Genomic DNA, 57,671 nt, shown 5'->3' on the forward strand with positions numbered 1-57,671 from the left:
CTCAGGTAAAAGCTTAATTGCAAAAGCCATTGTTGGAGTTTTAAACAAACGTTGGCATATCACTGCAGACCGCATGCATTGGCGTGGCGTGGATTTAATGCGCTTATCTAACGAGCAACGCCGTAAACTCGTAGGTCAAGACATTGCTATGATCTACCAAGATCCAAGCCGCTGCCTAGATCCAACTGCCAAGATATTCGACCAAATTGCCGAGACCTTACCTGAACAAGCAACCAGTGGTTTTTTCTTAAAACGAAACAGACAACGAAAAGACAGAGTAAAAGCGTTAATCCACAAGGTTGGTATTAAAGACCATAAGAAGGTGCTCGACAGCTACCCTCATGAGCTCTCTGAAGGTATTTGTCAAAAAGTGATGATTGCCATGGCCATTGCGCGTACCCCAAAACTATTGATTGCCGATGAGCCAACTACCGCTCTTGAGAGCACCACGCGTGCGCAGGTATTTAGACTGCTAAAAAGCTTAAACCAGCTAAAGAACATGTCGATTTTGATGATCTCTCACGAGCTTGAGGAAATTGTAGAGTGGTCTCATGGCATGCATGTTTTATACTGCGGTCAGATGGTTGAAGCTGGGCCGACTAACAAAATTTTTAGCCAGCCGCGACATCCTTATACCCAAGCACTGTTAAAAAGTTTGCCTGATTATGAGCAAGGGCTTGCCCATAAGGAGCCGTTTTATGCTTTAAAAGGCACCATTCCAACTTTACAACATTTACCTATTGGCTGCCGCTTAGGCCCACGTTGCCCACAAGCACAAAAAGAGTGTGTCGTTACCCCGAAATTGACCAAGCATCATAGCCAGAGTTACGCCTGTCATTTCCCATTAATTAAGGCGATGAAATAATGCAGCCCCTACTCAAAGTTCAAGCATTATCAAAGAGTTTTAATTTACGTGCCGGTTTATTTTCACGTAGAAGCTTTACTGTATTAAAAGATATTTCGTTTTGCTTAGGGCAAGGCGAGACGATCGCCATTATTGGCGAAACTGGCTCAGGTAAAAGTACTCTCGCCAAATTGCTTGCTGGGGCTGATAACGCAGATAAAGGGCAAATTCTACTTGATGGCAATATCATCGAAAATGATGGCTTGCGTGATAACGACTGTCGCCATATTAGGTTGATTTTCCAAGACTCTGAAGCGTCTTTGAATCCAGGTTTAACCATTGGCGATATGCTCAATGACTGTTTACAGTACAACACTGATTTAAACAAAGAAGAGCGTGAAGATAAAATAAAGCAAACCCTCGCAAAAGTGGGCTTGCTTTTAGATCACCAGCACTATTACCCGCATATGTTTAGTAGTGGTCAATTACAACGTATAGCGCTTGCACGGGCTTTAATTTTAGACCCTAAGGTTGTCGTGCTCGATGAAGCGTTATCGTCCCTTGACCCGTCTGTACGCGCACAAACGGTAAACTTATTGCTACGTCTACAAAAAGACACAGGCCTTAGCTATGTGCTTATTACGCATCACCTAAGTTTGGTGCGTCATATTAGCGACCAACTTGTGGTACTTGATCACGGTGAGATTGTTGAATACGGCCAAACCGAAGCGATTTTCCAAGACCCCCAATCGGTGGTAACGCAGAAGTTGTTGAACTGTTGATAGTGAGCTGTCAGCTATCAGCTATCAGCTATCAGCTATCAGCCGTAAGTTTAAGATAAATCGGCGAAAAGACACACCTTACCTATCATAAATGTTACTTTGCTTGGCCAATTTAACTACTTTACAAATAACCTCTGCACACTCTTTTGGCTTTAACTGTGCGATAAAATGCCCGCCTGAAACACTCACTTCATTGTAATTAATACAATTTTCAGCAAGGTCATTGACCGCTTGTCTAGAAACGAGTCGATCTTTCAATGGGCGAATATAAGTCACAGGTATTGAGATAATGTTATGCGCTTTTTGAAGAGTCGCAATATTATGTAAACGATTTCTCAGCTTTATTTTATCCGCCCTATTAATTGAGTGAAAAACAGCACTAATTAACTGGCTTTCATAGTGCGAGTTAAAACCAAAGTAAGTTAAGCTTTTGCGACTAAAGCGATTCTCTATAAAAAAGACACTCGGTATTAAATGAGCTATGTGTGCAATCGGTGATGGCCTTGATATAAAGCTCGCAAGAAATACAATTCCCGCAATCTGATTTGGCTTTAACAGCTGAGTTAAGGCATATGCGATAGGACCTGAATATGACTCTGCAACAATAAATATGCAGTCATTTTTTAATTGCTCTGCAACCTCAGCCGCTTGCTGCTGATAACTTTGCCCTGAAACGTCTTCAAATGAGATAATGGTTACTTCAAATTTTCTGGAAAGCTCTTGAGCCAAATTTTCGAACAGTATTCCAGTACCATCAAGGCCAGGTAACATTACAAGCTTCATAAGGGCTACACTTCTTCTCTGTCACCATGGCTTGGTGGTGTAGATGTAACAATAAAATGCAGTGGTTCAGTACCTTGATTGCTTAGCTGATGTACTCGGCCAGCACTTACATGCAAACCTTGTTGCGCAGTGAGTTTGTGTATTTGGCCATCAAGTTCAATGGTGGCACAGCCACTAAGTACAAAGAAAAATTGTTCGGCATGTTTATGATAGTGTTTTACTTCAGCCTCACCTACTGGGACATGCTCTTGAATAACACTCAGCGCATTAGACTTCACCAAATGCCAACCGTCGCAATTGTTACCCCATGTGTAATGATCTGCGTTGCGTTTGTCTATGATACTCAAAACTTTTTATACATCCCTTGGCTTTGTGGTGCGACAAACTTGTAGCCAAGCTTTTCGTAAAAGCCAGGTTTGTCGGCGACCATAGTGACATAACTACCTTCAAAGGCGGCAGATTCAATGTAGCGGTCAACATGTTCCATAATGACACGCCCTAACCCTTGCCCTTGATATTCAGGTGATACAGCAATATCAACCACTTCAAAATTACAACCGCCATCACCAATAACGCGGCCCATGCCAACCAACTCATCGTTTTTACGAATACAAATAGCATAAAGAGAGTTTGGTAACCCCGCCTTTGCAGCCGCTAATGAACGTGCTGATAAGCCAGCTTTAAGGCGCATATCACAGTATTCTTCTGCGCTTGGTAGCTGCTCTATTAGACTGTACTCCATAAAAGCTCCTTATAACTTGCATTACCTTTAACGGTAACAAAAAAGGCGCCAATAGGCGCCTTTAATTTAACTCATTTTGCTAATTATTCAGCAGCTTGAGTCGCTTTTGGTACTTGCACTTCAGCTTGTGCTTTTAGTGCTGCAATAAATACCATATAGTTTTTATTCACTTGAGCCATAGTGATGTTTTGCTTTTGTTGCTCATTAATCTCAACTTCAGTCGCTGGATTAACTGCTTTTAGTGCAACAATTGCCGCATCGCCATTGTTTAGGTCAACAACTTCAACCTCTGGTGCACCTTGTGGGTGAGCCATTTTGAAAGCTTGTTGAACAATAGCTGGTGACACTGTGTAAGCTTGACGAGCAAGTGCAGCTTCTTGGCGTACTGTTAGGCCTTCAGCTTGTGCAACTTCGTTTAGGCTCTTACCAGCTTCGATCTCAGCGTATAGAGTGCGTGCTTTTTCTTTAGCAAGCTCCGATGCTTTTTGTGAAACTAACGTCGCCTTAATTTGCTCAGACACATCTGCTAGTGCTTTCGTAGTCGCAGCTTTGTGATCGTTTACACGAACAACAACAGCATGTTCATCACCTACTTCAATTACTTCTGAGTTCATGCGATCTTCTAACACTTCAGGTGAGAAAATAGCAGTAACAACTTGTGGGTTGTTTAGCGGCTCAGGTAATGCATTGCGAGTCACAAGTTCTGTTTTCTGCACTTCAACGCCTGCTGCTTCTGCTGCATCAATTAAAGTATCTGAAATTTCGAACGCAAGCTCACCCATTTGAGTTTGCTTTTCATAGAACGCATTAATTTTCTTAGTACGCTCAAGTTCAGCGCGAAGCTCATCTTTTACGTCAGCATATGGTTTAACTTGCTGTGTTTGAATATCAGTAAGTTTGATGATGTGATAACCAAACTCTGATTCTACAACGTCAGAAATGTCACCTTTGTTTTCAAGAGCATACGTTGCATCTTCAAACGCAGGGTCCATCATATCACGCTCAATCCAGTCTAGGTCACCGCCCATTTCTGCACTCACTACGTCATCAGAAGATGACTCAGCTAGCTCAGCAAAATCAGCACCGTTTTGTAACTGCGTTAGTAGCTCTTCAGCTTTCGCTTTTGCTGCATCATCGTCTTCGCTGTTATCAATTAAGATGTGCGATACACGACGTTTTTCAGGCTCAACATATTGGGCACTGTTTTGATCATAGTAAGCTTTGATATCTTCTTCTGAAACACTTGAATCAAGCGTTAAGCTCGCTGCATTTAAGTCAATGTAGCTTACAGACACTTGCTCTGGTGCTAAGAATTGCGGTTGATTCAACTCATAGTAATCAACAATTTCTTGCTCTGTTACTTCGATACCAGCTTGTAATAATTCTTTAGCAACAACTAAGTAATCAATACTGCGCGTTTGCTGTTGTAGAGCAACGCTGTTGTTTAATTCATTTTCTAAGATGAAATCTGTACCAGCAACGGCACCCACTAATTGGCTGCGTGTCATATCTTCACGTAAATATTCACGGAAAGCATCTGGTTGGAAATTCATTTGACGAATAACTTGTAAGTAACGGTCGTTGCTAAACTGGCCGCCTACTTGGAAGTAAGGCATTTCTAAAATTGCTTTACGAACACTTTCGTCGCTTACACGAAGACCTAATTCTGCCGCTAGTTGAGTTTGCAATTCTTGTTGTACTAAACGGTCGATTACGCCTTGGCGAATTTGTGCCATGTAATTTGGATCAGCAGCGATTTGTGCGAAGTATTCACCAAATTGTTGTTCTAAACGGTTACGTTCGTTTTGGTATGCACGGCTGAATTCGGTTTGGCTAATTTTAACTCCATTTACTTCTGCAACGGGTTGCTCTGTGGTTTGTCCTAAATAACCACCGATCCCAGCTAAAGCAAAAGATAAAATCACCGCGCCTAAAATAATTTTGGCTGCAGGTCCCTGCGAACCTTCTCTGATTTTCTCAAGCATTTATCTATCTCTATTCTGATCAGGTACAAATTAACCCTGCTCATGTAAAAAAAGCGTATCTTACCAGATACGCTTTTTCACTTGAAGTAACTGGTGATAAGTTACCTAAATTCAATTTAAGTGTGATTAGGTATCTCTCACCAACTAATCTTTAATGATTAGTTTACTGCGTCTTTCAGCGCTTTACCTGCTTTGAAAGAAGGAATGTTTGCTGCAGCAATCTGGATAGTCTCACCAGTTTGCGGGTTACGACCTGAACGCGCTGCACGCTCACGTACAGAGAAAGTACCAAAGCCAACTAGCGCTACTGAATCGCCATCTTTAAGAGCGCCTGAAACAGCCTCGATGAATGAATCTAGTGCACGACCTGCAGCCGCTTTAGAAATGTCAGCGTCAGCTGCGATTTGATCGATTAATTGAGATTTATTCACAATATCATCCTCTTTCATTGTTATTATCAAGAGCGATTGTTTTTATAAAAAATAACATCACTGTTTTGAAAATTTATGAGCAAATTAAGTTTATGCTCAGTTTATTATATTTTTCTCAACCCTAGGCCACATAAGGCCTAGGCTTGAAAACTAGTGCTTAACTTATCATACCCTTTGTATTTGAAAAGCCCCTAAATGCACTTTTTTGCGGTTTTTTACTGGTTTTTTTCAGTTTCGACAGAAAAACTCTCAACAGGATGCTTCAAAGCCAGTTTTAAAACGTCATCAATCCATGTAACTGGGTGAATTTCAAGGCCCTCTAATACGTTGTCTGGGATCTCTTTTAAGTCACGTTCGTTAATTTTTGGAATAATTACGGTTTTAATTCCACCACGATGCGCTGCCAGTAGCTTTTCTTTTAAGCCACCAATTGGTAATACTTCACCACGTAATGTGATTTCACCTGTCATTGCTACATCTGAGCGCACTGGATTACCCGTTAAGCTCGATACCAAACCAGTTACCATGGCAATACCAGCACTTGGGCCATCTTTTGGTGTTGCACCTTCTGGCACGTGAACATGAATGTCACGTTTCTCATAGAAGTCGCTATTAATGCGAAGTTTTTCAGCACGATTACGAACAACCGTCATCGCAGCCTGAATTGACTCTTGCATTACATCACCAAGCGAACCTGTGTAAGTTAGCTTGCCTTTACCTGGTACAGCTGCTGATTCAATAGTCAGTAAATCACCACCTACTTCAGTCCACGCAAGACCCGTTACTTGGCCAATACGGTCACCGTCTTCTGCTTTACCATAATCAAAGCGTTGTACACCTAAGAACTCTTCAAGGTTGTTATCGTCGATAAGGACCTTTTTAGTGTCTTTATCAAGCAAGATGTTTTTAACTGCTTTACGGCATAGTTTTGACACTTCACGCTCTAAGTTACGAACGCCCGCTTCACGTGTGTAGTAGCGGATAATGCCAATAATTGCGCTGTCAGCAATTTCAACTTCATGCTCTTTTAAACCATTGCGCTTAACTTGTTTTGGAATCAAGTGCTGTTTAGCAATGTTTAGCTTCTCGTCTTCGGTGTAACCCGAAAGGCGAATAACTTCCATACGGTCTAATAACGGACCTGGGATATTAAAGCTATTTGATGTTGCCACAAACATCACGTCAGATAGGTCGTAATCAACTTCTAAGTAGTGATCAGCAAAATGGCTGTTTTGCTCAGGATCAAGTACTTCAAGTAATGCTGATGCAGGGTCGCCACGCATATCTGATGACATCTTATCGATTTCATCTAATAAGAATAATGGGTTCTTTACGCCAACTTTAGTCATATTCTGGATTAACTTACCAGGCATAGAACCAATATAAGTACGACGGTGACCGCGGATTTCCGCTTCATCACGAACGCCACCTAATGCCATACGCACATATTTACGACCTGTAGAGCGTGCGATTGACTGACCAAGTGAAGTCTTACCTACACCAGGAGGACCGACTAAACATAAAATTGGGCCTTTAAGCTTATTAGTGCGCTGTTGTACCGCTAGATACTCAATAATACGCTCTTTAACTTTATCTAAGCCGTAATGGTCACTATCTAAAATCTTTTGTGCGCCAGCTAAGTCTTTTTTCACCTTAGAGCGTTTTTTCCAAGGTACATTGATTAGCGTATCAATATACGAGCGCACGACGGTTGCTTCCGCTGACATCGGCGACATCATTTTTAATTTAGATAACTCAGCGTTTGCTTTCTCTTGCGCTTCTTTAGGCATACCAGACTCTTCGATGCGTTTTTTAATTGCTTCGAATTCATCGGGTACATCATCAAGTTCGCCAAGCTCTTTTTGAATCGCTTTCATTTGCTCGTTGAGGTAATACTCACGCTGCGACTTTTCCATCTGCTTTTTCACGCGAGTACGGATTTTTTTCTCAACTTGCAGTAAGTCAATCTCGCCTTCCATCAGCGCCATTAAGTATTCAAGACGCTCAGTCACATCGGCAATCTCAAGCACTTTTTGCTTTTCAGGTACCTTAAGCGGCATGTGTGCTGCCATGGTATCAGCAAGACGCGCAGCTTCATCAATGCCAGACACAGAAGTAAGTACTTCAGGTGGGATCTTCTTATTAAGCTTTACATAGCCTTCAAATTGGCTAATTGCGCTGCGAATAAAGATATCTTGTTCTTGCTCGTCGATATGGCTTGATTCGATGAACTGTGCTTCAGCCACAAAGAAATCATCGTTATCTAAAAACGTTTCAACGCTTGCACGTTGTGTGCCTTCAACAAGCACTTTAACAGTGCCATCAGGTAACTTTAATAACTGAAGTACTGTGGCAATGGTGCCAACACGGTAGATATCATCTTGCTGCGGATCATCAACAGAGGCGTCTTTTTGCGCCACTAGGAAAATTTGTTTGTCCTTGTCCATCGCCGCTTCTAGGCATTTTATTGATTTTTCACGACCAACAAATAGCGGGATCACCATGTGTGGATAAACCACTACATCGCGCAGTGCCAACACGGGGATTTCGACTCGATCTGTTCTCTCAAGCGTCATTATATTCTCTTCGCACTTCATTTATTTTAAAGATTACTCAAGTATATGGGGATATGTAAGGGAAAGTTCAACATATTTATAAAAAAAGGAGCCTTTGGCTCCTTTTTCGTGTTCAACTGCTTAACTTTTAAACTATTACAGCTTTATTCTGATGCAGCTTTGTCTTGGTTACCGCTTTGGTAAATCAAAATTGGGTCTGACTCACCTTTAATAACGGTTTCATCAATAACCACTTTGCTAACATCATCCATCGAAGGTAACTCATACATAGTATCAAGTAATACGCCTTCAACGATTGAACGTAAGCCACGAGCACCAGTCTTACGCTCCATTGCTTTATGAGCAATTGCGCTAAGTGCATCTTCGCGGAACTCAAGCTCAACATCTTCCATCGCAAACAATGCAGAGAACTGTTTAGTTAATGCATTTTTTGGTTCGCTAAGAATTTGAATAAGCGCTGCTTCATCTAGTTCTGTTAGTGTCGCAACAACTGGAAGACGACCAATGAACTCAGGGATTAAACCGTATTTCACTAAATCTTCTGGTTCAACATCTTTAAATGTTTCACTTAAGCTACGGCTACCTGATGATTGCTTAACTTCAGCACCAAAACCAATACCGGTATTTTTATGGCTGCGTTGTTCAATCACTTTATCTAGGCCTGCAAACGCACCGCCACAGATAAATAGGATCTTAGATGTATCAACTTGCAAGAATTCTTGCTGTGGATGCTTACGGCCGCCTTGTGGTGGTACAGATGCAACCGTCCCTTCAATTAGCTTAAGTAAGGCTTGTTGTACACCTTCGCCCGATACGTCACGGGTGATCGATGGATTGTCAGACTTACGAGAAATCTTGTCGATTTCATCGATGTAAACAATACCACGTTGTGCTTTTTCTACGTCGTAATCACATTTTTGCAGTAGCTTTTGAATGATGTTTTCAACGTCTTCACCTACATAACCTGCTTCAGTTAGTGTCGTTGCATCCGCCATCGTGAATGGTACATCAAGTAAACGGGCCATGGTTTCAGCAAGTAATGTTTTACCACTACCTGTAGGACCGATTAGTAGAATATTACTCTTACCAAGCTCAATATCTGCATTGATTGTTTGATTGCGTAAACGTTTGTAGTGATTGTATACCGCAACCGACAGCACTTTTTTCGCGTGGTCTTGGCCAATCACGTAATCATCTAAGTGATTACGAATTTCTTTCGGCACAGGCAGTTTATCAGACGCATTATGCTTCGGCGCAATGTCTTTGATTTCTTCCCTGATAATATCGTTACACAGCTCAACACATTCATCGCAAATATATACTGAAGGACCAGCAATTAGTTTGCGAACTTCGTGCTGGCTTTTGCCGCAGAAAGAGCAGTATAACAATTTATTACTTTTGTCGCCGTCTGTAGGAGTGTCAGACATTCAGCTACCTCATTTATTACGTTGGCAGTAGCACTAGGCCACTGCTAATTCACTATGTTTAACTATATCAAAGAATATTAGTTTTCGCATAGTAAAGGGTGATAGCTAACAATACGTTATTATTAGCTATTCAGATTACTTCGATTCGCGGCTTGAAAATACTGAATCAACTAGGCCGTATTCAACCGCTTCGCTTGCGCTCATGAAGTTGTCGCGATCGGTATCACGAGAAACCACATCGAGTGGCTGGCCAGTATGTTCAGCCATTAAACGGTTTAGCTTATCTTTAATTGATAAGATTTCACGGGCATGAATTTCAAAGTCAGATGCCTGACCTTGGAAACCACCTAATGGTTGGTGGATCATTACACGTGAGTTAGGTAAACAAAAACGCTTACCTTTAGCACCACCTGATAGCAAAAATGCACCCATGCTTGCCGCTTGGCCAACACAAATTGTGCTTACATCAGGCTTGATAAAATTCATTGTATCGTAAATTGCCATACCCGCAGTCACAGAACCGCCTGGCGAATTGATATAAAGATAAATATCTTTTTCTGGGTTTTCTGATTCTAAAAACAGCATTTGCGCAAGAATCAAATTAGCCATGTTATCTTCTACTTGGCCAGTTAAGAAAATAATGCGCTCTTTTAAAAGACGTGAGTAAATATCATATGAGCGCTCACCTTTAGCTGTTTGTTCAACAACCATAGGGACTAGTGCGTTTAGAGGGTCTATCATACCGCTATTCATTCTTATTTAATTCCTTATCCGCTGCGACTCATCCTTACTATAAGGAAAGCACATTTATACTAATGTAAATTAAGCTGTCTATTCAATCTTTATAACTATATAGGAACTTATCAGAACAAATTCAATCCTCGTCGAAAAAAGTTCTGAAATAACATCAGTATTGTTGGTTTTTTTGAAACTGATACCACAAACTAAAATGGCCCGAGTACGCTGTATAAATACAGGGTAACACGAGCCATTTAATCGCTAGCGAGAGCTTAAGTCAATGACTTATTAAGCACCTTGCTGTGGATTCATGATGTCGTCGAATGCTTTTTCAACGTCAGTCACGTTTGCTTTAGCTAGGATAGCTTCAACTGCTTGCTCTTCCATCGCTACGTTGCGCATTTGCTGCATAAGCTGATCGTTTGCTTTGTAGTACTCTACTACTTCAGTTGGATCTTCGTATGCAGAAGCTACAGTTGCGATTAACTCTTCAACTTTAGCGTCGTCAACTTTAAGCTCGTTCGCTTTAATTACTTCACCTAGTAATAGGCCAGTCTTAACGCGAGTTACAGCTTGCTCGTGGAATAATTCAGCTGGAAGCTCAGGCATGTTTTTAGCGTCGCCACCGAAACGTTGTGCAGCTTGCTGACGTAGTGCATCAATTTCTTGATCTACTAGCGCTTTTGGCACTTCGATTTCGTTGTTAGCTAAAAGACCTTTGATAGCTTGATCTTTAACGTTAGCTTTAACTGCTTGGTCAAGCTCACGTGTCATGTTCTTTTTAACTTCTTCTTTAAGAGCGTCAACACCGCCTTCAGCTACACCGAATTTAGTTGCGAACTCGTCGTTAAGCTCAGGAAGCTCTTGAGTTTCAACTTTCTTAACAGTGATTGCGAAAGTAGCTGCTTTACCTTTAAGGTTTTCAGCGTGGTACTCTTCAGGGAAAGTTACTTCAGCAACAACTTCTTCGCCCGCTTTTTTGCCAACGATGTTGTCTTCGAAACCTGGGATCATACGACCTTGACCAAGTTCTAGTGGGAAGTCTTCAGCTTTACCGCCTTCGAACTCTTCGCCTTCGATAGAACCAACGAAGTCGATAGTTACACGGTCGTTCTCGCCAGCAGCTGCGTCAACTTCAGCCCAAGAAGCGTGTTGCTTACGTAGAGTTTCTAGCATGTTAGCTAGGTCTTCGTCAGTTACAGATACAGCTGGCTTTTCAACAGCGATTTTATCTAAACCTTGGATTTCAACTTCTGGGTAAACTTCGAAAGTTGCATCGAACTCTAAATCTTTACCAGCTTCTAACGCTTTAGGAGCGAAAGTAGGTGAACCAGCTGGGTTAATTTTTTCAGAAACGATTGCTTCGATGTAGTTGCGTTGCATTAATTCGCCAGCAACTTCTTGACGTACTGCAGCACCGTAACGCTTGTTGATGATAGACGCTGGTACTTTACCAGGACGGAAACCATCGATACGCTGGGTTTTAGACAGTTGTTGTAAGCGTTTTTTTACTTCAGTCTCAACGTTCTCTGCAGGAACGGTGATGGTCAGACGGCGCTCAAGGCCTTGAGTCGTCTCAACAGAAACTTGCATGATTTACCTCAATCTTCAATTTTGGCGACTGTTCGCCTTCCTTACAAACAAGGTGATCTCCATGAGTGATAGCAAGTTTTAACGCTGAAAATTTCAACTTAAAACGGCGCATTGTAACCATGAGATACCATTGCTGCTTTGCCCCTATGGGCACTATGTTAAACAATAGACGCGGCATTATAACCTAATATTTATGATAGTCGAGTCTGGGGGGCAATTATTTGGCGTATATAGCAGCAATCAGCGTTTAAGTGCGTAAAAAACGAACGCAATAAATTAACAAAGGAGAATTAAGCTGAATTAAAGGATGTATTTAGAAATTTAGAAGTGGTCGGCGATGCAGGATTTGAACCTGAGACTGAATTGGATATACCCAAACCAATCGTTCTTTGACCATAATTCTTTAAAAGTGGTCGGCGATGCAGGATTTGAACCTGCGACCCCTTGGACCCAAACCAAGTGCGCTACCAAACTGCGCTAATCGCCGATACTGAGAGAAGTTTTGAAAATAAATACCACTTAAGAAGTGGTCGGCGATGCAGGATTTGAACCTGCGACCCCTTGGACCCAAACCAAGTGCGCTACCAAACTGCGCTAATCGCCGATATCTTAGAGTAAATTGGGGTGACTGATGGGGCTCGAACCCACGACAACCGGAATCACAATCCGGGGCTCTACCAACTGAGCTACAATCACCACGGCATTTACATATTTTCAAATGGCGCACCCGGAAGGATTCGAACCTTCGACCAACGCCTTAGAAGGGCGTTGCTCTATCCAGCTGAGCTACGGGCGCATCGAAAACTTCATAAGTTTGCCTGTAAGCGCCGCTTCTTAAAGAAGAAGTGGTCGGCGATGCAGGATTTGAACCTGCGACCCCTTGGACCCAAACCAAGTGCGCTACCAAACTGCGCTAATCGCCGATGCTTACTGTTGTTCGCGAGTGACCTCGTTAACAACGGGGTGCATAATAGTGATTTGACCGAGTCAGGTCAAACATTTTTTTAAGAAAATAATTCAATCGGTCACTTTTAGTTCATAATGGTTAAATATTGCAAATATAAGCTAAAATTTGAACTCTTTTTTATAAAGTAGCGCTTTATATAAGATTGCATCTTGGCGCTATGATGCTTTTCTGCGAAAATACGCAACATAAATAAATATGATCAAACAAACATGATTTGTGTATCCACGCCCCCTTTATTGGATAATCATATTTAGATGTATCAGTATCAAGTTAACTAACCCCAATTAAAGGTCACCCATGACGGCAAACATCATCGATGGTAAGGCAATAGCTAAACAAGTACGCAGCAATGTAGCAGAGCGAGTTGCAGAGCGTGTAGCGAATGGATTACGCGCTCCAGGACTAGCAGTTGTGTTAGTTGGTCAAGATCCAGCTAGCCAAGTGTATGTTGGTTCTAAACGTAAAGCATGTGAAGAAGTCGGCTTTGTATCTAAGTCTTACGATTTACCTGGCGACACAACTGAGCAAGACTTACTTGCATTAATAGATCAACTAAACGAAGACAAAGAAGTAGACGGTATCTTAGTACAGTTACCTTTACCACAAGGTCTTGATGCTGAAAAAATTCTTGAACGCATCACACCACATAAAGATGTTGATGGTTTCCACCCTTATAACATTGGTCGTTTAGCTCAGCGTATGCCGGCACTTCGCCCTTGTACGCCAAAAGGGATTATCACCCTACTTGACTCAACAGGTGTTCGCTACAAAGGTATGCACGCAGTTGTTGTTGGTGCATCAAACATTGTTGGTCGTCCTATGTCACTTGAGCTTTTACTTGCAGGCTGTACAACAACGGTTTGTCATAAGTTTACTCAAGATTTAGAAACGCATGTTCGCCGCGCTGATTTGTTAGTTGTAGCGGTGGGTAAACCTGAGTTTATTCCGGGTGATTGGGTTAAAGAAGGTGCTATTGTAATCGATGTAGGTATTAACCGCCTTGAATCTGGCAAGCTTGTTGGTGATGTTGAATACGATATCGCTGAACAAAAAGCACATTTCATTACACCAGTACCAGGTGGTGTTGGTCCAATGACTGTGGCAAGCTTAATCGAAAACACCCTTGAAGCGTGTGAAAAGTACCACAGCTAAGAAGAGCTAAATTATTGCAAAAGGCTGCCAATTGGCAGCCTTTTTTGATTTTAAGTTTTTTGTAGTTTGAACAGCCTGAGCTTTAACATCTGGGGGAGCACTGAAAACACAATCATCATAAACATCAATAGGTATTGCCAGTCTTGATATTGTTCGTTTATGAGTAAAACAGCGCATACGATTCCCGCAATTGGGTTAGCTATCGTTCCGAATGAAAACTCAGCTACAGTCATGCGTCCTAATAACCAAACATACAGAATATAAGCGATGGCAGTATTGGGCACGATTAACCAAAATAATGCCGAATATTGCAGCGCTGAGATAGGCTCAAATACCACTTGGTATTGCTCTGGGTGAAGTAAACTGCCATCAATAAACGCAGCCAATAATAAAATAGTGCCGCCAATGATTAACTGCCAGGTAAGCACAACCCACCAATGAATATGCACCGACAAACTCTGTACTAAGGTGCTACCAATCACAATAGTCAGTAAGGCCCCAAATAAAGCAGCCACTCCCAATACATTTAATGACACGTGTGCTGGGTCAAACAACAACCATGCCAATACCACCAGCGCCATAGCACAGAATGCTTGAATTTTTGCAGGGCGCTGCCCTTTAGTAAGCCAAACATATAACAAAGCCACAACCGGCACAGACACCATCCCTACCCCAGCTATAGCTGCAGGAAGGTTTACTGCCATGATAAAAATAAAGGCAAAAAACAACGCGATATTCTCAGCACCTAGCGTTAACAAACTTGGCCACTGCGAACGGGTTGGCAAACTAGGTTTAAGTAATAAAAGTAACAACCCTGCAGGTAGTGCACGCAATGCGCCTAATAAAAGTGGCGGCCAATCAGGTGTGGCATATTTGGTCACGGCATAGGTGGTGCCCCATAAAAAGGCGGGGATCATGGCAAATAAAATATTCAATGTCTGTCCTTGTTAATACGAAGAGATGACAAGGTAAAACCTCAAGTAAAGTTGAGGTCAATAGCTGTATCGAGTTAAAAACAAAAAAGGTTGCCTCGTTGGCAACCTTTTTTAATGAGTTATCTTTCGATGGATACTTAGGCTTTACGCCACGTTGTTTTACCAGCAGAATCTTCGAGTACCACACCAAGTGCATTCAATGCATCGCGGGCTTCATCAGCTGCCGCCCAATCTTTGTTTGCGCGGGCTTCATTACGTTTTGCTATTAACGCTTCGATGTGTGCTACTTCATCATCAGCTTGGCCACCTTGTAAAAAGGCTTCTGGATCTTGTTGTGCTACCCCTAATACCTCTGCAACACTGCGTAGTACATAAGCGAGCTTACCAGCTTGCTCTGCATCACTGTCTTTAACACGGTTTAGCTCTTTTGCTAGTTCAAATAACACGGGTAGTGCTTCTGGTGTGTTGAAGTCATCATCCATCGCTTTTCTGAATTTAGCCACATATTCATTGCTAGCTAAATCGCATTCGATTGGCGTTACCCCGCGCAGTGCAGTGTAAATACGTTCAAGTGACGAACGTGCTTGCTCAAGGTTTTCTTGCGAATAGTTAAGCTGGCTACGGTAATGACCTGATATTAAGAAATAACGAACTGATTCAGCATCGTACTCTTTTAATACGTCACGTACGGTAAAGAAGTTGTTTAATGACTTAGACATCTTCTCTTTATTAACCTGTACCATCCCTGTGTGGATCCACGTATTCACGTACTTGCCGTTATTTGCACAGCATGACTGAGCAATTTCGTTTTCATGGTGCGGGAACTGTAAATCTGAACCACCACCGTGAATATCAAAATGTTCGCCTAAGTGCTTAGAGCTCATTGCTGAACATTCGATATGCCAACCAGGACGACCCTCACCCCATGGTGAAGACCATGACGGCTCTTCTGGCTTGGCTTTTTTCCAAAGCACGAAATCAAGTGGATCTTGCTTATCTTGTGCAACTTCAACACGTGAACCAGCCTGTAGCATGGTTAAGTCTTGTTGTGATAAAGCACCATATTGCTCAAAAGTTGATACGTCAAACAATACATCACCATCTGCAGCAACATACGCATGGCCTTTGGCAATTAGACGCTCAACCATCGCGATGATTTCATCCATATGGTTTGTTACTGTAGGCTCAACATCTGGACGCAGCATATTTAAGCTGTCGAAATCTTCATGCATGGCTTTAGTCATACGAGTCGTTAAGTCATTAATTGACTCACCATTTTCGTTAGCACGCTTAATGATTTTGTCATCAACATCTGTGATGTTACGAACATATTTTAAATCGTAACCGATGTGGCGTAGGTAACGCACAATCACGTCAAAACCAACGAAAGTACGAGCATGACCGATGTGACAGTAATCATAAATGGTGATACCACACACGTACATGTCGATTTTGCCATCAACAAGGGGTTTAAACTGCTCTTTTTGTCGCGTAAGTGTGTTGTAAATTTGTACCATTTATAAAATGTCCTTAACGGTGTTTTGAGATTCTCTATGGTAACACTTGCAAAGCCGCTGCTCTAGCGCTTTATCAATTGAATAAGCAGTTTGTTAATCGTTTTAAACAAGCTCTTTGTTAATCAAACACAACTACTATAAAATAGCCCCATTATTAAACCTGATATAGGAAACCTCATGGTTGTACTACACACAAACTTTGGTGACATCACTATCAAGATGCACGAAAGCGATGCACCAAACACAGTTAAAAACTTCTTAGAGTATGCCAGCGCTGGCTTTTACAACGGTACTATCTTCCACCGTGTAATCGATGGTTTTATGGTACAAGGCGGTGGTTTTGAGCCGGGTATGGTTCAAAAAGAAGTAAACAACCCTATCGAAAATGAAGCAAACAACGGCCTTGCAAATAAAGTGGGCACATTAGCAATGGCACGTACGCCGGATCCACATTCAGCGACTGCGCAGTTCTTCATTAACGTTAACGACAATGACTTCTTAAACTTCAGCAGTGAAACATCACAAGGCTGGGGCTACTGCGTGTTCGCAGAAGTTGTTGAAGGTATGGACGTGGTAAACAAAATCAAAGGTGTTGCTACTGGCAGCGCTGGTTTCCACCAAGACGTACCTCTTGAAGATGTCATCATCGAAAAAGTAACGGTTAGCTAATTTAATCGTTTAGTCTTTTTAAGCGGGCCTGTTGCCCGCTTTTTTGCGAGTAACCATGAAACAAAGTTATTTTATTGCCGACCTCCATTTAACAGAAAACCGCCCAGACATCACCGCGGCATTTTTTGATTTTCTTGATAACAAGATTATTAATGATGACGTTGATGCGCTGTATATTTTGGGTGATTTTTTTGAAGTATGGGTCGGTGATGACTATCAAACTGACCTTTCAAAGAGTGTTGCCGCACGTTTAAGCCAAGTCAGTGAAAGTGGTACTGAGGTGTTTTTTATCCATGGTAATCGCGATTTCATTATGCGAGAAGACTATGCAAAAAGCGCGAGTATGACGTTATTGCCTGAGCAAGTTGTTATTGATTTATACGGTACTCCAACCGTTATCTTGCACGGTGATGAAATGTGCACTCAAGATATTGAATACCAAAAGTTTCGTAAAAAAAGCCGTGGTTGGTGGTGGCCAAAACTAATGCTTGCTATGCCGCTTTGGTATCGTAAGAAAATTGCCCGCAACGCCCGCGAAAAATCAAAACAAAGCCAAGCTGGCAAAGCATTAGAGATTTTAGATGTGACCGAAGATGCGGTTTTAGCCATGTTTGAAAAGCATCAGGTTGCTAATATGATCCACGGTCATACCCACCGCCCCAATGTGCATCACTATAATATAAATGGTAAAACGCTAACCCGCACTGTACTGGGTGACTGGTATGAACAAGGTTCATACTTAAGAGCTACTCCTGAAAAACAAAAACTAGTCCATACGCCCTTTAAATAAGCGTATTTTTAACTATGCTGTAAACAGTAATGTTAAATACCTTCTCTGTTTATGAACCGATTAAGCCTTTTCTGTTGCTGTTTACTGTTCAGCTTTTCAGTCCACTGCCAAACTTGGCAATTGGTCACTGAACCATTCCCACCCTATTTTATTGGTGAACAACACAAGCCTGGCTGGCTTCATGAAGTGATCATCGCAGCACTGAAAACACAAAATCAAAAAGCCTCTATCGAATATACTCAATGGGCTCGAGCATTAAAACTGGCAAAACGACATAGACGTGTGGCAGTACTCGGAGCTTATTATACTGAGTTAAGAACGCGAAGCTTTATTTATTCACAACCTCTTGCGACAGCTCACACAGTACTTTTTAAACGCGCAGGCAGCGAGATAACTTTTACTGGCTCACTATATTCACTAAAACCCTATACGATTAGTAAAGGAGAAGACTATGCAGTTAGCCCAGAGTTTGAACAACACCCAGAGCTTACTGTAACAACCACTGATAGCTTAATTGATAGCTTATTACTACTAAAACATGGCCGCGTTGATTTAGTTGCAGGCACAAAAGAGGTCGCTTTGTATTGGCTCAGCAACAGCGAGCGGTTACAACAAGCAAAGCAAGTAGAAGTTGAACATATTACCCCGACTTTAGCTACGCAAAATTTACACGTGATCAGCGACAAACATCATCCCCAAGCAAAGCAATTTCAACGTAGCTTACATTTAGGTCTAAAAGCGATTGTGGCTTCAGGTGAACTAGAAGAGATTCTCCAAAGCTATGAGTTTACTGACGAGCAAACTCGTCAATTAACTCAATTATTAAGCAGAAACCTGCGCTAGTTGCGGTAATAAGAATTCAAATTTTAAGGAACTGAGCTTACTTGTGATACATAGGTACTCAAAAAAGCTTACCTAAGCTGGCACACCACTATGAAATTTAAAGTCTTCGTCAGGAGTTGATATAAGCTCAGCTTCAAGCTGACCAAAAAATTCCACACGCTCCGTGATATCAAACTCACTGATTTCTTGTGCAAGAGATAAATAGTCTTGGTAATGACGCGCTTCAGAGCGCAGTAGTGAAATATAAAAGTCACCTAAGCGCTTATCAACATGCGGGGCTAATTTAGCAAAACGCTCGCATGAGCGGGCTTCGATGTAAGCACCGATAATTAATTTATCTACCAAAGCATCAGGCTCGTAAGTTTTTACATGGCGCAGCATTCCTTTGGCATAACGACATGGGGTAATGCTTTTATATTCAATGCCGTATTCATCCATGATCTCAAGCACTTGATAAAAGTGATGAAGCTCTTCTTTTATAAGCATCACCATTTTATCGATAAGGTCTTGCCCGTAAGGTGAATTCGATTTTGGGATCATTGATTTAGTCAGCTTGTTTTTATCTGCAAGCTCTCGCCAATCACCTTCACGCTTATAAACAAGCGTTTCAAAGGGTTTTAACCACTCAAGCAACGCATCACTACTTTCTTTATCAACTGCATACTTACGAATTAAAAACATCGCAGACTGAGCTGCTTTTAATTCACAAATTAGGTGATCAATTAAAACCACATCTAAGTTTTCTTTTTTGGTTGCCGCAGCAATCCACTCATCAGGCGTTTCGCACTTTAAAAAAGAATGAATGGGCGCTAATAAATCAGAATAAGGCACTGAATAACTTCTCATCAAAAATCTTAATTCGATTTTATCACATAAATTAGCCCGCATTCCATGACCCACATCAGTGCAAAGTAATTTTCTATATGCACTAAAGAGTTACATTTAATCGGCTATATCGATTATTTCAGCTTCTTGACAAGATTTAATTACTGAACCATAACTTAATCAAAGCTGTACAAAAATAAAGCAGCTCATATTCCTTTTTTACAGGGGCAATAATTATGATTCTAAACCACTTATGGGGCTTATACGCTCACCCACTCGAAGAATGGCAGACAATTGATAACCGTCACGAAAGCTTGCGCTATAGCTTATCGCACATTTTATTAATTGCTTGTATCCCTTCACTCATGGGCTACTATTCATCAGTTTATTTGGGCTGGAGTATTGGCGCAGGTGAAGCAGTATATCTAACCCATGATAGTGCATTACTTATCGCGGTTGCGATGTACTTTGCACTAATTGCGGGCGTGTTTGCACTTGCATACTTAGCTCATTGGATGGCAGTGACCTTTGGTGCAAAACCCACCTTTACACAAACCCTAGAACTTGCTGCGTATACAGCCACGCCAGTATTTATGTCTTCATTTGCGGCATTCTTACCTGAGCTATGGTTTGTGGTGTGTGTAGGTCTTGTAGCACTGGCCTACTCAGTTTACTTGCTCTATACAGGAGTGCCAATTTTAATGCATATTCCTGAAGAGCGAGGTTTTATCTATGCCAGTTCAGTAGTCACGTGCGGGCTGATTTTATTGGTAATTATTTTAGCTGCGACAGCTATTTTATGGACTAACGGAATTGTCCACCCTATGTTTACTTGAGTTCATTGTTGTTTTCCTTTCTTTCCATAAACAAAAAAGGAGCTGTAAAGCTCCTTTTTTATACCAATCAAATCAAGGCTGATTAATCAGCACTGTTCTCTTCTTGATTGTGCAACTCTAAACTCGCTGACATGGCGTTTTCACGGGTTGATTTCGCTGAATCATTACGTAAACGGTCAATGTGGTTTAGGTAATCTTGGTCGATATCACCGGTGATGTATTGACCATCGAATACTGATGTTTCAAAACGGGTGATTTCTGGGTTTTCTTGGCTTACTGCTGAGATTAAGTCATCTAGCGATTGATAGATAAGACCATCTGCACCAATGCTGGCGTTGATATCTTCAACTTCACGGCCATGAGCAATTAGCTCAGCTGCCGATGGCATGTCGATACCATATACGTTCGGGAAGCGAATCTCTGGCGCTGCTGATGCGAAGTAAACGTTCTTCGCACCTGACTCTCGGGCCATTTCAACGATTTGCGCTGACGTTGTACCACGAACAATTGAGTCATCAACAAGTAATACGTTTTTACCTTTGAACTCACGGTCAATGGCATTCAGTTTTTGACGAACTGACTTCTTACGCATTTCTTGACCTGGCATGATAAACGTACGGCCAATGTAGCGGTTTTTAACAAAACCTTGGCGGTATGGCAGGTTAAGAGCTGATGCAATCTCTAGTGCTACGTCACATGATGTTTCTGGGATTGGAATAACCACGTCGATGTCTTTGTCAGCCCATTCACGTGCGATTTTCTCACCTAACTTAGTACCCATGTTTACACGTGTTGCATAAACAGACATACGGTCAATTGTTGAATCTGGGCGCGCAAAGTAAACAAACTCAAAGATACACGGCGAGTAAGTTGCTTTTTCAGCACACGCTTGCGAGAAAAGTTGACCATCTTCAGTTACGTAAATTGCTTCACCTGGTGCAACGTCACGAACAAACTCAAAACCATCTGTTTTTAAAGCAACGCTTTCTGATGCAAACATGTACTCAGTACCATTTGCAGTTTCACGCTTACCAAATACTAATGGGCGAATACCGTTCGGATCACGAAACGCAACAATACCGTGACCGATGATCATTGCAATCGTTGCATAACCACCGGTTACTTTATTATTCACTTCAGTAATCGCAGTGAAGATATCTTCAGCATCAAGTTTTAGCTTATTAGATTTGCTTAACTCATGCGCCACGATGTTAAGTAAAATTTCAGAGTCAGATGTTGTATTAACATGACGGCGAGCTTCTGAAAATAATTGCTGCTTTAATGCTTCTGCGTTTGTTAAGTTACCATTGTGCGCAAGTGCGATACCAAATGGCGAGTTAACATAGAAAGGTTGCGCTTCAGACGAGCTAGAAGAACCAGCTGTCGGGTAGCGAACATGGCCAATACCAATTGTACCTTGCAGACGTTTCATATGACGTGTATGAAATACATCTTTTACAAGGCCATTGGCTTTACGTAAGCTAAACGTGTTGTTTTCAATGGTAATGATGCCAGCTGCATCTTGACCGCGGTGTTGCAAAACAGTTAAGCCGTCATATAACGCCTGATTAACAGGAGAAGTTCCGACTATGCCAACGATACCACACATTAAATTTATCCTCGCCGATTAACGGTTTACAGAATTTAAAAAGCTCGAGTTGTTTTCGAGGTACGAGAAGAACCACTCAACAACAAAGCCAAATTCTGGAATCAAAATAGAGTTGCCCCACCAATGCGTATTAGGTGCACCGGTAAAAGCATCAAGAAAGAAGAGTAACGCGCTTACGACCAACACGCCACGAAGAGCACCAAACACTATGCCGAAAACACGGTCTGTGCCAGATAAACCAGTACGTTGTACAAGTTCACCTAAAATATAGTTTAGTAACCCACCCAACAGGAGTGTCGCAAAGAATAATATGGCTATTGCGGCTGCATTTCTTAAAAGGGGTTCTGAAATACTTGTTAGGAAGGATGCTAAATATTGGTAAAACAAACTAGAGATGATAAATGCGCCAGCCCATACAGCTAATGACATTGCTTCTTTTACAAAGCCACGTATTAAGCCGATGATAGTGGATAGTGCAATAATGCCAAGTATGGCGTAATCAACCCAGATCATAAGAACCAACTAGTCGTTAATTTGGGGCGCATTCTATAAGAGGTATACTCAAAATGCCAGATCATTTTGTAATTTCAAACTGAGTAACTTTGCCGTTTAACTTGGTTAACTGCTTTAACTCAGGAAGCTTACTTTCTAACTCTTTCTTGCTAAGTGAAGGACCTACAAAGACTTTTGTCAGTGTGCCGTTCGGGGTTTTGATTGGACGCGTAAAGGTTTTGAAACCATTCGCTTTTAATTTTTCTTGCAGTGATTTCACATTAGGTGCGTGAGAAAAACTACCCAGTTGAATAACATAAGCCATTTGTGTGAGGTTTTCTTCTGGCTTACGGGTTGGTTCAGGGGCTTTAGCGACTGGCTTGGCAGGCTCTTGCACTGCAACTTTTGGCTCAGCTTTGTTAATTACCGGCTCATCGATAGAAGCTTCAACCATTTGCGGCGCAGTATCAATTTGCTGGGTTTCATTTGCGACAAGATCAGCGTCGTTTGCTTGCGTATCTTCAACCGGAATTTGCGAAGGTTGCTCAGCAGAGGCGACTTTATTATCAATCACCTCTTGCAAGTCTATCGTAGTGAACTCAGGGCGTTCAGGAATAGCTTTAAAGCCTTCTTTATAATGAACCTTCTCACCATCCAAAATGTTTGGAATGAAGACAATAGCCGCCACAACCACAATCGTGGTGCCTACTAAGCGATTAATAAACCCTGCGTTCACCGATTTCCTCTCTATTTTTTAAAGTAATTGATGGCTGCAGCCACAGTTATAAACGAACCGAACACAATCACTAACGTGTTTTCATCAACATTTGGTAATAACGTATCTAGCGCAGTTTCAACACTCTCATAGTGCGTACTAGGCGCTGTTGATGTGGTTTCGGCTAGTGCTTTAGCAAGATTCTCAACTTTATCGCCGCGAAAACAATCTAAACTTGCTAACGACCACTGGTCAACAACATTTGCCACGGCTGACATAGCAGCCACCTTATCTTTATCTGCAAGCATAGCGACTAATGCATGAATTTTAAACCCTTGATCTTTATACACGCTTAATTTGCGTGCCAAATATCGAGCTGACTCAGGGTTATGCGCAACATCGGTAAAAATAAGCGGCTGCTCACTTAACTGCTGAAAGCGCCCTTCTACAGTCAGATTCGCTAAGCAATCACGCACTTGTTGCTCGCTTGGTAGTAGCTCAAGCTTTGCAAGTAAGGTCAACGCGGTTGCTGCATTTTGACAAGGGATAGCAGGCTTAGCTAAGCGCCAATCTTTACCTTGGTACTGCCAGTTAAAGCCTTCACTGTCTTCTGTGAATATGAAGTCACGGCCTGATAACACCATATCAGCGTTAATTTCATTACCATAATCAGTCACTGTATGCGGAATCGCTAAATCGCCAACAATAGCTGGTGTGTTGGTACGGAAAATACCGGCTTTATCGTAACCAACAAGTTCTCGAGTATCACCTAGGTATTCTTTATGGTCTAAATCTATGGTGGTGATCACACAAGCATGTGGATTCACGATATTAGTCGCATCAAAACGGCCACCCAGCCCCACTTCTAGCAGCACATAATCAACGGCGTGACGTTTGAAAATAGCCAGTGCACCTAGGGTACCGTACTCAAAATAAGTAAGCTGCGTGTCACCACGGCCTTTTTCAAGCATATCGAATGCATCAACATGGAATTGATCGTCAAGCTCATGGCCGTTAATACGTACGCGCTCGTTGTAACGAATAAGATGCGGCGAAGCATAAGTACCGACACTGTAGCCCTGTGCAAGTAATAAGCTTTCTAGGCAACGGGCTGTGGTCCCTTTACCGTTGGTACCTGCAATGAGGATTATTTTGCTTGATGTATCGAGTAAGCCGACTTGGTTTGCCACGCGTTCTACGCGTTCTAAACCCATTTCGATATTAGCAGGATGGACACTTTCTAAATAACAAAGCCAATCATCAAGGCTTGATGATTGGCTAGGAAGGATTTCTGTCATAGCGTTTAATCAGTTAAGCTGAAATTTACGCTACTCTATGCTCTTGTTCAGTAGAAGGCAAGTTCATAAATTTCGCTAAGATACGTGCAAGGGTGTCACGCATTTCACGACGGTCAACAATCATGTCGATTGCACCATGCTCTAGCAAGAATTCACTGCGTTGGAAACCTTCAGGAAGCGTTTCACGTACTGTTTGCTCAATTACGCGAGGACCCGCAAAACCGATAAGCGCTTTAGGTTCAGCAACGTTTACATCACCAAGCATTGCCAGTGATGCAGATACACCACCCATTGTTGGATCAGTTAATACTGAAATAAACGGTAAGCCTTTTTCGCTCATTTTTGCAAGTGCAGCACTTGTTTTAGCCATTTGCATTAATGACATAAGAGCTTCTTGCATACGTGCGCCGCCTGATGCAGAGAAACAAATAAGTGGCATGTCGTGCTCTAAACATTGATCTACAGCTTCAACAAAACGAGCACCTACTACTGACGCCATTGAACCACCCATAAACGAGAACTCAAAAGCAACAGCAGCAACAGGAATGCCTTTTAGGCGGCCTTTCATTGCTACAAGTGCGTCTTTCTCACCGCTTACTTTTTGTGCTTGGGTAATACGGTCAGAGTATTTTTTAGAATCTTTAAACTTTAATACGTCTTTTGGTTCGTGCTCTGCACCAATTTCTTGGCGGTCAGCATCATCTAAAAAGTTTTCAAGACGTTTACGGCCACTTAAACGCATGTGGTGATCACACTTAGGACACACGTTGAGTGCTTTTTCTAATTCTGCTTTATATAAAATTGAATCACAGTCTGTACACTTAGCCCAAACCCCTTCAGGGATTTCTTTACGACCTGACGATTTAGTCGTTTTAGGTAAGATTTTTTCTAACCAACTCATTTGCAACTCTCTTAATGCTGTTCTGTGTCGCAGTCTGTTTAATTGGAAACACTCGCTTGTGTTTCTGATAACAAATAAACAGACAGATTTTTTCAATTAAAACATGAATTACCCGCTGACGATATAAAAAACTGGTCTTAGTAGTAGTCTACTAAAGTCTAACCGTCTGAATCAGGTAAAAACAAAGGCCCTAATGGTGTTTTAGGAATGCCAAAATGTTCAGGGTAATCCACGTCAACTAAGTAAAGGCCAGCGGCTTTTGCTGTTGCACTTGCCTTAGCGCGCTCTTTTAAATCAAGTAATTCTTTTAACCACACAGGTTCATGCTTATGTAAACCTATGTCCATCAAACACCCGGTGATGTTTCGTACCATGTGATGTAAAAACGCATTGGCTTTGATATCAATGATCACATAATCACCTTGGCGTTTTACCGATAAATGGTGAATAGTACGATTTGCTGTATTTGCTTGGCAGTGTAGTGCTCTAAACGAAGTAAAGTCATGCTCACCTATTAAATACTGACAGGCTTCTTGCATTTTAGTTTCGTCTAATGGGTGATGAAAATGGGTCACCCCTTCACTCATGATAGCGCCGCGATAGGTGTAATTATAAATCACATAGCGATAACGACGCGCTGTGGCACTAAAACGAGCGTGAAAGTCTTCGCTTACAGGCTTGGCAAAGCGAATAGCAATATCCTTTGGCAGTAAGGTATTCATACCCATCGTAAACGCGACCATTTCACGCTCAGCGTGAGTATCAAAATGGATCACCTGCCCAGTGCCATGTACACCCGCATCGGTGCGGCCTGCACAAACAATTTCGACTGGATGATTACAAATACGCGACAACGCCGTTTCTACTTCTTGTTGTACGCTATTGACGTGTGATTGACGTTGCCAACCACTGTAACGCGCGCCGTTGTACTCTACTCCAAGTGCTACTCGCATAATGCTCTATTTACCTACTGTACTAAATGACGGGGCATTTTATGCGATCTACGAGCGCAATAAAAGCCACTGTCGTAGATCACATTGTTCTGGTTACTCAGATATCACACCAACTCGCTTAACTATTGTTGCGAGCTAGTATTAATCTTCTTCGATGTTATCGAGGCCCTTGGTGCCATCTTTAGCACGAAGCTTGTGGTGGATGGCTGATTTGATCAGCATATAGCCGCTAATAGGTGCGGTGATCAGTAAGAAAATTGAAATCAAAATTTCTTTCACACTGATGCCATCGTGGGTGTAGCTAAAATACACCATGGCAGCAATTAGCAGTGATGCCATGCCAAGCGTTGTTGCTTTAGTTGGACCATGCAAACGCATAAAAAAGTCAGGCATTTTCACAAGTCCGATTGAACCTATAAGAATAAAGCAACCACCAATTAATAATAAGATTGATACAATCCATTCACTCATCATTTGCTACCTTATTCAATAATATCGCCACGCAGCAGGTATTTACATACCGCTACAGTGCTCACAAAGCCAAGCATGGCGATTAATAATGCGGCTTCAAAATATAAATCGGTGCCCATGCTCATGCCATAAAGAATAATTAAAGCAATGGTATTTATGAACATAGTATCTAAAGCCAATATACGATCAGGTACCGACGGCCCAACAATTAAACGCCATAGGTTTAACAATAAAGATATGGCTATCATTGCAAAAACAATTAGAAAAACGGTATCTAGCATCGAAAAATCTCCTTAAGCGGTGCTTCGTAGCGCTGCTTAATAGTATTAATTAACGCTTGTTCATCAGCTAAGTCGAGTACATGGATCAATAAGTAGCGCTGCTGAATTTCTTCGCCCTCTTCGAGTGATTCAGGAATAGGATAAACCTCTGCGCTCACAGTACCTGGTGTTAAAGATACTGTGCTTGCCAATATAGTGATTGGCATTTCATGACTTAAATCCAATGGTACTTTGATAAAACCTGGGCGTAACTTTTTCGTTGGCCCAAGGATCAACAGAGCAACTTGTAAGTTAGCAGTGACAATATCGTACAGCACTAACAATAAGTGCCTAAACGCAAGGCCCGGCCTTACAATAAGCGGCTGTGGATCACGAAATGGGAATGTGATCCACGGAATAGTAATAGCAAAAAATGCAGCTAAAAACAGGTGTCCTGGCGACACACTGTTATTTAACAACAGCCATACAATGAATAATAAAACACTGCGAAATGGTGTTGGCAACCAACGAAAGCGAGCTTCTAAACGCATTATTGGCCTCCTTGTAATACAGCGTTGATGCTAGTGTTGATATCAAACAACTGCTCTGATGTTGCTAACATATAGTCTGAAATCGGTCCTGCAAATACAACCATTAATGGTGAACACGCAAGTAATGCAACTACAGCTATCACTTTAACAGGGTGTGCTTTAGTGCCTTCAATTGCTTCACTATCTTTATGGGTGTGATCCCAAAATAAGCTGGTACCGGCTCGTGAAACCGCCACTAATAACGCTAAACTTGAAACTAGATATATTGGCCAAAACAACATGGCTTTTTCGCTATCTAGCGTGCTCTTTAAAATCCATACTTTGCCGACAAAGCCAGATAACGGTGGCATACCAACAACAGCAAGCGCAGCCACTACAAAACAAGTACCAAGTAAATATGGCTGTGCAACGGCTCGCCCTGCGACTAATCGGTCGGCAACTTTACCGCGCTGTTGAGCAATTAAATCAGCAATTAAGAATAGTGCTGCGCAAATAATGGTTGAATGCACTAAGTAGTAAAGTAATGCCGCGGTTGCAGCAACATTTTGAATCGCAACCAATGCCACTAAAGTACCGACAGATACAACCACCAGATTCGCAATAAGCTTTCTAAAATCTTGACTCGCTAATACACCAATACCACCCATTACTATGGTCGCTAGTGCTAAGCCCCATAACCAAGGCTGTGCCATATGAGCAAGCTCACCAGCATTATCACCAAATATTACGGTATACACGCGCAGCATGGCATACACACCGACTTTGGTCATAATCGCGAATAATGCAGCAACTAATGGCATTGCACTGGCGTAGGTATTCGGTAGCCATAAATGTAACGGTAATAACGCGCCTTTTAACGCAAATACCACGATTAACAGCAAGCCACCTATTTTAGCAAGGTAAACATCGTCACCCGTCAGCTGTGGTACTTTTTGCGCTAAATCAGCAATGTTCAATGTGCCTAGCACACCATAAAGTACACCCAGCGCAATCAAAAATACGCTTGAACCAATCAGGTTTAAAATGACGTATTGCAGTGCAGCTCGGGTGCTATGTTTATTGCCGGCATGCATCAATAATGAATACGAAGCAATCAACAGCACTTCAAAAAATACGAACAGGTTAAATACATCGCCCGTTAAAAAGGCGCCATTTACACCTAACACTAAAAAGTGCACTAACGGATGAAAAAAGCTCCCTTTTTTATCATCGCCTGCACAGCTATAAAGCACCACAACTGCACCAAGGAAACTGGTAAGTAGCACCAATAGCGTTGCTAGTCTATCGGCAACCAGCACGATACCAAATGGTGCAGACCAATCACCGATTGCGTAAACAAGCGGTGCGGTATTATTAACGTGGAATAATAAATAAGCACTGACCAAGAGTGTGACAATCGACAAAATAACCGACGAAACACGGCGGATATGTAAGTTTTTTCCACATGGCGGCATGAGTAAAATAACGCCTGCCAACATCGGAATTAAAATCGGTAAAGAAGCTAAATGCTGAATCATTTTTGCTCCTTCGATGATTTAACAAGATGGCCATCAACATGGTCATTACCCAAGTCAGCACGGCCACGAATCGCTAAAATAACCACAAAAGCGGTCATCGCAAAGCCAATTACAATGGCGGTTAAAACCAGTGCTTGAGGGAGTGGATCGGCATACTCACTACCTGTACCAAGTACAGCGGCTTTGTTAATAGTTAAGCGACCTGAAGAGAATAAAAACAGGTTAACTGCATACGACAACATAGTAAGGCCTAGTACCACTGGGAAGGTACGAGCCCGCAATATTAAGTAAATTCCGCATGCAACCAGCACGCCGACGCATGATGCGTACAATACTTCCATTAAATATTTACCTCTTGCTTGGGTGTATCAGCAGTTAATTTACCTAAACTTGCTAAAATCATCAGCGTTGCACCTACAACAGTTAAATACACACCTAAATCAAATACGATAGCACTAGCAAGTTCTGTCTTGCCGACTAGCGGAATATCAAAATAATCAAACCAGGTTGTTAGGAATGGACGTTCAAAGAACCAACTTCCAATACCTGTAAATAATGCAATAGCAATACCTGACGCAATAATCTTACGATAATTCACGTCAAATCTGTCTGCAATCCAGTGCGAACCATTTGCCATATATTGCAAAATAAATGCAATCGCGGTAACCAGTCCTGCAATAAAGCCCCCACCTGGTAAGTTATGACCACGTAAGAAAATATACGCAGACACAAGTAATGCAAGTGGTAACAAACTTTGTGAAATGCTCGACAGTAGAATTGGATAACGCTCTCTTGCCCATGGGCGCCCTTCACTATCACTTGCTGGCATAAACAGCGGCAAGTTAATAAGAAGCTTATAAATACCTAACGCAGCAATACCCAATACGGTAATCTCACCTAGGGTATCAAAACCCCTAAAGTCAACGAGGATAACGTTTACAACGTTAGTACCACCACCGCCAGTTTTTGCATTAGCAACAAAGAAGTCAGAAATTGACTCAAGTGGTCTTGTCAGCAGTGCATAACAAATACTCGCCACGACCACACCAATTGCCGATGAAATACCTAAATCACGCAGAATACGCAGTGAGCTTGACTCTTTCGGAGTACGCTGTGGTAAAAAGAACAGTGCAAGCATCAGTAGCATTACGGTAACAACTTCAACCGTTAACTGAGTCAGCGCTAAATCTGGCGCAGAAAATCGAGTAAATGCAACAGACACCATCAGGCCTACGATTGAAATCATAATCAAAGATATCATTCGTGAGCGGTGCCAAATAACCGTTGCCAGCGCACCTATTATTAGTAAGCCGGCACCAATAGCATTATGGAAATCGATTGGCGTTAACTCACTTGCTCCTGCTAACTGGCGCATTTCAAATAAAGGCCAGCCCGCACACATAAGCACCACAGCAATCATCACAAAGGCATAACGCTGTAACGAGCCATTTTCGATTCGTTTAACCTTTTCTTGTGACCACTTAATTAAGCTATATAAACCACGCTCAAAGCCTTTCTTGGCATTCAAAGTTGGCAATGAAGCTTGGAAGTGGAACAGGTGCTTACGCTGCACATAAATCATCACGCCCACGCTTGTAGCAATAAAGCTCATTAACAGTGGTAAATTAAAGCCATGCCATACTGATAGCTTATAATCTGGGGCTGCATCGCCAAGCACTGCATAAGACGCCGAAGCTAAAATATCACTTACTGCAAAGTGCGGGAACATACCGACGAGTAAACATAGCACAACCAAAATTTCGATTGGTACACGCATATAGCGTGGTGGCTCATGGGGCTGTTTTGGCAAATCGATTGGGTCGCCGTTAAAAAACACGTCGTGAATAAAGCGTGCTGAATACGCGACAGAGAGTGCACCAGCAATCGTTGCTAACACTGGAATTAACCAAGACATAGAGCCAAGCACTTGCTGATGCAGTGTTTCGGCAAAGAACATCTCTTTCGATAAGAAACCATTTAACAGTGGCACGCCCGCCATGGCTGCCGCTGCTACCATAGCTAGTGTGGCGGTATACGGCATAAATCGCCACATACCATTTAGTTTACGCATATCACGGGTGCCAGTTTCATGGTCAATGATACCCGTTGCCATAAATAACGACGCTTTAAAGGTTGCGTGGTTAATGATGTGGAAGATAGCAGCCACTGTAGCAAGCTCAGTGTCTAAACCAAGCAGTAAGGTAATTAAACCTAAATGGCTGATTGTTGAATAAGCCAGCAAGCCTTTTAAATCATGCTTAAATAACGCGATATAAGCGCCAACCAATAAAGTCGCCAGACCCGTCATTGCCACTAAGATAAACCAAGTATCTGTGCCTGAAAGCGCAGGATAAAAACGCGCTAATAAAAAGATACCTGCTTTAACCATGGTTGCAGAGTGTAGGTAGGCACTGACTGGTGTCGGTGCCGCCATCGCATGTGGTAACCAAAAATGAAATGGAAATTGTGCAGATTTAGTAAATGCACCTAAAAGCACTAATACCAGCGCAGCTTCATAAAGTGCATGAGATTGAATAAGTGCTTTGCTTGCTAAGATAACATCAAGATTATAGCTACCAACAATATCACCAATCAGTAATAAACCTGCTAGTAACGCAAGACCACCGGCACCGGTAATAGCAAGTGCCATGCGTGCGCCTTTGCGAGCTTCTGACTTATGCCACCAATAGCTAATCAATAAGAACGAGCTAATACTGGTGAGCTCCCAGAAAAACCACAGCTGGATCACATTATTCGACATCACGATGCCGACCATTGCGGTCATAAATAGCATTAAATAGCAGTATAGCTTTGGCATTGAGTCGCTACTACTCAAGTAATAACGCGCATAAAAAATCACCAGGGTACCGATACCCAAGATCATATATAGAAAGAGTAACGTTAAACCATCAAGTCGAAACGAGACTTGCATGTTTAAAAGAGGGATCCACTCAGCAGTGTAGCGAATTGTTTCGCCAGAAAAGACTGCAGGGGTATACGAAAATACAATTCCAAGGGCAATCAAAGGCGCTAACATGGTCAAAGCAGTGCTTTGGTTACGTGTTAGTTTTGAAGTGCAGGATGAAATAACACTGCCGATTAAGGATAACAGGGGTATCCAGAGCAAAGTCATAATTAGGAGCCTTTTAGTGTCATAAGAATATCAATACCGCTCTAGTTTTAATTAGTTGCGTACTGTTCATTTGGATGGTTAAAAGTTGGCTTAAAAAAAGCTTACAATGCGTATAGTTATACTGATCAGGTGCTATTTTGTCTATAGGAGACACACCTATTCGCACAACATTTAACCACTTTGCATACTAAAATAGCAATAAATAGACGATTAGTCAGAAAATTTATGCTCTTTGGAAGCTGTTGTAAACACTGGCTTTAAGCCTAAAAAGGCAAAATATTCAGAAAACCGAATCGGCTTTGTTAAGGGCTGGTTAATTTGTTTTTGCCAAAGCTCTCGGTATTGCTCAGACAGGCTCATAGTTTGGTATTGCATTATTGACCAATTAGGGCTTGGTTTATAGGCTTTTTTGTTGCTACAAGCGATACTTTTTTGCCACCCTTTTGGCGGAGAAACCTCATTTGCAATAAATAGATTTGGCGCAACTAGCCCCTGTTGATTACACAGCCACTGTTGTTTTTGCTCTGCTAAAACATATTCATCTTCAAAACCATTAAAATGCATTAGCTCATGTAGAAATACCGCGTAGGATTGCGATGAATTAATATGCATAATCCCGCCAAGCACATTAGCAGCCCCTTGCTTTGACATCATCACAATAAAGTCAAAACCTTCAGGCCATGAATACTCAGCCGCATTTTGCCAGTTACATTCAAGCGCCCCATCGTTGCCATCACAGCTAAACTTATCGGCAACATAAACAACCTCAGTAAAACAAAAGCTGCCTTTTGCAGGCTCAGGCGCTTTACTGTATTGCTGCTTATACTGCTTTAAAGTATCAATGCCTTTGTAATGATCTGTCATCATTAAAACATTAAATTGGCACTGACTGCTTGCCTGTACACTTGATGTTGATAAGGCTAATTGCTGTTGCTGCGCATAAGCTGGGTCAATTTGAGCTGGCGGCATTTGTTGCTGCAACAGCCAAGCTTGCTTGGCATCTCCGTCAGGTAACTTGCCAGCTTTACCTAGGTAACTTATATCGAGCCACTGGTTTGCTCTAACTAGCTGCTCCGCTAAGGTTTGTTGCTGCGCTGAAGTGAATTTAGCAAAGTAAGGCTGCCACCATAATTTTGCTGCGTTGTAATCTAGTTGCTGCAAAAATCTGAGCGCAAGCTGATACGCAGCATTACTATCATTTAGCTTTGCTAACTGGCGAAGCTGTGAGTTTCGCAGCACTAAATGCTGCAAATTAATGGCGCTGGGCGCCAAGTGATAGATAGCCGTTGCTTGTGAAGGAGTGGTATTTGCATAAAAAGCGTAAGCGGGAATAAAACGAGACACTGAGCTTGAAACAAAACCCAAGCTCAGCAATAGAATAACAGTAAAAAAAACCTTAGCTTGCGTTTTCACCAGCCATTAACTCAAGCTCTAAGCGGGCATATTTGTATTCAACAAACTCATGCACATTGGTGGCAAGTGCAAGTCTAAAGTAATCGGCAGCAAGGTAGTTATCACCCGCCGCTTGATGCATCTTCGCTAGGTAGAAATAAGCTTCGCATAAGCGGTGCGCATACTCTTGCTCTGAAGTCACCCCTTCAATAATGCCAGATAAAAACTCAAACTCACTAATGTCACCTAAATAAAGTGCCAACAGTTGGTAACCCCATTGAGACTCATCAACACCCTGCGAGTTAGCTTTTAAATCAACTAAGGCCTGCGCTTTATCAGCTTCTGATTGAGCTAAATAAAGCCATAGCACTCGATAAGGGTCGCTTGGTGAACGATTTAAAAACTGCTGTAAATCATCTTGTGCGAGTGATGGACGATCACCATAGTAAAGGGCAATACCACGATTTAAATAGGCATACTCATGCTGCTCGTTAAGCTCAAGTGCCGAATCAAAAAACTCATAAGCTTGTTCATACTGCTGCATTAGTGTGTGATGAATGCCTAAGAAGTTATACACCTCTGCTAGGTCTGGTTTAAGCTTAATCGCACGGTTAAAGTCAATACGCGCCAAGGTCGACATACCTAAGCTGTCAAATAATACACCGCGATCGTAATAAAGTTTGGCTTGTTGCTCGGCACTTAAATCAGCACGATTTAGTAGTTCAGAATAGCGAGCAATCGTAATTTCGTTACGAAAATCAGGCGCTAATGGTGCGGTAAAAGGCACATTAACAATAGGGACTGACTCAGGTTGTGAAGTTGTTTGACATGCACTTAAAGAAAAAATAGCCACAGCGGTCAATGCTAAGTGTTTAAAAATCATTAAATTCCTTAATACCTGAATTCTCTGTAGACAAAAGCGAAGCGGATAGGTTTCATTAAAGCATAAAAAAAGGGGCTAAACAGCCCCTTTTTCTTATATCCAGCAAATAACTGGTTATTCAATCATCATTAAGCGTCTTTAGACTCTTCTGCTTTTTCTTCAGCAGCTGGTTCCATTGCTTCTTTGATGCTTAGACGTACACGACCTTGGCGATCTACTTCAAGAACTTTAACTTTAACTTCTTGGCCTTCGCTTAGGTGGTCAGTTACGTTGTTAACACGCTCTGTGCTGATTTGTGAAATGTGCACTAGACCGTCTTTACCCGGAAGGATATTAACGAACGCACCAAAATCAACGATACGTACAACTTTACCAGTGTAGATAGTACCTACTTCTAGCTCAGCAGTTAATTGCTCGATACGCTTGATTGCATCGTTTGCGCTGATGCCATCAGTTGCAGCGATCTTGATTGTACCGTCATCTTCGATTTCAATCGTTGTGCCAGTTTCTTCAGTAAGTTGACGGATAGTTGCGCCACCTTTACCGATAACTTCAGCAATTTTCTTCGCAGGGATTTGCATTGTGTAGATGCGAGGTGCGAATTGAGATAACTCTTCAGAAGGTGCTGCAATCGCTTCGTCCATAACACCTAAGATGTGTAGACGTGCTGCTTTCGCTTGTTTAAGAGCGATTTGCATGATTTCTTTAGTGATACCTTCGATCTTGATATCCATTTGTAGTGCAGTGATACCGTTTGAAGTACCCGCTACTTTAAAGTCCATGTCACCTAAGTGATCTTCATCACCTAAGATATCTGAAAGAACAACGAAATCGTCGCCTTCTTTAACTAGACCCATCGCGATACCAGCAACAGATGCTTTGATTGGTACACCTGCGTTCATAAGTGCTAGTGACGTACCACATACTGATGCCATAGACGATGAACCGTTTGATTCAGTGATTTCTGAAACAACACGGATTGAGTATGGGAAGTCAGTAAGTGTAGGTAGTACCGCAGCAATACCACGCTTAGCTAGGTTACCGTGACCAATTTCACGACGCTTAGGAGAGCCTACAAAACCTGTTTCACCTACGCAGAACGGAGGGAAGTTGTAGTGAAGCATGAAGTGATGCTTGTTAGTACCTGTTAAGTCGTCGATTAACTGTGAATCACGCTCAGTACCAAGCGTTGCAGTTACAAGTGCTTGCGTCTCACCACGCGTGAAGATTGCAGAACCGTGAGTACGAGGTAAAACACCCGTCATTACGTCTAGTGCACGAACCATATCTGGTTCACGACCATCGATACGTTTTTCACCAGCGATGATACGGCCACGAACGATTTCTTTTTCTAAAGAACCGAATAGTTTGCCAACTTCTTGCGTATCTAGCTCTTCGCCTTCAGCAAGTTCAGCTGTTAATGTAGCAACCACTTCTTCTTTCGCTGCACCTAGTGCTTCTTTACGCGCTACTTTGTCAGTGATGCGGTATGCTTCACCTACTTTATCAGCAGCAATTGCAGAGATTTTCTCAGCAAGTGTTACGTTTTTCTCTGGTGCAGTCCAATCCCAAGCAGGCTTACCAGCTTCAGCTTTGAACTCGTTGATTGCGTTGATGATAGCTTGAGATTGCTCATGACCATAAACAACCGCACCTAACATTACGTCTTCAGATAGTGTTTCAGCTTCTGATTCAACCATAAGTACTGCGTTATCAGTACCAGCAACTACTAGGTCTAATTGGCTTTCTTCAAGCTCAGCGAGTGTTGGGTTAAGTACGTATTCACCGTTGATGAAACCAACACGTGATGCACCGATAGGACCATTGAATGGAATACCAGAGATAGCAAGTGCTGCTGAAGTACCAATCATAGCAACCATGTCAGGTTGGATTTCTGGGTTAACAGAAACAACTGTCGCGATTACTTGTACTTCGTTTACGAAGCCGTCTGGGAAAAGTGGACGGATTGGACGGTCGATTAGACGAGCGATAAGTGTTTCGCCATCGTTAGGACGACCTTCACGCTTAAGGAAACCACCAGGGATACGACCCGCAGCGTACATACGCTCTTGGTAGTTAACTGTTAGTGGGAAGAAGTCTTGACCTGGTTGTGCATCACGCTTACCAACAACAGTAACTAATACTGAAGTGTCGCCAATGCTTGCTAGTACTGCGCCGTCAGCTTGACGAGCGATAGCACCTGTTTCTAGGGTCACAGTGTGTTGACCTAGTTGAAATTCTTTAATAATTGCTTGCACTTAAAAATATCCTTTAAATGTAAAAGCAACTCAGAGCTGTGCTCCGAATTGGTAAAAAATAGTCCATCAAAGTACCAATTACAGTACTTAATTGTGCTTATGAAAACACGATTAAGTACTACAATTGGCAATGATGTTTTTTGATATCTAAGCAGTATCCACTACCTAGGTGTGCGCTAGTATACCTTTCATGCGCGCACAAAAAAAGGGGCTAAATAGCCCCTTTTCTCGTAATCTAGTTCTTAGCGACGTAGGCCAAGCTCTTGGATTAACGCAGTGTAACGTGCAATGTCTTTACCTTTAAGGTAGTCAAGCAGTTTACGGCGTTGGCTTACTTTGCGAAGAAGACCACGACGTGAGTGGAAGTCGTGCTTGTGGCTAGCAAAGTGACCTTGAAGCTTGTTGATATCGAAAGTTAGAAGTGCAACTTGTACTTCAGGTGAACCAGTGTCGCCTTCAGCGCGTGCAAATTTAGCGATGATTTCAACTTTTTCTTGATTGCTTAGTGACATAGTAACTCCAAAAATTAATTTAAATTGTGTTTTAGCCGATCACTAATTCAGCCAAAACGATTGAGCGGGGCGTATTCTACCCAGCTTTGCTCATAACTACAAGGTAATCTTTACTCAGGCAGTTGATTTGATAAGCCGCGCTTTGATTTTAAGTGGCCGTCTTTATGACGCTCACCAGTACCAATGAACACCCCATCAGCCATTACCTTTACCACACCATCTGGTACAGGCTTACCAATCACCACTGTTTGACCATGACTAAATGCCACTCCCTGCTCTTGAGTGATCTCAATCACAGGTAAATCAACCAAAGCAGTATCCATTGGCAGTAATAGCTCATCGAGGTAGCTTGAAGGCGCAACATCGTCTGCTTTTGCCTGCTGTAGCTTTTCTTCAAGTTGCTCAAGAGTAACCATTTTTTCACTTGGATAGTGGCCAACAGCACTACGATGTAACATGATGACATGCGCACCACAGCCAAGTTTTTCACCTAAGTCGTCAACAATAGTACGAATATAAGTGCCTTTAGAGACGTGTGCCGTCATTTGTACTTCGTTATTAGCTTCATCAAACTCATCAAGCGTTAAACTAAATACATTAATTTTTCGACACTTACGCGGCACTTCAATACCTTCGCGGGCATATTTATACAAAGGCTGACCTTGGTATTTAAGCGCAGAGTACATCGAAGGGTATTGATCCGACTCACCTAAGAAACTGGCAATTTGCTCAGCTAATTGTTCACGGGTGACCGATACGTCACGCGTTTCAACCACTTCACCATCTGAATCAGAGGTCGTGGTTCGCTCACCAAGTTTGGCGCGTACAACATAGGTTTTGTCAGTATCAAGCAAGAACTGGGTAAACTTTGTCGCTTCACCAAAACAAATAGGCAGCATACCCGTCGCGAGCGGATCAAGCGCACCGGTGTGGCCTGCTTTTTGTGCAAAGTAAATTCCCTTTGCTTGCTGCAATGCTTTGTTTGATGAAATACCTTGCGGCTTATTAAGTAATAAGATGCCGTCAATAGCACGACCTTTACTGCGTCTAGCCATTAGTCTTTAGTGCCTTCTTCGCTGTCATCTTCGTCTACATGCTTGGCATTGTCTTCACGAATAACTGAGTCAACCAAGTTTGAAATACGCATACCTTCCATAAGCGAGTTATCGATCACAAAACGTAACTCAGGCATGATGCGCGCACGAATACGTTTACCTAATAAAGAACGAATATAACCCGTTGCTTCATTTAAGATTTTAGCGCTTTGCTTGGCTTTATCTTCATCATCAGTATTAAACACTGTGATAAATACTTTTGCGTAAGATAAGTCGCGAGATACCTCAACCGCAGACACTGTCACCATGCCTAAGCGTGGATCTTTGATTTCGCGTTGAAGAATAACAGCAATCTCTTTTTGAATTTGCTGTGCAACACGATCAGTGCGAGAAAATTCTCTCATTTCATTTCACTCTAAAATAATAACTTATTGATGTTAAAGAATAAGTTAATTTAATTACGAATACACAAATGGGGGCTAGGCCCCCATTTAAAGCAATAACTTAAACGAAATTAAAGTGAACGTTGTACTTCAACCGTCTCGAATACCTCGATTTGGTCGCCAACTTTAACATCGTTGTAGTTCTTAACGCCGATACCACATTCCATACCGTTACGTACTTCTTGAACGTCATCTTTAAAGCGACGTAGTGACTCAAGTTCACCTTCATAGATAACCACGTTATCACGAAGTACACGGATAGGCGCGCTACGCTTAACGATACCTTCAGTAACCATACAGCCTGCGATTGCACCAATCTTCGGTGACTTGAACACGTCACGAACTTCAGCAAGACCAATGATCTCTTGCTTGAATTCTGGTGCAAGCATACCTGACATCGCTTGTTTAACTTCTTCAATCAGGCTGTAGATTACGCTGTAGTAACGTAAGTCTAGGTTTTCTGACTCAATTACTTTACGAGCTGATGCATCAGCACGTACGTTAAAGCCAACAACGATTGCGTTTGACGCCGCTGCAAGCGTTGCATCAGTTTCAGTGATACCACCTACACCTGAACCAACAATCTTCACTTTAACTTCATCAGTAGAAAGCTTAGTTAATGAATCAGCGATTGCTTCAATTGAACCTTGTACGTCAGCTTTAAGAACGATGTTAACTTCTGATACATCGCCTTCAGCCATGTTCGTAAACATGTTTTCAAGCTTCGCTTTTTGTTGACGAGCAAGCTTCACTTCACGGAACTTACCTTGACGGTAAAGTGCTACTTCACGTGCTTTACGCTCATCTTTAACTACTGTTGCTTCATCACCAGCAGCAGGGATACCTGATAGACCTAAAATCTCAACTGGGATAGACGGACCCGCAGACTTGATATCTTTACCGTTCTCATCTTTCATCGCACGTACACGGCCATATTCAAGACCACATAGTACGATATCACCTTGGTTAAGCGTACCAGACTGAACTAGGATTGACGCAACTGGACCACGGCCTTTATCAAGACGTGATTCAATTACAACACCTGCAGCCATACCTTCAGCTGGTGCAGTTAGCTCTAGGATTTCAGCTTGCATTAGTACTGCTTCAAGTAGGTCATCAATACCTAAACCTGTTTTTGCTGAGATATGAACGAATTGCGTGTCACCACCCCACTCTTCTGGGATAACGTCTAATTGTGCTAGTTCGTTCTTAACGCGATCTGGGTCGATGCCTTCTTTATCCATCTTGTTTACTGCGATGATTAAAGGAACGCCTGCAGCACGGGCGTGCTGAACCGCTTCTTTAGTTTGTGGCATTACACCATCATCCGCAGCAACGACTAGGATTACGATATCCGTTGCTTTAGCACCACGAGCACGCATTGATGTAAACGCGGCGTGGCCCGGAGTATCTAAGAACGTGATCATGTGACCATTTGTTTCAACGTGGTATGCACCAATGTGCTGTGTAATACCACCTGCCTCACCTGAAGCAACTTTTGCTGAACGAATGTAGTCAAGTGTTGACGTTTTACCGTGGTCAACGTGACCCATTACCGTTACAACCGGCGCACGAGGAATTGCTTTACCTTCTTCGCTACGATCGCTTAGTACTTTCTCTTCTAATTCGTTTTCTTTAACGATAATAACCTTGTGACCCATTTCTTCAGCTACAAGTTGTGCTGTTTCTTGGTCGATCACTTGGTTGATGGTAACCATGTCACCCATCTTCATCATCGTTTTAACAACTTCAGCACCTTTAACAGCCATACGTGATGCAAGCTCAGCAACAGTGATTGTTTCACTGATACGAACTTCGTTTTTCACGTCTGCTGTTGGTTTTTGGAAACCATGTTGTAAAGACGTTGGTGCTTTCAGCTTACCTTTCTTGCCTTTAGGACCTGTAGGCTGTTTCTCTTTTTGAGGTCCTTTTTTCTTTTTCTTACGACGAGCGCTTTGCTCTTCACGTGCATCAGATTCATCTTCTGCTTCACGTGCGTAAGTAGAAGTCGTAAGGTGGTGATCAGCGTTTTCTTCACGCTGCTTACGCTCTTCTTCTTCCTTTTTCCAGCGAGCTTCATTTTCTTCAGCTAGCTTTCTTGCCTCTTCTGCTTGACGTTTCGCTTCTTCTTCAGCTTTTCTCAATGCGGCCTCTTCTGCTTCTTTTTGCAGACGCTCAGCTTCGGCGCGATCTTGTTCAGACTTAGCACTTTGCTCTGGGGTCATCTGCTTCTGTTTCGCTTTACGCTCAGCTTCAGCTTTACGTTTAGCCTCTTCTTTGGCTTTACGCTCAGCTTCTTCTTTCGCTTTGCGCTCTGCCTCTTGTTTCGCTTTAAGCTCTTCAGCTTCTTGCTGGGCTTTAAGCTCTGCTGCTTTACGTGCAGCTTCTTCTGCAGCTAAACGCTCTTCTTCTTGCTGTTGCTCAATGGCGCTTTTCTTAACGTAAGTACGTGTTTTACGTACTTCAACTTGCACAGACTTCGCTTTACCTGTAGAGCCAGTTACGCTTAGCGTACTTTTGCTTTTACGTTGCAAAGTCATGCGAGCTGGGCCTTCTGAGCCCGTGCCGCCGTGCTGCTTGCTCAAGTGATCTAATAACGTCGACTTTTCAGACTCAGTTACCATATCACCTGCTTTTTTAGAAATACCGGCTTGTTCTAGCTGCTGTAGTAATTTATCAACAGTTGTACCAATATCTCCGGCTAGTTTTTCAACATTTACTTCTGCCATAGTGTGTAATACCTCCGTTAATAAATTACTCGTCTGCGAACCAACAAATGTTACGCGCAGCCATAATTAGCTTGCCAGCTTCTTCTTCTGAAAGTTCAGTGATGTCTACTAACTCATCAATGCCTTGCTCAGCTAAGTCTTCAAGTGTTACTACACCTTTACTTGCCATAACAAATGCAAGGTGACGCTCTAAACCTTCAAGTGCTAGAAGGTCTTCTGCAGGTTCTGCACCTTCTAAGCTTTCTTCAGTTTTAAGCGCTTTCGTTGTTAATGCGTCTTTTGCACGTGAACGTAAGATATCAACTGTTTCTTCATCTAAACCGTCAATTTCTAAGAATTCTGATGCTGGTACGTAAGCCACTTCTTCAAGTGTCGAGAAACCTTCGTTGATAAGTAATGTTGCAAACTCATCATCGATATCTAGGTACTCAGTGAATAAGTTGATTAGCTTATCTGATTCAGCTTCGTTCTTCGCACGCATGTCATCAACGGTCATTACGTTTAATTCCCAACCAGTTAACTGGCTAGCAAGACGAACGTTTTGACCATTACGACCGATTGCTTGTGCTAGGTTATCGGCTTCAACAGCGATATCCATTGAGTGTGTATCTTCGTCCATTACGATTGACGCAACTTCTGCTGGCGCCATTGCATTGATAACGAATTGCGCTGGGTTGTCATCGTAAAGAACGATATCAACACGCTCACCACCAAGCTCAGTTGAAACTGCTTGTACACGTGCACCACGCATACCAACACACGCACCTACTGGGTCGATACGTTTGTCGTTAGATTTTACCGCGATTTTTGCACGAGAGCCTGGATCACGTGCAGCTGCACGTAGTTCAATCATCTCTTCGCCAATCTCTGGCACCTCAATGCGGAAAAGTTCCATTAGCATTTCTGGCTTAGAACGCGTTACAAATAACTGCGCGCCACGAGCTTCAGGCTTAACTTCATAAAGAAGACCACGGATACGGTCACCCGGGCGGAAGTTTTCACGCGGTAACATATCATCACGGTAGATAACCGCTTCAGCATTGTTACCTAGGTCAAGTACGATAGCATCACGGGTTGCTTTTTTAACAACACCTGTTACTAATTCGCCTTGTTGATCTTTGTATTCTTCAACCACTAATGCACGCTCAGCTTCACGTACTTTTTGTACGATAACTTGCTTAGCCATTTGTGTTGTAATACGGTCAAACTTGATTGACTCAATTTGTTCTTCAACGTAATCGCCTAATTGTAGGCTTTCGTCTTCAACCTGTGCCGCTTCAAGTGTGATTTCGCTGTAAGGGTTTTCTAAAGAACCATCTTCAAGAACTTCAGCAATCTTCCAACGACGGAATGTGTCGTAATCACCTGTTTTACGATCGATTGATACGCGAACTTCAATTTCGCCATCGTGTTTTTTCTTTGTCGCAGTCGCTAATGCGAACTCTAACGCTTCAAAAATCTTTTCTTTTGGAACCGCTTTCTCATTGGAGACGGCTTCAGCAACCAATAATATTTCTTTTGCCATGGGTTATGCCTCGCTTGCCCTATTCCTTCGCACTCGAATTAAAACTTTGCGATGATGTTCGCACGTTCAATGTTACTGATCATAATCATATGCTCAGTGCCATCTGCTGAAAGTGTGATCATATCACTGCTAACTGATACTAAATCGCCTTTAAAGTTACGACGACCATCTTGCGGAAGCTTAGTACGCACGCGTACTTCTTCTCCTTGCGCCTTCTCGTAGTGATCTTGTTTGAATAATGGACGATCAACACCAGGAGACGAAACTTCCAAATCATATTCATTTGTAATTGGGTCTTCGACGTCTAAAATTGCGCTAACTTGACGACTAACGTCGGCACAATTGTCAACCGTAATCCCTGCATCGTGATCGATATAAACACGTAATGTAGAGTGGCGACCAGCTTGCACAAACTCAAGACCATGTAACTCAAAGCCTAACATTTCAACGGCCGGTGAGAGCATGGCTACTAAATCTTGCTCAAGTTTTGTCACGAAAATCCTCCATACAAACAAAAAAAGGGCATATAGCCCTGAAATACTGAGTTTAATAATGATTTAAAATCACCGCCAAGCAGATACAACAACGCCCCGAACCAAGCGGGGCGTCACACCTAAAGCATAAAACTGTGTGGCCTAGGGCCAAGCTTGGTTGCGAGTCAGTCACCTGACTAAATTAAACTAGATAGCCTAAACGCAAAACGCGCATTACCAGAATGCGCGACTTCATACAGTAAAAATTACTGTGCATACTAAGTACACTTACAATGCCTTAGCATGTATTTGGTTGCGGGAGCCGGATTTGAACCGACGACCTTCGGGTTATGAGCCCGACGAGCTACCAGGCTGCTCCATCCCGCGCCAATAGATATTAAAAGTAACTTAATATCGTTTAATCGAGTGCTAAACACCTCAATTCAATGGCGGCTATTATAAGCATGTAGCGCTCAATTAGCAACCTTCCTACATGAATTAGTTAGACTATTTTTTGCCTAAAAATTTTATGACAACCTTGTCATAAAATTTCCCATAACTGAAAATTCTCGTCTATATTTAGTCATATAATAAGAATAACCTATAGCCTTGGCTATTAAGCGATTTACTATGAGTCTATCTTCATTTCAAAAAAGACTGTTACTACAAGATATTGAATTGCTAAAACCAGATTTCCATCAGTTTACAAGCGCATATCATCGCAGTCTTAATGCTCGTCAGTTAACCATGACAGTGCCTGAGCAAGACAGCATAACTAAGCGTAGCTATATTCTTTACTGTGCGCTCAACAAAGTAGTAAGTCACCTTGATGACTTACAGCAAGTCACGCCGTTTATTCATTATTTAGCGAATAACCTGAGCTTTTTAAACGTAGCGTCAAAAGATATTGATATTCTTTGTGAGGCTTTTATTGAGACTCGTCTACTCTTTATCAAGACCTACAATAGCCATCAGCAACAAGCTTGGGAGCTGGCTATTCGTATTTTTTCTAATATTGTGAAAAGTTACTTATTTTCACACTCTACCGTGGTTTCTATTAAAACAAGACGCTTGGTTTATAAAGCTCACAATTGACTCAGTTCATTTCGAAGTCTATCAATTTGCCTTTGCTCAACAGAGATAAGTGTATTGAAGCGGCTTGTCAACGCACTCATTTTATCAACTAAAGCTTGATCACTATTTGCGTCAGCTAAGTTATTTGGTCTATGGCTAACTTGCTTTTCTAGTAGGCTAATCTGTTGGTTTAGTTGTTCGTTATAAGTATCGATCTTATTTTCATGCTCAGCGATTTGTTGCATGATTTGTTTGCTACGAATAAAGCTATCAACCTCATCGTTATTTGATAGTTCATTGAAACTATTGTTTATTCTGTTATTTTCGGCGATTAGTCTGTCAATACTTCGCTGTTCATTGTCAATAAGAACAGCATAACGCTCAGATACAGCACTCATTTGCTTTGCAATAGCGGCTTGTTTTTTTGCACCAACTAAGTTTTGTAACTGCGCATCGGACTGATTATTTAATGCTGCAATTTCATTATTCATACGAAGCTTAAAGGTATCTATTTTATTATTATGCTCAGCTATTTCTGCTGCTATTTGTTTGGTCCTGATATAGCTATCAACTTGACCAGTCGTTTGAGAATATACTGACTCAGTACTTTTTCCTTGTACAGCATTGGATAGGAAAGGGTTTTGCTCTTTTATTGTTATTAATTTAGCATCTTCCCCACATGGCAACTGACTAAACTCAACCACACCATTTTTTTCGCACTGATACACTGATGCACTCGCCGCAGTGCTTATAAATAAACATGTAGCCCAAATAATATGAGTATTAATAGTGTTAGATTTCATTTTTTGCCTTCCATAGTTATACCTTATTTATACACTAACTTTATCGATCTATCTCCTAGTTTGTTTCGTAGTTAATTCAATTATGATCCACTAAGGTTTTTAGAAGTGCAATATGCCACCCTGAGATTTATTTTTGGCGATCAACTTAATGCAAGTCATAGCTGGTTTAAAAATAAATCACAACCAGACACACTGTACGTGATTGCCGAATTGAAACAAGAAACAGACTATGTAAAGCATCATTTGCAAAAAGTGACCGCTTTTTTTGCTGCAATGGAAAACTTTGCTACAGCACTCAAAAATGCCAACTTGAACTGCCTGCATTTAACACTTGATAATACAGAAGATGATGCCACGCTACCTGAATTGCTCACCCGCTTAGCGAAGCAGTATCAATGCCAAAATATTGAGTATCAATATCCAGACGAATACCGCCTTAAAAAGCAACTTGCAGATTTTTCACAGCAGAGCGAATTTAATGTCAATGCAGTTGATTCGGAACACTTCTTGTTACCTTTTAACGATATTGACCAGCACTTTAAGCCAAATAAACCGGTAAAAATGGAGTTTTTTTATCGTGCTATGCGCAAACGTTTTAATATTTTAATGGACGATGATAACCAACCTCGTGGAGGCAAATGGAATTTTGATCAGCAAAATAGAAACAAGTTAAAACCAAGCGATCTTAAAGAAATTCCCGAACCTTTGTGCTTCGGTCACGATGTTAGCCACATCCTTAAACGGATAGAAAAGCACAAAATAAATACCTTTGGTGAGTGCAGCGATACCTTAATTTGGCCAACCACGCGCGCTGAAGCAAAGCAGTTACTTGATTTTTTTTGCGACCATTTACTGGTGCATTTTGGTCAGTTTCAAGATGCCATGACATGCCAGTCCCAGTACCAATGGTCTTTGTATCACAGCCGTTTATCGTTTGCTCTTAATACGAAAATGCTGCACCCGATGCAGGTCATCGAACAAGTGTTAACTAGCTTTGATAAGCAACCTATTGATATTGCTCAAGTTGAAGGTTTTATTCGGCAAATTCTCGGTTGGCGCGAGTATGTACGTGGTATTTATTGGCAAAATATGCCTGGTTACGCCAGCAAAAATGCCTTAAATGCAAAGCGTGCCCTACCCGACTATTTTTGGCACGGCAAAACAAACATGAATTGTATGCACCATGCCATTACACAAAGCCTGCAAACGGCTTATGCACACCACATACAACGTTTGATGATCACGGGTAACTTTTGCTTATTAACCGCTATTAAGCCTAGTGAAGTAGATGAATGGTATTTAGGTATTTATATCGATGCCATAGAATGGGTAGAAATGCCCAACACTCGGGGAATGAGCCAATTTGCTGACGGGGGATTAATTGCCACTAAACCTTATGCTGCCAGTGGAAATTACATCAACAAAATGAGTGATTATTGCAAACACTGTAGCTACAACATTAAAGAAAAAACCACTGAGGATGCTTGCCCATTCAACAGCCTATATTGGCATTTTATGTTAGAACATGAACAGCAGCTATCACAAAACCCTCGTATCGGTATGATTTATAACAACTGGTATAAGCAAGATGAATCTGTTCAGCAAGCAACTCTTAAACGTGCTAATTGGTGCTTGGATAATTTAGAAAAACTGTAATGACAAAGTACCATATTGGGTAAACTTGTTAATTAAATGTTTAATTATTTTGTCACTCTAGTGTAATCACGCTCTTTTTTAATAGCGCTGCATATTAAATAACACTTTGAGGACACAATGAAAAAAACACTTATTAGCGCAGCGTTTTTAGTTGCATGCAGCAGTAACGTACATGCGTTTAGTCAAGAAACCCACAAACGTATCGTGATTGATGCCGTTAACTACATGCAACAACACCCAAGCACAACACAATACGCTGCGTTAGTCAGCTATGCTCAGCAAAATAATATGACTGTCGCTCAGCTTGGCGAGCTACTTGGGCAAGCAGCCTATGACGTCGATGATTTTGAGGACACGTTTTTTTGTGGTGCTATTACAGGTTCTTGCGTACAAGCACCAGTTTGGGGTGCTGCAGAAAGTATTGTGAAATACACCAGTTATTGGCACTTTCAAAATCACACCCAAGGTGCTGATCAACATGGCAACGACTTTGGCGGCTACAACTATCAAAAACTAACAGTATGGGGAGCTGTTGATAATCTTGCCGCAACGTGGCTCAAAGGTGATTACCTTGATGATGGTAAAGGTGGTGAAACAGGCTGGTTCAATGCTGACTCTTCAAAATATAATAGCTATGGCGTTACTGAAGCCCATTACCGTATAGATAGCCAATCAAGTTACAGCATGTATGATGACTTTGAGGAAATGCCATTCCAACCTATCGATAACTTAGGGCAATACTGGTATCAAAGTTACTTACAAAGCGGTAATCCACAGATTTTAGGTTTTGTATTTCACACTACCGATTTACTCCAACCTCATCATACTTGGACAACCTCCGATCTAAATCACTCAAGCTGGGAAAGTTGGGTGAATGATTATTACGACCAAGAAAATCTCAATGATCCAGCACTCGTCTCACAAGCCATGGCGACCTTTGCTGCATTAGATACACAATCAACTGATGTACGCCCTTTGTTAACCCAAGGCGGTGCATTTTCTTATGCACAAGGTGGGATCGTGTTAAATTCAAAAGATCATTACGACCGACTCGATACTGCAAAACAAGTGGTTCCTCATGCGATTGCGATGGTGGTTCACCTACTTAATCATGCCATGGTTGCTCGATAATGCGTGGGCTTTACATTTTGACAGCACTGCTAGGTTTGCTTTTTAGCAACCTAGCAGTTGCTGCGTTTAATCAATACACAGAATCTGAAATTGATCTCATGTGGCAGGTCTACAAAGAACAAAGCCCTGATATTAGCAAACAGCAAACACGTGAACGCCTTTACGAAAATCAATTTTTACTTAAGTACGCACAGAAAAACATGCCTGAGCTTGTAGAGCGCCAAGCGAGTGTTGGCTTTTCAACTCATTACCATGTAATGCGCTACTTAGATAATCTGTTTATTCATCAGTTAAATCTCACCGGTAAACCAGCTACAACTGGGCTTGAACCATTTGATAAACACTGGCTGAAAACCAACTTAGGGCTATATCCGCTGGATGGTCAGTACAGTGATGCCCAAATCAAACAGTTCAATGATATTAAACTCGATTTGTTTGAAAACTCAATGACGCTGTACGAATTTATTGCACCTCTTTCTATGCAGACTCGCTTTCGTTTGCATCAAGGAGATAGCGAACTGTTCAAAACCGAAGTTTTAAAACATCGACAATTTCTTTTGCATTTAAAGCAAGCTGATGCGGTCATACAAACACAGCAACTTTCGCTACCCCATCTTTATTCTATAGCCAAGGGCGATATCCTAAGGCCTTCGATTCAAAGCTGGTTAGGGGTAAAAGGTATTATGCATGTAGAGAGCCCTGTGTTAACTCGCTTAGAGAACAAGGTTACTGACGCTGAAATCCAGCAATATTACCAACAACACAAAGAAAGATTTCATTATCTAAAATCGGTTAAGGCCCATGGCGGCGAATTTACCGATAGAGAAGCGGCTTTAGCATTTAAAAAGCAAGCTGAAACAAGCTCAATACAACACGCACTAAAGCAATTAAATCAGCCCGATATTTACGCCCAATATAATAACTACTTAACCCGAGAGCATAAACGAAATTGGGCAGTACAATTAGCATTCACACAAAAGCCTCAACAGTTAAGTGAGGTAATACGCTCACCGAATGGTTTATGGGTGGTAGTAATGAGCTATGATCATGCGTTTGGCTACTTTGACGCAAATGACGAAACAGTACGCTATCAAGCCAAAAAGGTCATCGCAGTTGAAAAAGCCATAATTAACTACCAACAGAGTTGGTTGGCGTGGCAAAAAGCGCATGGGATTAAGTTATGAAATGGCTAGCTTTAGCACTTTGTGTGCTTTTTAGTGCTGCGGTTATTATGCATGTGCAATCAAAACATATTGCTTTAGTGCCTGCTGAAAAAGCACTGCTGCCCGTTGAGGTTGAGAAAAAAGATGTTCGTAATCAACAAGCAATGACCAGTATGCACGAAAAGCCAACTTTAATTGCCAGTGAAACAATCGATGAGGCCGTTACAAATGCGGCAATCACAACTCCCGATTACTTTCCACCCATTGCAAAGCAGCCCCAGCAGACGAAGCGGTTTACAGGTGATCTTAATGACCATAAAGCGTATCAGGCATACCATCAAACACAACAAACTGAATTAGAACTTCGCTTTATTGATGCCTCAGAAAGTAAAATTGCTACTCTCGAATCCCTTTTAGAACGTGGTAAGCAAGCGGGATTGTCAGAAGATAAGCTTAATGAAGCCGAAGATAAAATTGCGGCTTTAAAGACGATGCAAGCGGAATTAGTTGCTAAACATAACGAAAAAAGCCGCCTCAAATGAGGCGGCAAAACTAACTAGGGGAAACAATGCTGTTGGTAATTACTTGTTTTCGAGTAATTTACCATTACCGATTTCAATTTTACGTGGTTTTAAAGCTTCTGGAATTTCACGCTCTAGATCGATACTTAGTAAGCCGTTTTCAAGGTCTGCACCAAGTACTTTAACGTGGTCACCTAATTGGAACTTACGTTCAAAGTTACGCTCTGCAATGCCTTGATGGATAAACTTACGCTCAGCATTATCTTGTTTATCAGCTTTAGTACCGCTGACTTTCAATGTGTTGTTTTCTGACTCAATGGTCAATTCACTGTCACTAAAACCTGCTACAGCCATAGTGATACGATATTTGTCTTTATCGAGTGCCTCGATGTTGTACGGAGGAAAACTTGGCTGCTTGTCTGTGCGAGCTGCCGCATCCATTAATGATGCTAAATGATCGAAACCGATGAATGAACGATAAAGTGGTGATAAGTCTACTGTACGCATAATTATATCCTCATATTTAAGCGATATTTTGTTAGTACTCTTCTATTGAACCAGTGCTAACAAAGTTAAATTAATACTATATATTTCAATTACTTTAGTTTTTTTGGGACCCATCAGGCGTCCTCACTAAACTATTTATGGGCGGGTAAAATCTTTTCAAGATTTTTAGCAAAAAAAATTGTAATTTTTTTTAAATTAAATGAAAGTTAAGTGCTCTCAAACTGGTCTGAATAAGTTGATTTTAAAGGGCTAACAACGTACAAAATAACAATGAAAAAAAATCCAACTTTTTTAAAAAAATTTATCAGTGTGCTAAAAAATGTCGTTTTAATGGCAGTCGTTGTGTATGCCGTGACCGCATTTCAGCAACGTAATTTACTCTCAACTGATAAAACCCCTGCCCCCTATTTTAATTTAGCCACGCTAAAAAACCCGACAGAGCGGATGACCATTGCACAATTACAAGGCAAGCAAACAGTGGTGTCTTTCTTTGCGCCTTGGTGCTCAATTTGTCGTTACAGTATGCCAAATTTAGAAAAGGCTCATCAGCAAGGTAAGTTAAATGCCATAGCAATTGCCCTCGATTACCAAAACATTGCTGAAGTTAAACAGTTTACTGATTCACTCGAATTAACAATGCCGGTGTTACTTGGCAGTAAAAGTACAGGTCAAGATTATAAAATCAGTGCCTACCCAACTTATTATGTTATTGATGAACAGTTGGCCATTACTGCGCATTCTATGGGTTACTCAACAGAACTTGGCCTTAGAATGCGAACTCTAGATTAGCTCAATCGCTAATAATGAGAAAAAACAGAATAGTGCAATCGATTTTATGCGCTGTTTTTATTCATTTAATTCGTTAAGATGATAACCAGATAAACCATCGAGGAGAGCGATATGTTAACTGTAATTTTTGGCCGTGAAGGCTGCCCATACTGTGTTCGTGCAAAAGACGTTGCTGAAAAACTAGCAAATGAGCGTGACGATTTTAAATACCGTTATATCGACATCATTAAAGAAGGCATCAGCAAAGCAGATTTAGAACAGTCTGCAGGCAAACCTTGCCCAACCGTACCACAGATTTTTATTGACCAAGCCCACATTGGTGGCTTTACTGAATTCGAAGCATACGCTAAAGAAAATTTAGGGTTATATCAATAAATTGTAAACGTGGTTGATTTTGGTAATTTTAAACTGATTAAATTATGACCAACATCAACCACATACAAATTAGTTGTAATTTATACAAGCAATTGCCTTGTATTTCCTATACAATGCGCGCCTCTTTAAATTCGTTGAGGCGTATTAATGTCAGAACCAGTCACGTTTGAATCTCTAAATCTTTCTCCTGCAATCCTTAAAGCAGTTGAAGAGTTGGGTTACAAGACTCCATCTGAAATCCAAGCTCAATGTATACCGTTATTGCTAGAAAGAAAGGACGTACTGGGACTAGCGCAAACGGGTACAGGTAAAACAGCAGCATTTGCACTGCCGTTACTAAATAATATTGACCCGTCTGTGAAGCAGCCACAGATCCTTGTTTTAACGCCTACGCGTGAACTTGCGATCCAAGTAGCTGAGGCATTCGAACAATATGCTAAGCATACTCGTGGTGTTGAAGTTTTAGCCCTTTATGGTGGCCAAAGCTATAGCATCCAACTAAGTGCACTTCGTCGTGGCGCGCAAATCATTGTTGCAACGCCAGGTCGCTTAATTGACCACATTAACCGTGGCACAATCAAGTTTGAGAGCTTACAAGCCCTTGTTCTTGATGAAGCAGACGAAATGTTACGCATGGGCTTCATTGATGATGTAGAAAGCATCATGGAGAAAACGCCACGTGAAAAGCAAACATGTCTTTTCTCTGCGACCATGCCTAAGCAAATTCAAAATATCAGCAGCAAGTACATGAATGAGCCTGAGCAAGTTCATATCTCTGCGCGTAACTCAACTGTATCAACGGTTGAGCAAGTATTTTGGAATGCACACGTACACAAAAACAAAGCTATCGTTCGCTTCTTAGAAGCAGAACAATACGATGGTGCAATTGTTTTCGTACGTACACGTAACGACACGGTACAGTTAGCTGAATTACTTGAGCGCGAAGGTTTCTCTGCGGCACCACTTAATGGTGACATGAACCAACAAGCACGTGAACGTACAGTAGATCGTTTGAAAAACGGCCTAGTTGATATCGTTATTGCAACAGACGTTGCTGCACGTGGTCTTGATGTAGACCGTTTAAGCTTAGTAATTAACTACGATATTCCACAAGATTCAGAAGCCTACGTTCACCGTATTGGCCGTACTGGTCGTGCGGGTCGTCAAGGTAAAGCGATTCTTTTCGTAAAACATAACGAGCGTTATTTACTTAAAAATATCATTCGTCATACGAAATCTGATATCGCACAAGTTGATTTACCAACAGCTAAAGTTGTTGAAGAAAAGCGCATTAAAGCGCTTCAAGACAAGCTTACAATTGCGCTTGAAAACAAAGACATCACTTTCTTTAATCAAGTTGCTGCTGATATGGCAGAAAAACTTGAATTAAGTGCTGAAGACTTAGCAGGTGCATTACTTTGTTTAGCGCAGCAACAATCACCAATCAAGGTTGAAGAAGTTAAAGTTCAACCGCGTGGCGAGCGCAACGAGCGTCGTCGCAATGACCGTGGTGATCGTGGCGACCGCCAAGGACGCGAGCGTAAACCTCGTGAGCCGCGTGAGCGCAACAGCCGTAACATGGGTCCTATGGATACTTACCGTATCGAAGTAGGTCGTGAGCACGGTGTACAAGTTAAAAATATCGTTGGTGCGATTGCTAACGAAGCTGATATCTCAAGCAAGTTCATTGGTGATATTCGCTTACATGACAATCACAGTACGGTACAGTTACCACAGAACATGCCAAAAGATGTGCTTGATCACTTCCAAAAGGTATTTATCTGTAAACGTCCGATGAATATGACGCTAACGCAAGACCAAGGTCCTGCGGCTCCTCGCTCTGAGCGCCCAAGTGGTGATCGTGGTGATAAGAAGCGTAACTTCAAAGACCGTGGTGAAAAACGTGGTGGCCCTCGTAAAGAGCGTCGTCCAGTGAGCTTCACTGCGAACTAATTGAAGCTTAAGCTTTAAGCAATAAAAAACCTTGTCATGAGAGTGACAAGGTTTTTTTGTGTCTGTAGTAAAGCTGTCAGCCGTCAGACTTCAGTTTTTAAAGCCTCACGCTGGATTGCTGAGGCTTTGTCATTATGAGCCAATGGCTGGGTATGCGTAGCTTGATTGAAGACCTAGTGGTATGCCTAAGCCCCAGTACGCGAGTAAGAAGATACTCCAACCGATTAAGAAGGCGATTGAGTACGGTAACATCATCGCGATTAAGGTGCCGATACCGGTGCCTTTAACATACTTTTGGCAGTACACAACAACCAGTGGGAAGTATGGCATTAGTGGCGTGATGATATTCGAGCTTGAGTCACCTACACGGTACGCAGCTTGTGTTAAATCAGGTGAAATACCCAGTTGCATCAGCATGGGTACAAAGATTGGCCCTAATAGCGCCCATTTTGCCGAGCTTGAGCCAACAAATAGGTTCACGAACGCCGTTAAGAAGATAATACCGACCACCGTGACTGAACTTGGCAGAGCCATTGCTTTTAATAATTGCGCCCCTTCAATTGCAAGTAATGCACCTAGGTTTGATTTACTAAATGCAGCAATAAATAACGCACAGAAGAACGCCATAACAATATAGTAAGCCATACCGCTCATCGCTTTGCTCATTGCATCGATCATATCTTTAGAGCTTTTGAAGGTACCCACGGCAAAACCGTAGACGGCACCAGGGATCCAAAACAGTAAGAAGATAAGTGGCACAATTGATTGCATTAACGGTGAACGGAAATTAGTTAATGAGCCATCACTGCTTCGCATTGCAGAGTCGGCTGGCGCTGAGACAAACCAAAGTAGAGCAAGGCCTGCAATCATCACTGTGCTTGCAATATAGAACGCACGTTTTTCATCACTGCGTGCTTCATCAAAGGCAGGTAAGTCTTCAGTATCTCCATCAAGTGGCGTATTTTGTAAACGTGGCTCGATGATTTTATCTGTGATATACCAGCCTAATAAGATAATAAACAGGCTCGAAGCTGAGGTGAAAAACCAGTTGTTGAGCGGGTTAATCGCCATATCTGGGTCAATAATTTGCGCGGCACTTTGGGTAAAGCTTTGCAGTAACGGGTCAATACCTGATGGAATAAAGTTTGCGCTAAAGCCACCACTTACCCCAGCAAAGGCAGCTGCAATACCAGCTAGCGGGTGACGCCCCATCGCATAGAAGATAACCCCAGCAAGTGGGATAACTAGTACGTAACCGGCATCAGTTGCGGTATGGCTGACAATCGCCACTAAAATAATAGACGGTGTTAAAAGCTGCTTAGGCGTTACTTTTAACATTAATTTGAGGCCGGTATTGATAAAGCCAGAATGCTCAGCAACACCAACACCTAACATAGCAACCAGCACTACACCCAGCGGCGCAAAGCCAGTGAAGGTTTTCACCATCGAAGATAAGAAGGTGGCAAGGGAGTCCCCTGCTAATAGGTTATTTACAACGATGGCTTCGCCAGTGCGCGGATCGATTGCATCAAATGTAGTGCCCGAGAAAAGCCAAGATAAAAACCAAATAAGTAGCATTGCGACTAAAAAGATAATCGCTGGATCAGGTAGCTTGTTACCCACCCTCTCAATGGTATTTAGAAAACGTGCGATTGCACCACTTGGTGCCTGCACATCATTATTGTTATTCATTTTCAAATTCCCTAGAAAAATATCTCGTTAACCTTAACGTATCTAACTAATAAGGTAAATTTTAAGTTAATGGGATTACCTGATAAAGGTAAAGTGATTATGTAAAAAAAGCGACACAGGTCGCTTTACAGAATTTTATTTAATTAGATTAGGCTGCAAGTGCTTTCACTTCATCCCACAGGCGCACAACAAGCTCTTTATCTTCTTCGTTTAACTCACCGTTGCGATAAGCTTTAACTAGGCTAGATTCAACTTGATTGTTTAACTCATCAATCGATAAGTTTAATTCTTCTACTTGTGCATAGCCTACAGCTAAGTCAAAGTGACCACGTAAATAGCCACCAGCAAATAGCTCGTCGTCAGTTGCTTTATCGACTAAATCATCAAAATATTGCTGCGCTGCATCAATATAACTTACTAAACTCATTGTTACTTCTCCTCTGGGTGCAGCCCATCTTGATGACCCACTGCATACATAATATGGTCATTGAAACCGGTGGTTACGCGAATATAACCACTTAATTCATCGTCTAACTCACTATCACCCGTATCGGCAATCAGTGGTCGGCCATTCAAGGCCTGTAATTTAGTTTTAGTGGCTACAACAATAATGTTGTCGCGGCCAATAGCACGAATAAGTGCAGGGCTTAATTGCTGATTACCTCGGCCGAAGATATGGCCTTGGCCACCAATTAAGGTGATCACCAATTTGGTTTCTTTACCTTGTGTGAGCTCAAGTAATTGCTGAGCAGTTAAATCCTGCGCGATAAGCTCTTGGTCTGCCACTAAGTCTACACCTAGCAAGGTATTTTCAAGACCCATTTCTTCCATAATTGCCGCGACTGTAGAACCACTGCCCATCACATATAAGCAGTCTTCATCCATTTCACTAACAACATAGGCAGCTATATCGGCAAGCACTAATTCATCGGTTTCTTTACCGCCATTTTTAACTGCCTGTACATAACGTACTTCACTAGGCACTTGCATTTCACCATAGCGCTTAGCTTTTACCGTGCCTTCGCGAAATGCTTCTTCGTCGATATCCATCACATCAGCATCGCCAAGGCTGACAAGTTCACCTTTAACTAGCATCTCAACAACACGCCCAGCTGCTTTTGGGGTAATAGCATAAACCCCAGAATGAATTTTGCAGCCTGCAGGAATACCTAATACAGGAGTGCTATCGCCAACCGCATGACAAACATTGCGGGCAGTACCATCGCCACCTGCAAATAAAATTAGGTCGACACCTTGCTCAACTAACAGCTTGGCTGCCTGCTCTGTGTCATCTGGGGTGGTGATATCGTTTGTTTGGTAAATAACGTGGCTTTGAAAGCCTAGCTGCTTTGCCGTTTGCTCGCCCATTTCACCGTTTACAGTGTAAATGGTTAAATCATCTTGATGGGCAAGCAGCACTTCAAGTGCCGCGCGGGTGCGTAAGTTTGCTTTTGGCTCAGCACCAAGTTGCATTGCTTTTGCGGCGGTATCTGCGCCATCACTGCCCTTTAGTGCGACACTGCCACCTAAGCCGGCAACCGGATTTACAATCAAACCTAATTTAAACTGCATCAGATAAAGCTCCTGGGTTGCCATGAAAATCGCGCTGCCACGAAAACTGTGCAGCCGTTAGTGGCCATGGGGTTTTATAGAAATCACTCATTGCTTTAAGCAGTGCTGTCGTGCGCTGGTTAAAGCCAGATGCTAAAAAGCTCAACACTTGCTGGTGAACGCGCGCTTGAAAATCGAATCGGCAGGTTTGCTCGCCATTTAAATTATCAACCGATACATTAAAATCGAAACCAGCTGCAGTACTGAGCGCCCATTCAATAGCTTGGGGCTTTACTTCAACTGCTTCAAATTCAGCTTGCTGGTGCTTATCACGACCATCTGGGCAATACCAATAGCCATAATCTTCTTTTAACCGACGTGCCTCTCCAGCCACTAGCCAATGGGCAATTTCGTGTAAGGCGCTGGCATAAAAACCGTGGGCAAACACAATTTGGTGATAAGGCGTTTGCTCATCAGCAGGCAGGTAAATAGGTTCATCATCACCCTTTATCAAACGCGTGTTATGGCTTTGATAAAAGGTGCGTTCAAAAATAGCGATTAAGTCAGCAATCTGATGCATACGGCTTGAATTCATCTCGTTAAAAGCGTCACTAAAAACGAGGCGAATTGTACGGACTTTTCACTCCAAAGTAAAAGCAACCGCCCTCAGTTACAGGTATTTTGCGATATCAACATCATCGATTTGCTCTGGGTTTAAATAGCGTTTTGCATACTTTAGGTAAATACCAGAAGTTAAAAATAGCTCAAATACATCATGGTCAATGTGATCGTCAGCAACCATTTTCGCTAAAATATCAATGGCAACACTGAGTGGTTTGGCTTTTTTGTAA

The 57,671-nt window shown here is 42.0% G+C and carries 55 protein-coding genes and 6 tRNA genes (2 of these 61 cut by a window edge); 15 read left to right on the plus strand and 46 right to left on the minus strand.

Annotation, left to right across the window (positions count from 1 at the left end):
• Both JIG37_RS08750 and JIG37_RS08755 read left to right on the plus strand, forming a co-directional pair.
• Positions 1-865, plus strand: the 3' portion of a protein-coding gene (locus JIG37_RS08750; protein ID WP_054553142.1) for an oligopeptide/dipeptide ABC transporter ATP-binding protein. Its footprint begins 128 nt before the window's first position; 865 of the gene's 993 nt are visible here — the last part of the coding sequence; its start codon lies off the left edge, out of view; its stop codon occupies positions 863-865.
• On the plus strand, positions 865-1,626 hold the full coding sequence (locus JIG37_RS08755) for an ATP-binding cassette domain-containing protein (protein ID WP_054553143.1): 762 nt from the start codon (positions 865-867) through the stop codon (positions 1,624-1,626). Before JIG37_RS08750 ends, JIG37_RS08755 begins: the two co-directional genes overlap by 1 nt.
• Positions 1,627-1,704: 78 nt before the next feature.
• Here the strand turns inward: JIG37_RS08755 and JIG37_RS08760 are convergent, their stop codons facing one another.
• The 14 genes from JIG37_RS08760 to JIG37_RS08825 all read right to left on the minus strand — a co-directional run bounded on the left by JIG37_RS08760 (position 1,705) and on the right by JIG37_RS08825 (position 12,824).
• Positions 1,705-2,409: an alpha/beta hydrolase gene (locus tag JIG37_RS08760; protein ID WP_199529201.1), complete on the minus strand. Its 705-nt coding sequence runs from the start codon at positions 2,407-2,409 to the stop codon at positions 1,705-1,707.
• A 5-nt stretch (positions 2,410-2,414) separates the two neighbouring features.
• Complete coding sequence (locus JIG37_RS08765) at positions 2,415-2,756, minus strand: cupin domain-containing protein (protein WP_199529202.1); 342 nt, start codon at positions 2,754-2,756, stop codon at positions 2,415-2,417.
• The gene (locus JIG37_RS08770) at positions 2,753-3,151 is read right to left on the minus strand and encodes a GNAT family N-acetyltransferase (RefSeq protein WP_199529203.1); all 399 of its coding nucleotides are present in this window, start codon (positions 3,149-3,151) and stop codon (positions 2,753-2,755) included. The genes JIG37_RS08765 and JIG37_RS08770 overlap by 4 nt, the downstream gene beginning before the upstream one ends.
• Before the next feature lie 83 nt (positions 3,152-3,234).
• Positions 3,235-5,136 (minus strand): peptidylprolyl isomerase, encoded by a 1,902-nt coding sequence (gene ppiD / locus JIG37_RS08775; protein ID WP_199529204.1) that lies wholly within the window; start codon positions 5,134-5,136, stop codon positions 3,235-3,237.
• Between the two features lie 158 nt (positions 5,137-5,294).
• Positions 5,295-5,585 carry an HU family DNA-binding protein gene (locus JIG37_RS08780; RefSeq protein ID WP_175580427.1) on the minus strand — a complete coding sequence of 97 codons (291 nt, stop codon included), beginning with the start codon at positions 5,583-5,585 and terminating at the stop codon, positions 5,295-5,297.
• A gap of 197 nt (positions 5,586-5,782) precedes the next feature.
• Positions 5,783-8,143: an endopeptidase La gene (gene lon / locus JIG37_RS08785; protein ID WP_054553146.1), complete on the minus strand. Its 2,361-nt coding sequence runs from the start codon at positions 8,141-8,143 to the stop codon at positions 5,783-5,785.
• A gap of 143 nt (positions 8,144-8,286) precedes the next feature.
• Positions 8,287-9,570 carry an ATP-dependent protease ATP-binding subunit ClpX gene (clpX, locus tag JIG37_RS08790; protein WP_054553147.1) on the minus strand — a complete coding sequence of 428 codons (1,284 nt, stop codon included), beginning with the start codon at positions 9,568-9,570 and terminating at the stop codon, positions 8,287-8,289.
• 135 nt (positions 9,571-9,705) lie between these two features.
• Positions 9,706-10,323 (minus strand): ATP-dependent Clp endopeptidase proteolytic subunit ClpP, encoded by a 618-nt coding sequence (gene clpP / locus JIG37_RS08795; protein ID WP_054553148.1) that lies wholly within the window; start codon positions 10,321-10,323, stop codon positions 9,706-9,708.
• Positions 10,324-10,596: 273 nt separating this feature from the next.
• Entirely contained in the window at positions 10,597-11,901 is a 1,305-nt protein-coding gene (gene tig, locus JIG37_RS08800) for a trigger factor (RefSeq protein ID WP_054553149.1), read from the minus strand.
• A gap of 410 nt (positions 11,902-12,311) precedes the next feature.
• Positions 12,312-12,388 (minus strand) — tRNA-Pro (locus tag JIG37_RS08805).
• A gap of 40 nt (positions 12,389-12,428) precedes the next feature.
• Positions 12,429-12,505: transfer RNA gene (locus tag JIG37_RS08810), tRNA-Pro, on the minus strand.
• Positions 12,506-12,521: 16 nt separating this feature from the next.
• Positions 12,522-12,597 (minus strand) — tRNA-His (locus JIG37_RS08815).
• A gap of 23 nt (positions 12,598-12,620) precedes the next feature.
• Positions 12,621-12,697: transfer RNA gene (locus JIG37_RS08820), tRNA-Arg, on the minus strand.
• Between the two features lie 50 nt (positions 12,698-12,747).
• Positions 12,748-12,824: transfer RNA gene (locus tag JIG37_RS08825), tRNA-Pro, on the minus strand.
• 341 nt (positions 12,825-13,165) lie between these two features.
• Here JIG37_RS08825 and folD point away from each other — a divergent pair.
• The gene (folD, locus tag JIG37_RS08830) at positions 13,166-14,020 is read left to right on the plus strand and encodes a bifunctional methylenetetrahydrofolate dehydrogenase/methenyltetrahydrofolate cyclohydrolase FolD (protein WP_054553151.1); all 855 of its coding nucleotides are present in this window, start codon (positions 13,166-13,168) and stop codon (positions 14,018-14,020) included.
• 50 nt (positions 14,021-14,070) lie between these two features.
• On the opposite strand, the gene JIG37_RS08835 is transcribed toward folD, so the two are convergent.
• Together JIG37_RS08835 and cysS are read right to left on the minus strand one after the other, a co-directional pair.
• A complete protein-coding gene (locus JIG37_RS08835) occupies positions 14,071-14,955 on the minus strand; it encodes an EamA family transporter (protein ID WP_199529205.1) in 885 nt (294 codons plus the stop codon).
• Positions 14,956-15,092: 137 nt separating this feature from the next.
• On the minus strand, positions 15,093-16,472 hold the full coding sequence (gene cysS / locus JIG37_RS08840; protein WP_054553153.1) for a cysteine--tRNA ligase: 1,380 nt from the start codon (positions 16,470-16,472) through the stop codon (positions 15,093-15,095).
• Between the two features lie 177 nt (positions 16,473-16,649).
• On the opposite strand from cysS, the gene JIG37_RS08845 reads away from it, so the two are divergent.
• From JIG37_RS08845 to JIG37_RS08855, 3 genes are all read left to right on the plus strand, one after another.
• Entirely contained in the window at positions 16,650-17,141 is a 492-nt protein-coding gene (locus JIG37_RS08845; RefSeq protein WP_054553154.1) for a peptidylprolyl isomerase, read from the plus strand.
• Positions 17,142-17,196: 55 nt separating this feature from the next.
• Complete coding sequence (locus JIG37_RS08850; protein ID WP_054553155.1) at positions 17,197-17,931, plus strand: UDP-2,3-diacylglucosamine diphosphatase; 735 nt, start codon at positions 17,197-17,199, stop codon at positions 17,929-17,931.
• 120 nt (positions 17,932-18,051) lie between these two features.
• On the plus strand, positions 18,052-18,774 hold the full coding sequence (locus JIG37_RS08855) for a transporter substrate-binding domain-containing protein (protein ID WP_199529206.1): 723 nt from the start codon (positions 18,052-18,054) through the stop codon (positions 18,772-18,774).
• 72 nt (positions 18,775-18,846) lie between these two features.
• Here the strand turns inward: JIG37_RS08855 and miaE are convergent, their stop codons facing one another.
• On the minus strand, positions 18,847-19,605 hold the full coding sequence (gene miaE, locus JIG37_RS08860) for a tRNA isopentenyl-2-thiomethyl-A-37 hydroxylase MiaE (protein WP_054553320.1): 759 nt from the start codon (positions 19,603-19,605) through the stop codon (positions 18,847-18,849).
• 230 nt (positions 19,606-19,835) lie between these two features.
• Here miaE and JIG37_RS08865 point away from each other — a divergent pair, with 230 nt between their 5' ends.
• Positions 19,836-20,435: a Yip1 family protein gene (locus tag JIG37_RS08865; RefSeq protein ID WP_054553157.1), complete on the plus strand. Its 600-nt coding sequence runs from the start codon at positions 19,836-19,838 to the stop codon at positions 20,433-20,435.
• Between the two features lie 82 nt (positions 20,436-20,517).
• Here JIG37_RS08865 and purF read toward each other — a convergent pair whose 3' ends face one another.
• The 22 genes from purF to JIG37_RS08975 form a co-directional block, all read right to left on the minus strand.
• On the minus strand, positions 20,518-22,044 hold the full coding sequence (gene purF / locus JIG37_RS08870) for an amidophosphoribosyltransferase (protein WP_054553158.1): 1,527 nt from the start codon (positions 22,042-22,044) through the stop codon (positions 20,518-20,520).
• An 18-nt stretch (positions 22,045-22,062) separates the two neighbouring features.
• The gene (locus JIG37_RS08875; protein ID WP_036969851.1) at positions 22,063-22,557 is read right to left on the minus strand and encodes a CvpA family protein; all 495 of its coding nucleotides are present in this window, start codon (positions 22,555-22,557) and stop codon (positions 22,063-22,065) included.
• A 61-nt stretch (positions 22,558-22,618) separates the two neighbouring features.
• Positions 22,619-23,272: an SPOR domain-containing protein gene (locus tag JIG37_RS08880; protein ID WP_187490795.1), complete on the minus strand. Its 654-nt coding sequence runs from the start codon at positions 23,270-23,272 to the stop codon at positions 22,619-22,621.
• An 11-nt stretch (positions 23,273-23,283) separates the two neighbouring features.
• Positions 23,284-24,549 (minus strand): bifunctional tetrahydrofolate synthase/dihydrofolate synthase, encoded by a 1,266-nt coding sequence (folC, locus tag JIG37_RS08885; RefSeq protein WP_199529207.1) that lies wholly within the window; start codon positions 24,547-24,549, stop codon positions 23,284-23,286.
• Positions 24,550-24,574: 25 nt separating this feature from the next.
• On the minus strand, positions 24,575-25,450 hold the full coding sequence (gene accD / locus JIG37_RS08890; protein ID WP_058586313.1) for an acetyl-CoA carboxylase, carboxyltransferase subunit beta: 876 nt from the start codon (positions 25,448-25,450) through the stop codon (positions 24,575-24,577).
• Positions 25,451-25,608: 158 nt separating this feature from the next.
• Positions 25,609-26,403 (minus strand): tRNA pseudouridine(38-40) synthase TruA, encoded by a 795-nt coding sequence (truA, locus tag JIG37_RS08895; protein ID WP_138619867.1) that lies wholly within the window; start codon positions 26,401-26,403, stop codon positions 25,609-25,611.
• 141 nt (positions 26,404-26,544) lie between these two features.
• Positions 26,545-26,877 carry a Na+/H+ antiporter subunit G gene (locus JIG37_RS08900; protein ID WP_054553163.1) on the minus strand — a complete coding sequence of 111 codons (333 nt, stop codon included), beginning with the start codon at positions 26,875-26,877 and terminating at the stop codon, positions 26,545-26,547.
• A gap of 8 nt (positions 26,878-26,885) precedes the next feature.
• Complete coding sequence (locus tag JIG37_RS08905) at positions 26,886-27,155, minus strand: K+/H+ antiporter subunit F (RefSeq protein ID WP_054553164.1); 270 nt, start codon at positions 27,153-27,155, stop codon at positions 26,886-26,888.
• A complete protein-coding gene (locus tag JIG37_RS08910) occupies positions 27,149-27,685 on the minus strand; it encodes a Na+/H+ antiporter subunit E (protein ID WP_054553165.1) in 537 nt (178 codons plus the stop codon). The genes JIG37_RS08905 and JIG37_RS08910 overlap by 7 nt, the downstream gene beginning before the upstream one ends.
• Positions 27,685-29,202, minus strand: coding sequence for a monovalent cation/H+ antiporter subunit D (locus JIG37_RS08915; protein WP_199529208.1), 1,518 nt, complete (start codon positions 29,200-29,202; stop codon positions 27,685-27,687). The genes JIG37_RS08910 and JIG37_RS08915 overlap by 1 nt, the downstream gene beginning before the upstream one ends.
• Positions 29,199-29,543, minus strand: a complete 345-nt coding sequence (locus JIG37_RS08920; protein WP_054553167.1) for a Na+/H+ antiporter subunit C — start codon at positions 29,541-29,543, stop codon at positions 29,199-29,201. Before JIG37_RS08920 ends, JIG37_RS08915 begins: the two co-directional genes overlap by 4 nt.
• Positions 29,543-32,335: a monovalent cation/H+ antiporter subunit A gene (locus JIG37_RS08925; protein ID WP_199529209.1), complete on the minus strand. Its 2,793-nt coding sequence runs from the start codon at positions 32,333-32,335 to the stop codon at positions 29,543-29,545. The genes JIG37_RS08920 and JIG37_RS08925 overlap by 1 nt, the downstream gene beginning before the upstream one ends.
• A gap of 210 nt (positions 32,336-32,545) precedes the next feature.
• Positions 32,546-33,748 carry a hypothetical protein gene (locus JIG37_RS08930; RefSeq protein WP_054553169.1) on the minus strand — a complete coding sequence of 401 codons (1,203 nt, stop codon included), beginning with the start codon at positions 33,746-33,748 and terminating at the stop codon, positions 32,546-32,548.
• On the minus strand, positions 33,732-34,610 hold the full coding sequence (gene nlpI / locus JIG37_RS08935; protein ID WP_054553170.1) for a lipoprotein NlpI: 879 nt from the start codon (positions 34,608-34,610) through the stop codon (positions 33,732-33,734). Before nlpI ends, JIG37_RS08930 begins: the two co-directional genes overlap by 17 nt.
• A gap of 128 nt (positions 34,611-34,738) precedes the next feature.
• Positions 34,739-36,868, minus strand: a complete 2,130-nt coding sequence (pnp, locus tag JIG37_RS08940; RefSeq protein ID WP_054562096.1) for a polyribonucleotide nucleotidyltransferase — start codon at positions 36,866-36,868, stop codon at positions 34,739-34,741.
• 242 nt (positions 36,869-37,110) lie between these two features.
• Positions 37,111-37,380: a 30S ribosomal protein S15 gene (rpsO, locus tag JIG37_RS08945; RefSeq protein ID WP_054553172.1), complete on the minus strand. Its 270-nt coding sequence runs from the start codon at positions 37,378-37,380 to the stop codon at positions 37,111-37,113.
• A 110-nt stretch (positions 37,381-37,490) separates the two neighbouring features.
• Entirely contained in the window at positions 37,491-38,435 is a 945-nt protein-coding gene (gene truB, locus JIG37_RS08950) for a tRNA pseudouridine(55) synthase TruB (RefSeq protein WP_054553173.1), read from the minus strand.
• A complete protein-coding gene (gene rbfA, locus JIG37_RS08955; protein WP_054553174.1) occupies positions 38,435-38,839 on the minus strand; it encodes a 30S ribosome-binding factor RbfA in 405 nt (134 codons plus the stop codon). Before rbfA ends, truB begins: the two co-directional genes overlap by 1 nt.
• A 110-nt stretch (positions 38,840-38,949) precedes the next feature.
• Positions 38,950-41,607, minus strand: a complete 2,658-nt coding sequence (gene infB, locus JIG37_RS08960; protein ID WP_054553175.1) for a translation initiation factor IF-2 — start codon at positions 41,605-41,607, stop codon at positions 38,950-38,952.
• A 25-nt stretch (positions 41,608-41,632) separates the two neighbouring features.
• A complete protein-coding gene (gene nusA / locus JIG37_RS08965; protein WP_054553176.1) occupies positions 41,633-43,132 on the minus strand; it encodes a transcription termination factor NusA in 1,500 nt (499 codons plus the stop codon).
• 38 nt (positions 43,133-43,170) lie between these two features.
• Positions 43,171-43,626, minus strand: coding sequence for a ribosome maturation factor RimP (gene rimP / locus JIG37_RS08970; protein WP_054553177.1), 456 nt, complete (start codon positions 43,624-43,626; stop codon positions 43,171-43,173).
• 289 nt (positions 43,627-43,915) lie between these two features.
• A tRNA-Met gene (locus JIG37_RS08975) sits at positions 43,916-43,992 on the minus strand.
• Between the two features lie 243 nt (positions 43,993-44,235).
• Here JIG37_RS08975 and JIG37_RS08980 point away from each other — a divergent pair.
• Positions 44,236-44,700, plus strand: a complete 465-nt coding sequence (locus JIG37_RS08980; protein WP_166341606.1) for a globin — start codon at positions 44,236-44,238, stop codon at positions 44,698-44,700.
• Here JIG37_RS08980 and JIG37_RS08985 read toward each other — a convergent pair.
• Entirely contained in the window at positions 44,691-45,482 is a 792-nt protein-coding gene (locus JIG37_RS08985) for a DUF4124 domain-containing protein (protein ID WP_199529210.1), read from the minus strand. The genes JIG37_RS08980 and JIG37_RS08985 overlap by 10 nt on opposite strands.
• A gap of 105 nt (positions 45,483-45,587) precedes the next feature.
• Here JIG37_RS08985 and JIG37_RS08990 point away from each other — a divergent pair, with 105 nt between their 5' ends.
• From JIG37_RS08990 to JIG37_RS09005, 4 genes are all read left to right on the plus strand, one after another.
• The gene (locus JIG37_RS08990; RefSeq protein WP_199529211.1) at positions 45,588-47,138 is read left to right on the plus strand and encodes a cryptochrome/photolyase family protein; all 1,551 of its coding nucleotides are present in this window, start codon (positions 45,588-45,590) and stop codon (positions 47,136-47,138) included.
• A gap of 117 nt (positions 47,139-47,255) precedes the next feature.
• Positions 47,256-48,269 carry a hypothetical protein gene (locus tag JIG37_RS08995; protein ID WP_054553181.1) on the plus strand — a complete coding sequence of 338 codons (1,014 nt, stop codon included), beginning with the start codon at positions 47,256-47,258 and terminating at the stop codon, positions 48,267-48,269.
• Between the two features lie 17 nt (positions 48,270-48,286).
• Complete coding sequence (locus JIG37_RS09000; RefSeq protein WP_244664378.1) at positions 48,287-49,453, plus strand: peptidylprolyl isomerase; 1,167 nt, start codon at positions 48,287-48,289, stop codon at positions 49,451-49,453.
• Positions 49,450-49,974 carry a hypothetical protein gene (locus JIG37_RS09005; protein ID WP_199529212.1) on the plus strand — a complete coding sequence of 175 codons (525 nt, stop codon included), beginning with the start codon at positions 49,450-49,452 and terminating at the stop codon, positions 49,972-49,974. Before JIG37_RS09000 ends, JIG37_RS09005 begins: the two co-directional genes overlap by 4 nt.
• A 39-nt stretch (positions 49,975-50,013) precedes the next feature.
• Here JIG37_RS09005 and JIG37_RS09010 read toward each other — a convergent pair whose 3' ends face one another.
• The gene (locus JIG37_RS09010; RefSeq protein ID WP_054562102.1) at positions 50,014-50,460 is read right to left on the minus strand and encodes an Hsp20 family protein; all 447 of its coding nucleotides are present in this window, start codon (positions 50,458-50,460) and stop codon (positions 50,014-50,016) included.
• A gap of 330 nt (positions 50,461-50,790) precedes the next feature.
• Between JIG37_RS09010 and JIG37_RS09015 the strand changes: the two genes are divergently transcribed.
• The 3 genes from JIG37_RS09015 (at position 50,791) to JIG37_RS09025 (ending at position 53,577) form a co-directional block, all read left to right on the plus strand.
• Complete coding sequence (locus JIG37_RS09015) at positions 50,791-51,249, plus strand: TlpA disulfide reductase family protein (protein WP_244664379.1); 459 nt, start codon at positions 50,791-50,793, stop codon at positions 51,247-51,249.
• A 111-nt stretch (positions 51,250-51,360) separates the two neighbouring features.
• Positions 51,361-51,624 (plus strand): GrxA family glutaredoxin, encoded by a 264-nt coding sequence (locus JIG37_RS09020; protein WP_054553185.1) that lies wholly within the window; start codon positions 51,361-51,363, stop codon positions 51,622-51,624.
• Positions 51,625-51,771: 147 nt separating this feature from the next.
• Complete coding sequence (locus JIG37_RS09025) at positions 51,772-53,577, plus strand: DEAD/DEAH box helicase (protein WP_138619858.1); 1,806 nt, start codon at positions 51,772-51,774, stop codon at positions 53,575-53,577.
• Positions 53,578-53,709: 132 nt separating this feature from the next.
• On the opposite strand, the gene JIG37_RS09030 is transcribed toward JIG37_RS09025, so the two are convergent.
• From JIG37_RS09030 to JIG37_RS09050, 5 genes are all read right to left on the minus strand, one after another.
• A complete protein-coding gene (locus JIG37_RS09030; protein ID WP_054553187.1) occupies positions 53,710-55,269 on the minus strand; it encodes an AbgT family transporter in 1,560 nt (519 codons plus the stop codon).
• Between the two features lie 148 nt (positions 55,270-55,417).
• Entirely contained in the window at positions 55,418-55,696 is a 279-nt protein-coding gene (locus JIG37_RS09035; protein ID WP_054553188.1) for a YfcL family protein, read from the minus strand.
• A 2-nt stretch (positions 55,697-55,698) separates the two neighbouring features.
• The gene (locus JIG37_RS09040) at positions 55,699-56,841 is read right to left on the minus strand and encodes an ATP-NAD kinase family protein (protein ID WP_138598994.1); all 1,143 of its coding nucleotides are present in this window, start codon (positions 56,839-56,841) and stop codon (positions 55,699-55,701) included.
• Positions 56,831-57,400: an elongation factor P hydroxylase gene (locus JIG37_RS09045; RefSeq protein ID WP_199529214.1), complete on the minus strand. Its 570-nt coding sequence runs from the start codon at positions 57,398-57,400 to the stop codon at positions 56,831-56,833. The genes JIG37_RS09040 and JIG37_RS09045 overlap by 11 nt, the downstream gene beginning before the upstream one ends.
• Positions 57,401-57,490: 90 nt before the next feature.
• Positions 57,491-57,671, minus strand: the final stretch of a protein-coding gene (locus JIG37_RS09050) for an HD domain-containing phosphohydrolase (RefSeq protein ID WP_054553191.1). It continues 2,210 nt past the right edge of the window; the window shows 181 of its 2,391 coding nt (coding positions 2,211-2,391); the start codon falls outside the window, past its right edge; it ends in the stop codon at positions 57,491-57,493.

This window comes from Pseudoalteromonas sp. bablab_jr010 (assembly GCF_016464105.1).
Taxonomy (GTDB): domain Bacteria; phylum Pseudomonadota; class Gammaproteobacteria; order Enterobacterales; family Alteromonadaceae; genus Pseudoalteromonas; species Pseudoalteromonas simplex.

Excerpts from the sequence above, each read along its gene's own strand:
- JIG37_RS08755 (WP_054553143.1), top strand. The coding sequence starts at position 865 with ATGCAGCCCCTACTCAAAGTTCAAGCATTATCAAAGAGTTTTAATTTA.
- JIG37_RS08760 (WP_199529201.1), bottom strand. The coding sequence starts at position 2,409 with ATGAAGCTTGTAATGTTACCTGGCCTTGATGGTACTGGAATACTGTTC.
- JIG37_RS08770 (WP_199529203.1), bottom strand. The coding sequence starts at position 3,151 with ATGGAGTACAGTCTAATAGAGCAGCTACCAAGCGCAGAAGAATACTGT.
- ppiD (WP_199529204.1), bottom strand. The coding sequence starts at position 5,136 with ATGCTTGAGAAAATCAGAGAAGGTTCGCAGGGACCTGCAGCCAAAATT.
- JIG37_RS08780 (WP_175580427.1), bottom strand. The coding sequence starts at position 5,585 with ATGAAAGAGGATGATATTGTGAATAAATCTCAATTAATCGATCAAATC.
- lon (WP_054553146.1), bottom strand. The coding sequence starts at position 8,143 with ATGACGCTTGAGAGAACAGATCGAGTCGAAATCCCCGTGTTGGCACTG.
- clpX (WP_054553147.1), bottom strand. The coding sequence starts at position 9,570 with ATGTCTGACACTCCTACAGACGGCGACAAAAGTAATAAATTGTTATAC.
- clpP (WP_054553148.1), bottom strand. The coding sequence starts at position 10,323 with ATGAATAGCGGTATGATAGACCCTCTAAACGCACTAGTCCCTATGGTT.
- tig (WP_054553149.1), bottom strand. The coding sequence starts at position 11,901 with ATGCAAGTTTCTGTTGAGACGACTCAAGGCCTTGAGCGCCGTCTGACC.
- folD (WP_054553151.1), top strand. The coding sequence starts at position 13,166 with ATGACGGCAAACATCATCGATGGTAAGGCAATAGCTAAACAAGTACGC.
- cysS (WP_054553153.1), bottom strand. The coding sequence starts at position 16,472 with ATGGTACAAATTTACAACACACTTACGCGACAAAAAGAGCAGTTTAAA.
- JIG37_RS08845 (WP_054553154.1), top strand. The coding sequence starts at position 16,650 with ATGGTTGTACTACACACAAACTTTGGTGACATCACTATCAAGATGCAC.
- JIG37_RS08850 (WP_054553155.1), top strand. The coding sequence starts at position 17,197 with ATGAAACAAAGTTATTTTATTGCCGACCTCCATTTAACAGAAAACCGC.
- JIG37_RS08865 (WP_054553157.1), top strand. The coding sequence starts at position 19,836 with ATGATTCTAAACCACTTATGGGGCTTATACGCTCACCCACTCGAAGAA.
- purF (WP_054553158.1), bottom strand. The coding sequence starts at position 22,044 with ATGTGTGGTATCGTTGGCATAGTCGGAACTTCTCCTGTTAATCAGGCG.
- JIG37_RS08875 (WP_036969851.1), bottom strand. The coding sequence starts at position 22,557 with ATGATCTGGGTTGATTACGCCATACTTGGCATTATTGCACTATCCACT.
- folC (WP_199529207.1), bottom strand. The coding sequence starts at position 24,549 with ATGACAGAAATCCTTCCTAGCCAATCATCAAGCCTTGATGATTGGCTT.
- accD (WP_058586313.1), bottom strand. The coding sequence starts at position 25,450 with ATGAGTTGGTTAGAAAAAATCTTACCTAAAACGACTAAATCGTCAGGT.
- truA (WP_138619867.1), bottom strand. The coding sequence starts at position 26,403 with ATGCGAGTAGCACTTGGAGTAGAGTACAACGGCGCGCGTTACAGTGGT.
- JIG37_RS08900 (WP_054553163.1), bottom strand. The coding sequence starts at position 26,877 with ATGATGAGTGAATGGATTGTATCAATCTTATTATTAATTGGTGGTTGC.
- JIG37_RS08905 (WP_054553164.1), bottom strand. The coding sequence starts at position 27,155 with ATGCTAGATACCGTTTTTCTAATTGTTTTTGCAATGATAGCCATATCT.
- JIG37_RS08910 (WP_054553165.1), bottom strand. The coding sequence starts at position 27,685 with ATGCGTTTAGAAGCTCGCTTTCGTTGGTTGCCAACACCATTTCGCAGT.
- JIG37_RS08915 (WP_199529208.1), bottom strand. The coding sequence starts at position 29,202 with ATGATTCAGCATTTAGCTTCTTTACCGATTTTAATTCCGATGTTGGCA.
- JIG37_RS08920 (WP_054553167.1), bottom strand. The coding sequence starts at position 29,543 with ATGGAAGTATTGTACGCATCATGCGTCGGCGTGCTGGTTGCATGCGGA.
- JIG37_RS08925 (WP_199529209.1), bottom strand. The coding sequence starts at position 32,335 with ATGACTTTGCTCTGGATACCCCTGTTATCCTTAATCGGCAGTGTTATT.
- nlpI (WP_054553170.1), bottom strand. The coding sequence starts at position 34,610 with ATGATTTTTAAACACTTAGCATTGACCGCTGTGGCTATTTTTTCTTTA.
- rpsO (WP_054553172.1), bottom strand. The coding sequence starts at position 37,380 with ATGTCACTAAGCAATCAAGAAAAAGTTGAAATCATCGCTAAATTTGCA.
- truB (WP_054553173.1), bottom strand. The coding sequence starts at position 38,435 with ATGGCTAGACGCAGTAAAGGTCGTGCTATTGACGGCATCTTATTACTT.
- rbfA (WP_054553174.1), bottom strand. The coding sequence starts at position 38,839 with ATGAGAGAATTTTCTCGCACTGATCGTGTTGCACAGCAAATTCAAAAA.
- infB (WP_054553175.1), bottom strand. The coding sequence starts at position 41,607 with ATGGCAGAAGTAAATGTTGAAAAACTAGCCGGAGATATTGGTACAACT.
- nusA (WP_054553176.1), bottom strand. The coding sequence starts at position 43,132 with ATGGCAAAAGAAATATTATTGGTTGCTGAAGCCGTCTCCAATGAGAAA.
- JIG37_RS08980 (WP_166341606.1), top strand. The coding sequence starts at position 44,236 with ATGAGTCTATCTTCATTTCAAAAAAGACTGTTACTACAAGATATTGAA.
- JIG37_RS08985 (WP_199529210.1), bottom strand. The coding sequence starts at position 45,482 with ATGAAATCTAACACTATTAATACTCATATTATTTGGGCTACATGTTTA.
- JIG37_RS08995 (WP_054553181.1), top strand. The coding sequence starts at position 47,256 with ATGAAAAAAACACTTATTAGCGCAGCGTTTTTAGTTGCATGCAGCAGT.
- JIG37_RS09005 (WP_199529212.1), top strand. The coding sequence starts at position 49,450 with ATGAAATGGCTAGCTTTAGCACTTTGTGTGCTTTTTAGTGCTGCGGTT.
- JIG37_RS09010 (WP_054562102.1), bottom strand. The coding sequence starts at position 50,460 with ATGCGTACAGTAGACTTATCACCACTTTATCGTTCATTCATCGGTTTC.
- JIG37_RS09015 (WP_244664379.1), top strand. The coding sequence starts at position 50,791 with ATGGCAGTCGTTGTGTATGCCGTGACCGCATTTCAGCAACGTAATTTA.
- JIG37_RS09020 (WP_054553185.1), top strand. The coding sequence starts at position 51,361 with ATGTTAACTGTAATTTTTGGCCGTGAAGGCTGCCCATACTGTGTTCGT.
- JIG37_RS09025 (WP_138619858.1), top strand. The coding sequence starts at position 51,772 with ATGTCAGAACCAGTCACGTTTGAATCTCTAAATCTTTCTCCTGCAATC.
- JIG37_RS09030 (WP_054553187.1), bottom strand. The coding sequence starts at position 55,269 with ATGAATAACAATAATGATGTGCAGGCACCAAGTGGTGCAATCGCACGT.
- JIG37_RS09035 (WP_054553188.1), bottom strand. The coding sequence starts at position 55,696 with ATGAGTTTAGTAAGTTATATTGATGCAGCGCAGCAATATTTTGATGAT.
- JIG37_RS09040 (WP_138598994.1), bottom strand. The coding sequence starts at position 56,841 with ATGCAGTTTAAATTAGGTTTGATTGTAAATCCGGTTGCCGGCTTAGGT.
- JIG37_RS09045 (WP_199529214.1), bottom strand. The coding sequence starts at position 57,400 with ATGCATCAGATTGCTGACTTAATCGCTATTTTTGAACGCACCTTTTAT.